Genomic DNA, 50016 nt, shown 5'->3' on the forward strand with positions numbered 1-50016 from the left:
CGTCCAGGTCGTCCTCGGGCGCCGCTTCCAGCAACTCCCGCCACGCCTCGCGGGCGGCGGCGAGGGCTCGGTCCTCGGAGACGGCGGGGGCCTCGGACTTCGGTGCCGCGGAGTTCGGTGCCGCGGAGTTCGGTGCCGAGTGAGCCGACGCCGAGGGGGCCGGGGCGGCGGGTGTCGGTGCGGCGGGCGCGTGCCCGGTCCGTTCCGTCGGGTCGGTCACCGCCTCCCGCAGCACCCGCTCGACCGGGGCCTCGGGGCGCGCGGCGAGCGCGGTCGCCACCGACGTCACCTCCGCGGCGAACCGGGCCGCCGAGGCCCTCTCGAACCGTTCCGTGTCGTACTTGAGTTGGCCCCGGATCTCGTCGTCGTGCTCCACGAGCGTGAGGTTCACATGCCCCACACCCGGCTGGTGCACCTCCTCGACGATCTCCGCGCGCACCCCGGGCGCCACCTCGCCCGCCGTGTCGCCCCGCCACCGCTGGAAGGCGAACGGGCAGGTGAACGGGGAGCCGTCCTCGGGGTCGAGGCCGTCCAGCAGCTCCGCGATCCGGGGGAAGGGCAGGTCCGCGTGGTCGAGGCACTGCGCCAGTTCCGTCCGGACGGCGCGGACGTACCCGGCAGCCGTCGGCCCGGACGGCCCGGCCGCGTCGACCGGGAGCGGAGCACGGACCGGGATCATGTTGATCAGGCAGCCGACGGTACGGTCGAAGCGCGGGTCGTGCCGGATCGCCGCTGGCGTGCCCACGGCCAGCCGCCGGGCCGGGTCGTGGCGTCCGAGCACCAGCAGGTAGGCGGCGAGGAGTACAGCGAACACGCTGGTGCGGTGTTCGGCGGCGAAGGCCCGCACGGCCTGCGTGGCGGACGGGTCGAGACGGACCGGCACACGGTCGGAGACGCGGGTGCGCACGGTGGTCCCGGGCCGGTCGAACGGCAGCGTGGGCGCGCCCGTCACCCCGTCGGTCCGCTTCCGCCAGAAGTCGGTCAGCGTCCGCTCCCGCTCCGGGGAACGCGCCGCACGCGCGCGGGCGTACGCGGCGAACGGCGCCCCGGCGGGCGGCAGCCGCGTGCCGTCCGCCCCCGCCCGGTACAGCGCCCACAGGTCCTGAAGCACGATGACCGCGGAGTCGCCGTCGAACACCACGTGGTGGGCGACCAGCAGCAGATGGTGGTGGTCGGCGGCGTGGCGGAAGAGGACCGCACGGAGCACGGCGCGGTCCGGGTCGAGCGGCCGGGCCGCCTCCTCCCGTACCGGTGCGAGCGGGTCGTCCGGTGCCGCGCCCTCGGCACGCGGATCCCGGCGCTCCAGGCGCGGTGCCGGCGTGGCGGGCGCCAGCACCGGTCCGCCCGGCCGGTCCTCGACGCGGGCTGCCAGTACGGGGTGACGGGACATCAGGTCGCCGAAGGCGCTCACGAGCCGGTCGGGTTCGAGCGGGCCGCGCAGCTCGACCGCGAGCGGGATGTCGTACGACCCCGCGTCCGGGTCGAGGCGGTGCAGGAACAGCAGCCCACGCTGCTCCGGTGTGAGCGTCACCGCCGTGTCGCCCGAGGCGCCGTGCAGCAGGGCTCGCAGCCGCGCGCGCTTGGCCTCGACGGTCGTGGCGGGCAGGTCGGTCGTGGGGAGGTGTGCGGGCGCGCTCATGTCTCCTCGACGGGGGTGGGGGCGGCGGTGGGCAGGGGGCGGGATCCGGCGTGGCGCGCCAGTAGTACGTCCAGCTCGGCCTCGTCCAGGGCGTCGATGTCCAGATCGGCCGCGAGGGCGGGCTCGTCGTGCGGGAGGTGCGCGGCGGGCGCGCCCAGTACCTCGGGCTCGTCGCGAGGGCCGGGCCCGCCGGGCGCGTCCGGCGCCCGAGCGCCCGTGGAACGGCCGAACGCGGCCTCGGCGATCGCGCCCAGCAGGGGCTGCTCGTACAGGGCGGTCAATGTCGGCGCCCGTCCGCCCTCGCCGGCGATGGCGCGGGCGATACGGACCAGGCGCAGGCTGTCCACGCCCAGGGAGAGCAGGTCCGTGGAGGCGTCCAGCCGGCCGGCGGGGAGGCCGGTCACGCGGGCCACGACCTCCGCCGTGCGGTGCAGGGCGCCCTCGTGGCCGGTGCCGGGGGAACGGGTGACGGGCGTGCGGTCCGCGGCCGGGGGCGACTGGCCGGGGCGTTGCTCCTCCGGTTCCGTCACGGGGACCGGCGTGGCGCGGCTGGTGTCCCCGGGGCGCCGGCGGACGGGGACCGGCGTCGGGGGCAGTGCCGCGGCCGGGTCCGTCGTGAGGGGCCAGGGGGAGTCGGCGCCGGTCAGCCAGCCGTCCGGCACGTCCGGTGGGGTGTTCCCGGCGGCGCGTACGACCACTGCGCCGTCCTCGGCGGGCACCCGCGCGGCCAGTTCGCGCAGCGCGGGCACGACGCTGTCGGCGGTGGCCACCACCGCCGCCCGGCATGCCCGGGGGCGGCGGCCCCGGCACAGGGCCGTGACGACGGCCGGCAGGGGTGGCCGCGCCTCCTCCACGAAGGCCGCCAGCCGCAGCGCGTACCGGGTCAACTCGGTGGGCGTGTCGGCGCTCAGCGGCAGGGTCACCGGGCCGTCCGGTGCGGGCGCGGCGGTGCGCGGCGGTGGGGCCTCGACGACGAGGCTGACGTAACCGCCCGTGCCGGCGAAGCTGTTGACGAGGACCCACCGGGGCGGGTGCGCGTCCTCCTCCGCGCGCACCAGGCGTACCCGGCCGCCCCCGCCCGCGAGCGTTCCGTCGCCGCCGGTGTCCGGCACGGGCGTCGGCAGGAGCCTGCCGCGCCGGAACTGGGCGAGCACCCGGGCCAGCTGGCCGAACCCGGAGGCGGCCTCCATGTGCCCGAGGACGCCCTTCACCGAGCCCACCGGGAGCGGTCGGGGCCGGTCGCCGAACACCCTGCCCAGTACGTCGAGTTCGAGGGCGTCGTTCAGGGCTGCGCCGGTCGCCGACGTCTCGACGTACCCGATGGCGTCGGCGCTCAGTCCGGCGTCGGCCAGTGCCGCCCGTACCGTCTCCTCCAGGCGTTCCGGACCGGGCATGCCGTAGTCGCGGGTGCGCCCCGCGTGGCGGCACGCACCGCCCCGCACCACCGCGTGCACCGGGTCGCCGTCGGCCAGGGCGCGGGCCAGGGGTTTGAGGAGGACCGCGCCGATGCCCTCGCCCGGGATCCAGCCGTCCGAGCGGTCGGAGAAGGGGCGGGAGTCGGCGGACTCGGCGAGCAGCCCGGCCTGCGCGAGGAACTCCAGGTGTGAGGGGTCCAGGACGAGGTTCGCCCCGGCCGCCACCGCGGCCGTGCACTGCCCGGTACGCAGCGACCGTACGGCGGCCTCGACCGCGGCGAGGCCCGAGGCGCAGCCGGAGTCCATCACCAGGCTGGGGCCGCTGAAGTCGAAGACGTGCGACACCCGGTGGGCCAGTCCCGTACCGGTGGGCACCGCGGCCGTGCCGTCGTTGCCGCGTCCCCTTGCGTGGTCGTGCCACATCGCTCCGGTGAACACGCCCACCGGGCCGGCTGCGGCGAGCCGGTCCGCGCGCACGGCCGCGTTCTCCAAGCAGGCGCGCACCGTCGCCAGCAGCAGCCGCTCCTGCGGGTCGACGGCCGGTGCGGTGTCGTCCGGGATCCCCGACTCGCCGGGCTCGTCGTCCCCCACGTCGTCCAGGTAGGCGCCGACCGACGCGCCGCCCCGGTCGGTGCGCACAGGCCGGTGCGGGGCGCGTGCGGCGGGCGGCGGGCCGATCGCCGTGCGGCCCTCGGTGAGCAGCCGGGCCAGCCCGGCCACACTGTCGGCCGGGTCCGTGCCGGGCAGCCGGGCGGCGAAGCCGACAACGGCCACCGCGTCCGGCGGGACGTCGTCCGCGTCGGGCAGAGCGCCGCCCCACAGGGACACCAGCAGCTCCTGACCGTCGTCGAGGGCGAAGTGGCTCCGCACCGACGCGAAGTCCATGTCGCCGACCGGGCACAGCCCCAGACGCAGCCCGCCCGCGCGTTCCATGGCCGCCTGGGCCATGTGGCCGGCCTCGATCGCGGTGTACCGGGCGGCCAGGACCTTTCCATACGCGGGTGCGATCGCCGCGGGCGTGGACACCAGGAACAGGCCGAAGGCCGCCCCGTCGAACACCAGCCGGTTGTAGCGCACATGGCACTCCGCGTCGATCACGTCGCCCTCGGCCAGCAGCACGAGGGAGCGGGCGACGGGGTCGAGGTAGTACACGCCCGCGGCGGCGCCCGTCACCCGCCCAGGCTTGACGTACACGTACACCTGGACCGGGTACAGGCCGCCGGCCGACGGGTAGGGGCGCCTGCCGCCGCTGTCCGGACCCAGTTCGGTGAAGGCCAGCGCCAGCCGGGACAGCGAGCCAAGGTCCACCGGCCCCTCGGCGAACTCCCGCACGCTGCGCACCGGCCGGGCGGGCGGCGTCCGGTCCGGCGGCAGATCGAGACCCACGCGGCGACGGTCCGGGCCGAAGCGGCGCAGCGAGCGGCGTTCGGCCTTGAAGGCCGCCTTGGCCGCGGCGTCGAAGGCGATGCGGACGTCGGGGGCGCCGGCGGCGTCCGGGGTGCCGCGCCCGTCGGGTGCCGTCCCTGCCGAGCTCACGGCCGGAGGGGCCACTGCCTCGGCCACGCCGCGGGCGGTCGGCCGACTCACCAGCACATCGACCGGGACGTCCGCGCCGTACCGGCGCTGGATGTCCTGGGCCAGCCGGATCATGGTGAACGACGTGGCGCCGAGCGCGAAGAGGTCCTCGTCCGGGTCCACCGATCGCCGCTCCAGCAGCTGGGCGGCGAGCGTGGCGACGTCCTCGGGGCTCGGCCGTGGTCCGGGCTCGGCATCGGCGCGGCCGACCGCGATGGCCGGCATGGCGGCGTCGGCTGCGGCGGCGATGCCTGCCGGTGTCGGGCGCTGCACCAGGGCTTCCAGGGGCACGTCGATGCCGTACCGGCGCTGGATGTCCTGGGCCGGCCGGATCATGGTGAACGACGTGGCGCCGAGCCGGAAGAGGTCCGCGTCCTCGGCGACGTGCTCCATGCCGAGGAGACGGGCGGCGGCCATGGCCACCCGGTCCGGTGGGAGGGAATCGGGCGTCCCCGTGAGGTCCGCGCCGGCTGCCGGTTCCCCGGGGCCGGGCGCCGTGTCCTCCTCGGGGCCGGCGTCGAGCAGGCGGCGCGCGGCGGCGCGGTCGAGCTTGCCGTTGGTGGTCAGCGGGAGGTCCGCGGCGAAGACGAGACGGGACGGGACCAGTGCCGCGGGCAGCACACGGGAGAGTTCCTCGCGGACCGCGGCCGCCGCCGGCCGCCGGTCCGGTGCGCTCCGGCACAGCGCGGCCAGCTCCTGGTCGCCGCCCGGGCCGGTCCGCGGCAGCACCCGGGCGTCGTCCACGCCCGCGACGGCCCGCAGCGCCGTCTCGACCTCCTGCGCCTCCACCCGCAGCCCCCGGATCTTGAACTGGTCGTCCCGGCGGCCGAGGAAACGCAGCAGACCGTGCTCGTCGACCCGGCCCAGATCGCCCGTGCGGTACAGCCGGCCGCCCGCGTCCTCCGGGAACGGGGACGGCACGAAGCGCTCGGCCTCCGCCTCGGGCCGACGGTGGTAGCCGAGCCCCACCGCGGGGCCGCCGACGCAGATCTCGCCGACGGCGCCGGCCGCGACCGGGCGCAGGCCGGCGTCGAGCAGATGGATGGTCGTGTTGTCGATCGGGCCGCCCAGCGGCACGTCCGAGCCGGACCATCCCGGCGGGCAGGCCCAGTGGGTGACGTCGATGGCGGCCTCCGTCGGCCCGTACAGGTTGTGCAGCTCCGTGCCGGGCAGCACGTCCTGGAAGCGGCGCACGGTGTCCGCCGGCAGGGCCTCCCCGCTGGCCAGCACGAGCCGCAGCGACGTCGCCTTCGCCGCGCCCGGCTCGTCGAGGAAGAGCGACAGCATCGACGGCACGAAATGGCTGACGGTGATGCCGGCTTCAGCGAACCAGCGGGCCATGGCGGCCGGGGAACGATGCGCCCCGTGCCGGGCCAGCACCACGCAGGCGCCCGCGAGCAGCGGCCAGAAGAACTCCCACACGGACACGTCGAAGCCGCACGGCGTCTTCTGCGCGACACGGTCCCCCGGCCCGAGCCGGAACCGCTCCTGCGCCCAGTGCAGCCGGTTGCCGACGCCCCGGTGGGCGTTGGGGCAGCCCTTCGGACGGCCGGTGGTCCCCGAGGTATAGATCATGTACGCCGGATCCTCCGGGCCCGCGCCCGCCACCAGCTCCCCGGCGTCCTCCGCGTCGATCCGCGCGCGGTCCGCCGTCACGTCCACCACCCGGACCGGCAGCCCGTCGAAGACCGTACGGAGTACGGAGTCGGTGATCACCAGCCGGGCCTCGCAGTCCTCCGCCAGCAGGCGGGTACGGGAGCGAGGGTTGGCCGGATCGAGCGGGACGTAGGCGGCGCCCGCCCTCACCACCGCCAACAGCGCCACCACGAGGTCCACGGACCGCTCCAGGTGCACGGCCACGCGGTCGGCCACCCCCACGCCGGCCGCCCGCAGGTAGCGGGCGAGCCGGGCGCTGCGGGCGCCCAGCTCCCGGTACGTCAGCTCCTCCGCCCCGGCCCGCAGCGCGACCCGCCCCGCGTGCTCGGCCAGCGCCTGCTCCAGCCGGTCGGCCAGCGTGCGGCCGGGGGCGAAGTCACGGGCCCGGCCGATGAGGGGCTTCTGCGGCGGCGGCTCGCCGGTGTCCTGCGTCGGCTCCCGCTCGCAGAGGTTGCGCAGGGTGCGTGCGTAGTCCGCGAAGAGGGTGTCCAGGAGGCCGTCGGGCAGGGCACCGGCGCGTACGTCCCACTGGCACACCAGGGTGTCGCCGACGAACATCGGCACCTGGTCGACGGCCACCCCGGAGGTCTGCGACTGGCTGTACCGCAGCTCCACGCCCTGCCGGCCGCGTGCGGGCCGCTCGGACGGGAGCCGGGTGAACACCACCGGGAACGGTGACACTCCGCCCGGCTCGCGCCGGGCGCGTTCGCGGGCCGCGATCAGGCCGTCGGCCCGTTCCGCGCGCGCCAGTTGGCCGCGCAGCCGCTCCGCCACCGCGCGGGCCCGGTCGGCGAGGTCCTCCGGCAGGGTGTCGTCCACGACGAGCCAGCTCAGCCGCGTGAAGTCGGCGAGGAGACCGTCGACGCCGGGCGGCCCGGAGGGCCGGTCCCAGGAGACGACGACCACGGTGAACGCCTCGTCGCGGGGGCAGGCGCGGCGCCAGACGTCGCAGTAGACGGTGAGCAGCAGGACGTCCAGCGGCACGCCCCACCGGTCCGCGAGGCGCCGCAGGGCCCGCCAGTGAGGCAGGTCGAGCCGCCGGTGGGCGCCGTGCGCCCCGGCCGCATCCGGCGGGGCGGCGTCGCGGCGGACCGGCGACGGACCGGGGGGCGCGGTCCGCAGCAGGGCGTCCCATTCGGCGCGGGCGGTGCCGGCCGCCGGCCCACGCGACGCGCCGTCCCGGTCGCGCAGGAACGCGGCGAAGGACGCGCGGGGCCCGGACAGCACCGCCGCGGGCGGCTCCCCGGAGTGCAGCCGGAACAACTGCTCGAACAGCAGGGCGACCGAACGGGCGTCGGCCACCAGCGCGTCCAGCAGAACGTGCAGGACCACCGAGCCGTCCGGCAGGGCGGTGGTCGCAAGACGCCACAGCGGACCGTCGTCCAGCGGCATCGGCGTGGCGGCAAGCCGGGCCCGCTGGTCGGCCAGCGCCCGTTCCGCCTCCGGGGGTGTGGCGCCGGACAGGTCGTGGTGCGGGACGCGCGGCAGCGCGGGATCGGCCGGGGCGGGCTCCACCGCCAGCGTTCCGTCCGCCCGCACCCGGCTCCGCAGCGCCGGGTGGTGCCGCACCAGCAGCCGCCACGCCTCCCCGAGCCGGTCCAGGTCGGGCCGCTCCAGGCGGAACTCCTGGTGCACCCGGGTCTCCCCGGCGGCCCCCCGCACGGTGGTGCGCCCGACGAGGTACGCGGTCTGCAAGGGGGTGAGGGGAAGCCCCTCGGCCGCGTCGCCGCCCTCCGTGTCCGTCCTTCCGCCCGTCCTTCCGCCCGTGCCCAGCAGCACCGTCATGTCGCCGAGCGAGGCGATCTCCTCGGGGGACACGCGGGCCAGCGTCTCCAGGGCGCCCGCCATACGCGCGAAGAGGTCGTCGGCGACGCCCGGACCGAGGCGTTCGTCGTCGCAGTCGAAACTCACGTGCAGTTCGTCCCGCACCTCGTGGAGCAGGCACTCCAGCCACACTCCGGGCGTACGGGTGCGGCCTGTCCCGGTCCCGGCGGCCCCGGCCCAACCGGCCTCCTGCGACCCGGATCCGGACCCGTGGTCGGCAGCGAGGGTGCCCAGCATGCTGGTGAAGACGAAGGGCGGCGGCTCCAGTGCCGCCCCCTGCCGCGCCTGCTCCCGCAACGCGCGCACCCCGCTGACCGCGCCGTGCTCCAGGTCCGCCCACAGCTGGTCGCGCACGGCGCCGGCCAGGCGGGCCGGCGGCCCGGCGGGCTCGGGTGCCAGGAACACCGACGTGGACACGAAGGGGCCCACCATCTGGGCGACGTCGGGGTGGAGCGGCAGCCGGTTGTAGGTGGTGACCACGACCGGTACGGGACCGCCGTCGGCCACCTGGCCGCAGTGGCGCGCCGCACCGGTCCGGTGCAGCAGTCCGCCGTACAGCGTCAGCAGCAGCGCGGACGGGGTGACGTGCAGCGCCGAGGCGTGCGCGGTGACGCCGTGCCAGGCATCGGCCGGCAGGCGCAGGGTGAGCCGCCGTCGCGTCGCGGAACACGGCGGACGAGGGGCCGTACGGCCGTCTTCCGGTGCTCCGGCGTCGTCCGCCGGTGCGCGCTCGGGGCGCCGGGGGCCGAGCGCGGACAGCTTGTGCCGCCAGTAGGCCCGGGCCGCCCGGGTCCGGTCCCCGTCCTCACGGGAGCGCAGTGCCCTGACGTAGTCGCCGAAGCCGAACGTAGGCGGACGGGGCTCCCGTCGGCCGCGGTAGAGCGCGTACCAGCGCCGCAGCAGCAGGGACACGCTCGGGCCGTCGACCGTCATCTCGTCCACCGCGAGGTGCACCCGGCTGCGGCCGCCCGGCAGCAACGCCAGCGTCACCGAGAACAGGGGCCAGCGGTGGACGTCGAAGGGGGCGGTACGGCCCTGCTCACGCAGCTTCTCCAGCTCCGCCGCCCGAGTCGGCTCGTCGGCCTCCCGCAGGTCCGTCACCGCGATGCGATAGCGCGGCACCGACCGCCGGATCCCCTGGCGGCCGTCCGGCAGCACCTCGGCGCGAAGCATTCCGGTCTCGGCGACCAGGTCGTTCCAGGCGTCCTCGGCCGCGGACGGGTCGAGGCCGTCCGCCTCGAACTCCAGGTAGATCGCGGCGGCCGACTCCGGTTCCAGGAAGCGCCCCACGTAGTATGCCTCCTGAACGTCCGTCAGGGGGAAGACGTCCTCCCACGCCCCCGGCGCCTCGGCGGCGGGGGAGGGTACCGGCCCGGCGGTGCGGGGCCCGGTGTCGTGTCGGATGGGCTGCACTACGGCTCCTCAGGACTCGGGACGGTGGAGCGAGGGCGGCAGACCGTTGCCGGCGATCCGCCGGGCGATCGCGGCGAGCGGGGCGTCACCGCCGAGCAGGTCCAGCGGGAGCTCGACTCCGAACTCCTCCTCGGCGGCGAACCGCAGACTCATCAGGTTGACCGAGTCCATCCCCGCCTCCACCAGGGACCGCCCGGCGTCCACGTGGTCCCGCCGCCCCGGAACGCGCGGCACCACCAGGTCCTCCAGCCGCCTGAGCACGTCCTGGTACCGGCCGTCCCCGGGACTGCCGCGCCCCGGGGAACCGTCGCCGTCCCGGTCCGCCGGCACCGGCCGGGACACCTCGCCGGGCGCGGCCGACGCGGACGGTTCGGCCGGTAAGGGCGGCGTCGCCGGCTCGCGCGGCACGGGCGGTGCAGTCGGCTCGGACGGCTCGGGTGGCGCCGTCGGCTCAGGCGTGGAAGCGGTCGGGGCGGGGTGGTCCGGGCCCGTCGTGGTCACCCAGATGCGGCGGCGCAGGAACACCGTCGGCGGGAGGGAGACGATCCGTCCGGGCGCGGTGAGGTCCGCCCAGCGCACGGGGACGCCCTGCGTCCACATCCGGCCGACCCGGCCGACGGCACCCGCCGCCCACAGCGAGGCCACGAACGCACGCAGCGGCGCGTCGTCCCGGAACGACTCCGGGTCCGCGGCCGCCACGCGTACGTCGTTGAGATGCGCCCCCGCCGGCAGTGCCTCACCCCGCGCCCCCGAGGCGGCCACCCCCGCGAGGGTGCGGGCCAGTTCCGGCACGGTGCGCGCGGTGACCGCCAGCCGGCACGGCTGCTCCGCCCGCCCGCACCGCAGCGTGTACGCCAGGTCGTGCAGGTCGACGCCGGGTCCGGGCCCGTCGGTGTCCTCCAGCCAGGCGGCGAGCCGGCTGGCGAGGGCGGTCAGGTGCTCCGGCGTCGGAGCGCGCAGCAGCACCAGTTCCTCGTCACCCAGGCCCTCGGAGGGCACCCGCGGCCGCCGGGCGCCGTCCTGCGGCACGTACTCCTCCAGTACGGCGTGCGCGTTCACGCCGCCCGCGCCGAACGAGCTGACGCCCGCGCGGCGCGGCACGGACACAGTGCCGTCCGGCCACGGACCGCCCTCCGTCGTCAGGGTGAACAGGGCGGGATCCAGGCCGAGCGCCGGGTTGGCGGGGTCGGCGTGCAGTGTCGGCAGCAGCTCGCCGTGCCGCAGGGACAGGACCGTCTTGGTCAGCGCGGCCAGCCCCGCCACCGATTCGCCGTGCCCGATCTGGGACTTGACCGAGCCGAGCGCGATGGGCCGGCAGTCCGCGGGACGGCCGCCGAACACCTCGGTGAGGGCCGCCAGTTCCACCGGGTCGCCGAGTTCCGTACCGGTGCCGTGCGCCTCGACCAGCCCGACGGTGGCGGGGTCGACACCGGCCCGGTCCAGCGCCCGGCGGATCACCCGGGCCTGGGCGCGTGGGCTCGGCGCCGTGTACCCGTGTCCGCGGCCGGCGTGCGCCACCGCCGTGCCCCTGACGACGGCGTACACCTGGTCCCCGTCGGCCAGCGCCCGGTGCAGTGGCTTGACCACGACCGCTCCGACGCCTTCCCCGGGGCCGAAGCCGGTGCCGCCGGCGCCGAAGGAACGGCAGCGTCCGTCGGGGGAGAGGAACCCGAACTCCTTCAGCAGCAGCATGCGCGACGGATGCAGATAGAGGTTGACCCCACCCACCACCGCGGCCGCGCACTCGCCCCGCGCGATCGCCTCCGCGGCCAGGTGCAGCGCCACCAGCGACGACGAACAGGCGGTGTCCACGGGCTGGCTGGGGCCGCGCAGGTCCAGCAGGTACGAGACCCGGTTGGCCAGGCTCCAGTAGTGACCGGCGGGGACGGCGCGGTTGCCGCCGCTCCACGCCTCGACGCCGACCTTCTGGTAGTCGCTGGACGTGACGCCGACGAAGACGCCGACGCTGCGCGGCTCGCCCGTGGCGTCGCGCAGGTCGTCCAGGCGCTCCCCGAGCGCCCCCGCGTCCTCCAGAGCCTCCCATGCCGTCTCCAGGAACAGCCGTTCCTGCGGGTCCACCAGGGCCGACTCGTGGGCGGAGAGCCCGAAGAACTCCGGGTCGAACCGGTCCACATCCGTCAGGAAGTGGCCCCGGATGCCTTCCGTGCCGGTGCCCTGCGCGGCCCAGCGGTCCGAGGGCAACGGTCCGGAACAGTCCCTGCCCTCCCGGAGGTGGCGCAGGAACGCCGCGAGGTCGGCCGAGCCGGGATAGCGCCCGCTCATCCCCACCACCGCCAGCGCCGCGTCGTCCTCGGACCCGCCCGCCGACGGCGTCGGTCGCGGTGCCGGCCGGGCGGGGGGTGTGGGGGGCTGCGGGGGGGCCTGGGCCGGTGGTTCCGGCGGCCCCGGTGGGCGCGCGGGCGTGGTGGCGTCGTCCGTACGGTCCGCCAGGAGGGTGGCCAGGGCCGAAAGGGAGGTGGCGGCGAACACCTCGGCGCCCTCCACACGGCCGACGGTCCGGCTCAGCGCCGCGGCCAGGCTCCGGATCGTCACCGAGTCGAACCCCAGCGTCTCCAGCGGCGCGTCCATCCGTACGGCGCCCTCAGGGGTTCCCGTCACCTCGGCCACGGCGCGGCGCACCAGGTCGGTCACGTGCCGGGCCCGCGGGCCGGAGCCGGTGTCCGGCACCCGCGCTTTCCCGGTCGTCTCCCGTGCCTCCCCGAGCACCGAGAACGCACGCAACGTCGCCTCCCACCGGGACCGCTCCCCGTGGAACACCGCCACCACGCCGGCGTCCTCCGGCAGCCGCAGCAGCGCCTCCAGGGCGGCCAGGCCCGTCCCGGCGGGCAGCGGCTCGGCGCCGGTGCGTTCACGCATCGCGGCGAGCACCGCGTCCGGGACCGTCATGCCCCCGTCGCGCCACAGCGGCCAGGCCACCGACAGCGTCCGACCCGAGCGCTCTCCGCGCGCCACGGCAGCGCACCGTTGTGCGGCGAAGCCGTCCAGGAAGCCGTTGCCCGTCGCGTAGTCCGACTGGCCGAGGTTGCCCACGGCACCCGACAGTGAGGAGTAAAGGACGAACAGGTCGAGCGGCAGCCCCGCCGTCGCCGCGTCCAGGGCCCGTACGCCGAGCGCCTTCGGTCCGATCACCGCGTCGGCGTCCTCGGGGCGCTTGCGCACCAGGTAGGCGTCCCGCAGCGTGCCGGCCGCGTGGAACACGCCGTCCAGCCGGCCCTCCGTCCGCAGGACGTCGTCGACCAGCGCACGTACGGCATCCTCGTCGGTGACGTCCGCCGGCACGTAGCGGACGTCGGCGCCCAGTGCCGCCAGTGCCTCGCGGTCGGCCTTCGCCAGCGCCTCCGGCGAGCGCCGTCCGCACAGCACGACCCGGGACCCGCGTCCGAGCAGATGACGGGTCGTCAGCATTCCGAGGCCGCCGAGCCCCCCGGTGACCAGGTACACCGCTCCCGGCCGTAGCGGCGCGCCGGTGCCGGGTGGTGCGGCGGCGGGCGGCTCGACAGGGGCGAGCAGCCGGCTCAGACGGCGTCCTGTCCGCCGGTCGACGATCCGGCCCGAGCCGGGCTCCGGATCGGCGGCCTCCTGCGCGATCGTGGCCGCCTCGGCGGCACCCACGCCGTCCAGCAGCAGCGCCCGGCCCGTCAGCCGCGGGTTCTCGTGGGCGAGGGTCTGGACGAAGCCGCCCGCTGCCAGGGCCGTCGCCGGGTCCGCCGCGACCGCCACCACGTGGACCGGCCGCCTCCACAGCTCCGTCAGCACCTGCCGGACCGGCCCGAACAGCGGCGCCCACCAAGTCGCCGAGTCGCCCGGCTCCAGAGCCACCACGACGGTCACCCGCTCGCCCGTTCCCGGCTCCGCCGCGGAGGCGGCAGTCTCGGGCGGTGCCCCGTCCGGCGCGACCCGGCGGACGGAACCGGACCACCGTGCCTCCAGCGCGGCGGCCAGCTCCTCCGGGCCGACCACCAGCAGCGGCCCGGCCACGGTGCCAGCGGATGCGGCCGGAGCCGGCACCCACTGCGGCGCATACAGGGTGATGCCGGGCAGCTCTGGGGCGGGGGCAGAGGCGGGGGCAGGGGCCGGGGCGGTGGGGGCCAGGGGCTGGGGTGCCGGTCCGGACACCGGTGCCTCCTCCTCGATCCAGTAGCGGTCGGTGGCCAGGACGGACCCGGGCATCGGCACCACCCGCCCCCGCCCAGGCGGGAACACCTCGGACCAGCGCACCGCATGCCCCTGGACGTAGAGCCGTCCCAGGGCCAGCAGGTCGTCCGCCGATGCCCGGGCCGTGGGGGCGAAGCGGTCGTACAGCCGACCCAGCATGGGTTCCTGGGCCCGTCGTACGCTGTCGCCGCCGTCCGCGCTGTCGGGGCCTTCGGGAGGAGAGACGACCCAGCGCTGCGAGGGCCGTCCCTCCGTGAACGCGGTGAGCGAGGCGCGCAGTTCCTCGGCATCCTCGGCGACGACGGCGAGCCGGTGGTCCTGGTGGTCGCGGCCGACCGCGAGGGTGCGGGCCACGTCGGTCAGCGCGGCGTCGGCGCCGGGCCCTTGGAGCCACGCCGTCAGGGCGCGGGCCTGGGCGGTGAGGAGGGTGTGCCGGTGTGCCGACAGGACGACCAGGGCGGGGCCGGGGACGGGAGCCGGGGCGGGCGTCGCGGGCGGCTCCTCCAGGACCACGTGGGCGTTGGTGCCGCTCAGCCCGAACGAGCTGACCGCGACCCGCCACGGCCGGGAGCCGTCCCGGACCAGGTCGACCGGCCCGTCGGCGACCCGGAAGGGACCCTGGTCGAAGGGGATGCGCGGGTTGGCCTCCCTGAAGTGCGGCGTGGCCGGCACCCGTCCGGTGGCCAGCACCTCCATCCCCTTGAACACGCCGGCCAGTCCCGCCGCCGCCGACGTGTGCCCCACGTTGGCCTTCACCGAGCCGACCGGGACACTGCGGGCCGGGAGCCCGGCAGGCGCGAACACCGCGTTGAGCGCGGCGAGTTCGATGGGATCGCCGAGCGGCGTCCCGGTGCCGTGGCACTCGACGTAGTCGATGGTGGCCGGGTCGACGCCGAACCGGCGGTAGGTGTCCTCGATCAGCGCCGACTGCGCGTGACGCGACGGAGCGGTCAGACCGTTCGTCGCACCGTCGTGGTTGATGCCCGAGGCGCGGATCACGGCCTGGACCGGGTCGCCGTCGGCCAGCGCCCGGCGCAGTGGTTTCAGCAGCACCACCGCGCTGCCCTCGGCGGGCACGAACCCGTCGGCCGCCGCGTCGAACGGACGACATCGGCCCGTGGGGGAGAGCATCCCCGCCTTGCTCATGTACACGTAGGGAATCTCGGTCGTGTAGAGGGTCACGCCGCCGGCGAGCATCAGGTCCGCCTCGCCCAGCCACAGCGCCTGGCATGCCAGGTGCAGCGCCACCAGCGAGCTGGAGCAGGCGGTGTCGACGGAGGCGACCGGCCCGGCCAGGTCCAGCAGGTAGGCCACCCGGGCGGCCAGGATCGACTGCGAGTTGCCCTGCATGACCTGCGGCATCCGGTGGTGCCGGCTGGACCGCTCGACGCGCAGCGCGTAGTCGTTGAGCATCACGCCCGCGTAGACCCCGCACCGGTATCCGGCCAGGGAGGACGGCGCGTACCCGGCGTTCTCCACCGCGCGCCGGCACTCCTGGAGGAACAACCGGGCCTGAGGATCCGTCAGTTCCGCCTCGCGCCGTGTCATCCGGAACAGCTCGGCGTCGAAGGCCGCCGCGTCCGGGATCATGCCGCCCCAACGCGACAGCGACCTGCCGGGCGCCGTGGGGTCGGGGTCGTACCACCGGTCGACCGGCCACCGGTCCCGGGGCACCTCGGCCACCACGTCCGCGCCGTCCCGCACCAGCTTCCGGAACGCGTCGAGGTCGTCCGCGCCCGGAAACCTGGCGGAGCATCCGATGACGGCGACCGGCTCTCGATCGAGGACCCGCCCCGACGGGCCGGGATCGGCAGCGGCGGGCCGAGGGGTGGACTGCCCCGTGGCCTCCGGAGCGGTGGGCCGCGGAGCCGGTAGCGGGGGCGCGCCGTTGCGCACGGCGGTGCCCTGCGCGCCCGGGCCGCGGTCGCGCAGCAGGGCCAGCGCCTCGTCCTTCGACAGGTCACCGGCGGTGAACCGGCTCAGAACGTCGCGGGTGTCCATGCCGTCCAGATCCCTTCCTCGGCTACGGCGTGTACGGCGGCCCGGGTGCGGTGCGGGCCATGGCGGCCGGTCATCGGCGGCCCTGCGCGCCCTCCAGCAGGACGGCCGCCTCCTCCAGCCCGATCGCGCCGCTCTGCAACGCGGAGAGCACGGCGTCCGGATCGTCACGATCCGACGTCAGGGGCGGTGCGGACGGCCGGTCGGACACGTCGTCTTCGGACGGGCCGCCCTCGGTGTGGCTGTCGCAGAGGTGGCGGGCGAGCCGGTTCACCGTCGGGTGCTCGAACAGGGCCCGTACGTCGAGCGTCACGCCCAGCCGGTCGCGCGCGGCCACGACGAGCTCCTCGGACAGCAGGGAGTCCAGGCCCATCTCCTCGAACGGCCGGTCGGCACCGATCGCAGCCGCGTCCTCGTACAGCACGTCGCTCAGGACCTCCAGCAGGGTGGTGCGCACGTGGTCCACGTCCAGCTGGGCGCCGGTGGCAGGGGTGGGCGGCGCCGGTGGCTCCTCGCCGGTCCCGTCGGGCGTACCGGCGGTCGTACCCGCCGTCCGATCGGACGCGCCCTCCGGGTGCGGCGCCGGTGCCAGCCCGAAGTCCCGCAGGTGCCCGCGCACCGCACGGCGCGCATCAGCCGAGCCGGACTCGGCATCGGTCCCGCCGTGCCGGTCGAGCTGGTTGTCGTACCAGCAGCGGATGCGTTCGAACGGGTAGTGCGGCAGGGAGACCCGCTGCCCTCGGTCCCCGGCGCCGCAGGCGGCCCGCAGGTCGGCCCGTCCGCCCTCCGCCCACCGCGCCACCGGCGCCTCGTCGTGCTCGCCGGGCGACGCACCGGCCGCGACGCGGGACAGCCCCTCCAGCAACTCCTCGCGGGTGGACCCCCGCACCGCCGCACGATGTGCCAACTGCACCCGGCCCACGGCCAGGGTGAACGCCACGTCGGCCGGCGACGGGCCGTTCCCCGCCGCCCAGAGATCCCGCAGGTACCGGTGCAGCCGCCCCGCGCTCTCCGCCAGCGCGGCCGGGGTGCGCGCCGACAGGAACAGCGTCAGCGGCCGCCCGTCGTCCGGCGGGGCCGCGGGGCGGGGCGGGGCCTCCTCGACGACGACGTGGGCGTTGGCGCCGCCCGCGCCGAACGAGCTGATCCCAGCCCGGAGCAGGGCAGGCGCGCCGTCCGGGCCGACCGGGTTCCAGGGCCCGGCGTGCCGCTGCACGGTGAACGGCGTTGCCGCGAAGTCGATCTCGGCGTTGGGCGGGTCGGCGTGCAGGGACGGCACCAGGACGCGGTGCCGCAGTTGCAGGAGCACCTTCGCGAACGCCGCCATGCCCGCCGCCGACTCCAGGTGCCCGATGTTCGACTTCACCGAGCCGATCGGGCAGTCGCCGGAGCCGGTACGGCCGTCCCGCGCGAACGCCTCCACCAGTCCGCGCATCTCGATGGGGTCGCCGAGCGAGGTGCCCGTGCCGTGGGCCTCGACGTAGTGGAGGTCGTGCGCGCTCACTCCGGCGTCCGCGAGCGCCTTGCCGATCAGGTTGGCCTGCGCCTTCGGGTTGGGCACCGTGTAGCCGTTGGTCCGGCCGCCGTGGTTGACCGCGCTGCCCCGGATCACCGCCTGGATCCGGTCGCCGTCGCGCAGGGCGTCGCGCAGGGGCTTGAGGACGGCCGCCGCGACGCCCTCACCGGGCACGTAGCCGTCGCCCCCGGCGCCGAAGCTGCGGCACCTGCCGTCGCTGGACAGGAACTGTCCCTGACTGAGCATCAGGTACTTGTCCGGGTGCACCGACACGTTGACCGCACCGGCTACGGCCACCGCGCACGAGCCCGCGCGCAGCGCCTCGCAGGCCAGGTGGATCGAGCTGAGACCGGACGAACAGGCCGTGTCCAAAGCGATGCTGGGGCCCTCGAAGCCGAAGAAGTACGACACCCGGTTGGCGATGCACCAGAAGGCGCTGTTGGCGTGCACGGGGTTGCCCAGCAGCCGTTCCTCCGCCTCGTGGAGCTGGTACTCGCTGTACATCGCGCCCACGTAGACCCCGACGTCCCTCGGCCGGTGCGGATCGCCGTCCGGCGCCAGGTCCGCGGGCGTGTACCCGGAGTCCTCGATGGCCGCCCAGCAGCTCTCCAGGAACAGCCGGGCCTGCGGGTCGATGGTGCCCGCTTCCCGGGCCGAGATGTTGAACAGCGGCGCGTCGAAACGGTCGATGCCTTCGAGGAAGCCGCCCCACTTCGCGTACGAGGTGTTCGGCCGGTCGCGGCCGGGGCGGTAGAAGCCCTCCAGCGGCCACCGGTCGGGCGGGATCTCCGTGACGCTGTCCCGGCCCCGCAGCAGGTTGTGCCAGAACGCGTCCATGTCGTCGGCCTGCGGGAAGCGCCCGGCGAATCCGATGACGGCGACGGCCCGGTCGTCGTCGTCCGGGGAGGGGCCGGCGTCGGCGGCGGCCTCGTCGGCCGCCGTGGGGACGACGGGCGTGGGGGTGTTCCCGGGAGCGGAGTCGGGTGAGGTGGGCGCGGTCGGGGGCGCCGGCTCCCCGACGGGGTTCCGCTCGCGCAGGTGGGCGGCGAGTTCCGCCGGGGTGCGGCACTCGAAGAGCAGAGTGCGGGGCAGTCGCCCGAACCGTTCGCAGAGGCGGTCCACCGTGCGGATCGCCAACAGCGAGTCGATGCCGAGATCGTCGAAGAGCGTGTCGGGCCCCACTAGGCCCGGCTCGTGCCCGGTCACCTCGGCCAGCACGTCCCGCACGACGTCGAGCAGTCCGGCGTCCTGGCCCACCCCCTCGTGTTCGTCGCCCCCGCCGCCCGCGTCGCCCCCGTCGTCCGCGGACGGCTGCTGTCCGGTGGCCGTGGCCCGGTCCGCAGCGGGCGCCGGTTCCACGGCCCAGGTGCCCGGAGCGTCGGCGGCGTCAGCGGCCGCGTCGGTGGCCGACAGCGCCGGCAGCAGCGTGGCCGCCAACCGGGTGCGCTCCCCGTACAGCACCAGCGGGCACACCGGTTCGTCCGGGGTCGTCAGCAGGGTCTCCAGTGTCTCCAGTCCGGCCGCGGTCGGCAGGGGCGCGGCGCCCAGTGGCCCGAGGACGTCGGCCGGGTCGCCGGGCAGGCCCATGCCGCCGTCGGCCCAGTAGGGCCAGGCCACGCACAGGGTGCGGCCCGTGCGCAGCCCGGCGCGGACCGCGGTGGCCCGGTCGGCGGCGAAGCGGTCGGCGACGGCGTTGGCGTAGGCGTAGTCGGCCTGGCCCTCGCTGCCCAGGGCGCCGGACAGCGACGAGAAGACCACGAAGAAGTCCAGGTCCAGCTCCCTGGTCGCCGCGTCGAGCGCGGCCGCGCCCAGCACCTTCGGCGCGACGACGGCCGCCGCCGCGTCCGGCGTCCGGTTCACCAGGAAGCCGTCGCGCTGGACACCCGCGCAGTGGAACACCCCGTGCGGAGCGCGCCCGCGCGCGACCAGATCCGTGGCGACGGCCTCCAGCGCCGCCGCGTCGGTGCCGTCCGCGACCCGGTACTCGACCGAGCCGCCGGTGCGCCGCGCCAGCGCGCGCAGCGCACCCCACTCGGGGTCGTCCGCGCCGCGCTCCCGACGGCCGGTGACGACCACGTCGGCCTGGTGGGCCGTCAGCAGATGCTCGGCCAGCCGGGCCGCGAGCCCGCCGAACCCGTGGATCCAGTACCTGCCCCGCCTACGGAAGGCCGGACGGGCGTCGGGGGCGGGGAACGCCAGACGGTAACCGGGCGTAACACGGCGGCCGTCCGCGTCCACCAGGACGTGCCGGAAGACCGGTCCCGGCCCGAGCTCGCGCGCCAGCAGCGCCGCCGTGCCCTCCTCGCCGAGCGGGGCGGGCAGACCCACCGCGCACAGATCGAACCGCGGGTTCTCCCGGGCGAGCGAGCGGCCGAACGCCGCGAGACCGGCGCCTACCGCCCCTTGGACGGGGTCGGACGCCAGGTAGGGCACCCGGATGACCGCGCCCGTGCGGGCAAGCGGGCGCAGCAGGGCGCGCAGCAACGCCACCGCCGCCTCCGCCCAGGCCACCGTGCCGGGGCCGACGGTCACCGAGCCGGGACCGTCCCCGGCGTGCCCCGTGCCGGCCGACGGCACATGCGCCCCCAGCCACAGCACGACCGGCCGCTCGCCCGTTCCGCCCCCCGCGCCGAGGAGGCGCTCCGCGATCCGGCGCACGGTCTCCTCCGGCCCCCCGTCCGCGAGCCCGGGTTCGTGGGTGAACTGCCCCAACTGCCGTGCCAGCGCCCGGTGTACGTCGGTGTCGCCGCCGATCACCACGGGACGGCCCGCCGCCGCACCGGCCGGAGAAGGAGCGGGGAGGGGCAGGTGCACGGGGGTCAGGACGTGGACCTCGGGATCACGGACGGGGGCCTCGGCCCTGGACGCCGTGTCCGCATCGGCGCCGGCCGTCGCCGTCGGGCGGAGGGCGAGCCCGGTCAGCCGCGTCCGCACCGTGCCGTCCGCGGCCAGCACCGTGACGTCGAACTTGCGCACCCGCGCCCCGCCACCGGCCGGCCGGCGGGGCCGTACGTGGACGAGGCCGCCCGGCGGCAGCGCGCCGTACAGCTCCAGGCGCTCCACCGCGAACGGCAGATACCGCTCGTGGGCCGCGCCACCCCTCGCCAGGAACCCCATCACCGCCTGCAGCGCGCCGTCCAGCAGGGCGACGGCGGGCGGTCCCGCGCTCCCGTCGGCCTCCCGCAGCCGGGCGAGGACGTCGTCCTCCCCGTGGGCGAGTTCGGTGAGCACGCGGTAGGCGGGCCCGTAGCGCACCGAGTGCCGCTCGAAGGACGCGTAGAGGTCCCGCGGCGCGAGGGTGCCCGTACATCGCGCACGGATCTCCTCCGGGGCGGGCGCGGACGGCCGTGCCTCACTCCGGCCCGTCGCTGCGCCCTGCCGGGGCACGCGGGCGGTCACGTGGTGGTGGACCTCGCCGGTGCCGGGCGCGGCCGATGTGACGGTGATGTCCACCGCGCCGTCCCGGCGTGCGACCTCCGCGCGCAGTACGAGCGGCCGGTCCGCCTCGGCGGCCTGCTGGAAGGTGATGTCCTCCAGGCACCCGGGCTCCGCTCCCGTCGCCCGGGCCGCCACGGCCCGCAGCAGTTCCATGAAGGCGGCGGCGGGCATCAGGGGACGGCCGGCCACCACGTGGTCCCGGACCAGGGGCTCGTCGGGCGTCACGTCGCGCTCGAAGGAGACGCCGTCGAGCGTGGAGGTGTTGCGGTCGACCATGTCGCGGAACCCGCCCGGGTCCGCGCCGTCCCGGGCTGTCCCCGCCCCCTGCTCCTGCGGGGCGGACACCGGCCAGCTGCGGGTCCGGTCGAAGGGGTAGACCGGCAGACGGACCCGCGTGACCGGCTCCGTCCCCGTCTCGCCGGGCAGTGCGGGGAAGTCGGCGTCCGGGTCCGTCTCCCACGCCTCGGCGGCCCGCCACGGTGCCGGGTCCAGCCCGTCGGGCGTCGGCCCGCGCGAGTCCTCGGTGGCGCCGTCCGTGCCGGCCACGGGGGAGGGGGCGCCGGGGCCTGCGGCCGCGCGGGCGCGCAGGAGGCGTACCGCCTCCGCCGTGTTCCGGGCCACCACGGCCATCCGCTCGGGCAGGCGGCTGCGCCCCTCACGCAGCGTCCGGGCGACCGCCGGGAGGGGCAGGGAGCGGCCCGGGCCCTCCAGGTGACCGGCGAGGCGCAGCGCCGTCTCCCGCAGCGCCTCCCGGGTGCGGGCGGACAGCGCGAGCGGCACCGGAACCCGCCGCTGATCCGCGCCGGAGGCGACGGGCTGGGGGGCCTGCTCCAGGACGACGTGCGCATTGGTGCCGCCGATGCCGAACGAGCTCACCGCCGCACGCCGTGGCCCGTGCGGCACCGGCCACGCGACGGGCGCGCGCGGGACGAAGAACCGGCTGTCCGCGAGCTCCAGCAGCGGGTTGGGCCGCTCGAATCCGTGCTGCGGCGGCACCAGCCCGTGCTCCAGCACCAGCACCGCCTTCACGAGCCCGGCCAGCCCCGCCGCCGTGTTGAGGTGCCCCACCGCCGCCTTGGCCGACCCCAGCGCGCACGGCTCGTCCCCCTCCCCGTAGACCCGTCGTACGGCGGAGAACTCCACCGGGTCGCCGAGCGGCGTGCCGGTGCCGTGCGCCTCGACGTAGCCCACGCCGGACGGCGCCACACCGCCCACGGCAACGGCCTCCCGGAGCACGTCGGCCTGCCCCTCGGGGGAGGGCGCCTGGTAGTCCTGCCGGCCGGCCCCGTCGTTGTTGACGGCCGATCCGCGGACGACGGCCCGCACGGGGTCGCCGTCGCGCAGCGCGTCGGTCAGGCGGCGCAGCACCACCGCGCCGCCGCCGTTGCCGAACACGGTTCCGTCGGCCCGCTCGTCGAACGGACGGCACACGCCGCTGGGGGAGAGGATCATCTCCGGGTGCGCGGGATAGCCGGCCTGCGGCAGATGCAGCGACACGGCGCCCACGACGGCGGTGTCGCACTCCTCGCCCAGCAGGCTCTCCACCGCCAGGTGCACGGCGACCAGTGAGCTGGAGCAGGCCGTCTGGACGCTCAGGGCGGGACCCGAAAGGCCCAGCCGGTGGGCGATGCGGGTGGCGGTGAAGTCACGGTCCGCGGAGGAGAAGCGGGCCATGCCCGCCGCGTCCAGCCCGGTGATGCCCACCGGGGGCAGGGTGGGGCGGGCGGAGGAGGTGAACACCGCCGTGCGGCCCGGCACGCGGTCGGGGGCGACGGCGGCGTCCTCCAGGGCGGCCCACGCCAGCTCCAGCAGGATGCGCTGCTGCGGGTCGAGCCATTCGGCCTGCCGGGGGTTGAACCCGAACAGGGCCGCATCGAACCGGTCGACGTCGGGCAGCGGGCATCCCGCGGCGACGAAGCCGGGGACGTCCACGTCCGCCGCGCGGTGGCCGAGTGCCAGGAGCTCGTCCCGGCCGAAGCTGCGGATCGCGGTGTCGCCGCGGAGCAGCAGGTCCCAGTACGCGTCCGGTGCGGACACCGGGCCGAACCGGCAGGACACGCCGACCACCGCGACCGCCGTCGGGTCGTCCACGGCCGTCGTCGGCTGCTGGGCGGGAGGAGCGAGGTTCATGGTCATCCTGCTTCCGTGGCTGTGCGGCGCGCGCTACGGCGGCGCTCCCGCCGCAGGTGCTGCGCGGAGAAGGGCACGTTCCGGTCGTCGGCGGGGGCCGCTCCGTTCCCGGTCGGCGCAGGAGCGACGAGGGTGGGAGCGGGAGCGCCGCCGGCCAAGCGGTCGGCGAGCAGCCGCACCTGCCCGGCCAGCGTGGGGTGTGCGAACAGGTCGCCGAGCTCCAGCCGCGCGCCGGGAAACCGTTCGGACAGTCGGGCGAACAGGCTGCCGATCAGCACCGAGTTGCCGCCGAGCGCGAAGAACGCCCGGTCCGACGGCACCCGCTCCACCCCGAGCAGCCGCCCCCATTCCTCGGTCAGCCGACGGGATATGTCGTCCTCCCGGGGCCGTCGTGCCCTACCGTCCCCGGGCTCATCGGGCGGTGGCCCCGAGTCGCCGTTCGCGGCCAGCCGGGTCAGGGCCGCGCGGTCGGTCTTCCCGTTGGGGGTGAGCGGGAGGGAGTCCCGCACGAGGATCCCCTGGGGGAGCATCCACTCCGGCAGCCGTCGCGCCGCGAACGCGCTCAGCTCCTCCGTGGGCGGGGCCGTACCGCCGGGCGCGGGCGTGACCGTCGCCATGAGCCGGGTGGCAGGCCCCTCGCCGACCGTGACGGCGACGGCCTGAGCGACCCGAGGGTGGTCGGCGAGCACCGCCTCGACCTCCCCCAGTTCCAGCCGGTGACCGCGCAGCTTCACCTGGCCGTCGGCCCGGCCCACGAAGTGCAGTCCCCCGCCCGGGGTACGCCGTACCAGGTCGCCCGTACGGAACCAGCGCCCCGCACGGCCGGGCAGCAGCGGATGCCCGGTGAAGCGCTCGGCCGTCGTCTCCGGCCGCCGCCAGTAGCCCGCGGCGACGCCCGGACCGCCGATGAACAGTTCGCCGGTCTCTCCGTCCGCCGCGGCCGACGGCGTGCCGTCCGCGTCCCGGGCGACCAGCACCAGGTCGGTGGCGCCGATCGGCTCGCCCAGCACCACCGGAGCGCCGGGCGCCAACCGGGCGGCCGTCGACCAGATCGTGGCCTCGGTGGGGCCGTACACGTTCCACAGGGCGCCGACCCTGGGGGCGAGGTCCCGGGCGAGTGACGGCGGCAGCGGTTCCCCGCCGCACAGGGCGGTCAGGCCCGGGCGCCCGCGCCAGCCGCTGTCCAGCAGCAGCCGCCAGCCGCTGGGCGTGGCCTGGAGGACGGTGATGTCCTCCTCGTCCAGCAGCCGTCCGAGCCGCGAGGCGTCCCGTACGGTCTCGCGGTCGGCCACCACCACGGTGCCGCCGGTCACGAGCGGCAGGAACAGTTCGAGGACCGAGATGTCGAAGCTCGCCGTCGTCACGGCCAGCAGCCGGTCGCGGCCGGTCCAGCCGATCAGGTCCCGGAAGGCGTCCAGGGTGTGCAGGACGCTGCGGTGCCCCACGGCCACCCCCTTGGGCCGCCCGGTGCTGCCCGAGGTGAACATCAGGTAGGCCAGCGGCCCTTGACCGCCTTCCGCGTCCGCCGCGTCGGGCAGGGAAGGGTCTTCGTCCTGCGGTGCCTCGGGAAGATCGTCCAGCAGTACGGTCCGCAGCGGTGCACCGCCGTCCAGCGCACCGCCACCCTCCACCTGCCCGGCCGAGGACCGCTCGGTCACGGCCACGGCGCAGCCGGCGTCGCTCAGGATCAGCCGCAGCCGCTCGGGCGGATGGGAGGCATCGAGCGGCACGTACGCGCATCCGGCCCTGAGCACGCCGAGCAGCGCCACCGGCAGTCGCGCGCCCCGGCCGACGAGGACGGCGACCGGGTCCCCCGGCCGGGCCCCGGCGGCGCGCACCGCCCGTGCCACCGCGGCCGAACGTCGGTCGACCTCGGCGTAGTCGAGCGATTCCGAGGCATCGCGCACGGCCTCGATCTCCGGCCGCCTGGCGGCCTGGCGGCGGAACCGGCCGTGCAGCGTCAGCGCGTCGGGGCCCAGCAGGTCGCCGGTGGGCGCGTCCGGGTCCGCGACCAGCGCGCCCGCCAGTGTGAACCACGTGTCGACGAAGGAGTCGAGCTCCCGGCCCGTCAGCGCGGCCAGGCGATGGTTGGCCAGGATTTCGACGCCGTCGGGCGTCTCGGTGAGTTCGAGCCCCAGGTCCCAGTGGCCGCCCTGCCCCCGGATGAACACCCGCTCGCCGGGAGGTTCCGGCGCGCCCGCCGGGCGGGGCCAGTTCTGGTAGGCGAAGGTCAGCGTCGGCACGGCCTCCTCGCCGCCCCGGCGACGGCACAGTTCCGCCACCGACGGGTAGGGCACGGCTGCGAGGGCCAGCGCCGAGCGGACCTCCTCCTGCAGGTCGGCCAGCCAGCGCCGCTGCGGCAGGTCGGGCGCGGGACGCACCAGCACCGGCACGGAGTTCACGAAGTGTCCGGCCGTCCTGTCGTACTCGCGTTCCGGACGGCCGTAGGTGGGCACCGCGACCAGCAGCGATCCGCGGCCCGTGACGGCGCAGACCGCGAGGGCGTACGCCGCGAGGTGGACGGTGAACGCGCTCACCCCGAGCCGGTCGGCCACCGAGCGCAGCCGGTCGCGCAGGCGCTCCGGCATCCGGTACTCCGCGTGTCCGGCCGCCCAGGCACCGGCACCCGGCGAGCCGCCGGGGAATCTCGGCGCGGGCGGCGCGTCGCGGAGCCGGTCGGCCCAGGCCCGCAGCCCCTCCTCACGGGTGGCGGCGACCTCGCCCTCCTCCTGCGCCAGGAACCGGCCGAAGAGCTCTCCCGACGCGCCCCGGTGCTCCGGATCCCGGCACAGCGTGCCAAGGTCCTCGCCGAGCAGCTCCACCGACCGGCCGTCCGCCATCAAATGGTGGACGGTCACCTGGAGGACCTCCCGATCCGTGCCGTCGTCCCACAGCACCGTCCGCAGCGCCGGCCCGGAGCCCAGCGGCAGTCGCCGGGCGGCCTCCTCCCGCAGGGCGTCGTGGAGCCGGGCGGGGGCCGTCTCGCGGACGGTGAGGAGTTCCTTCGTGCCCTCCTGGCCGGGCGCCAGGAAGCAGAGCGATCCCGCGTGCGTGCCGATGTGCCTGCCCAGGACGGGGTGGAGCGAGAGCAGCCGGGTCACGGCCGCGGCCACGGTCCGTCGGTCCTGTCCCGGGGCCAGACGCCAGGCCACGGAGAGGTTGTAGGGGGCCTCGGGCGTGGCGACCTGCTCGGCCGTCCACAGCGGCACATGACGTTCCGCCAGCGGCCACGGTGCCGTGTCGGAGCGGAGCGCGGGCTCGGGTGGTGCGGTCTGCGGCGCGGAGGTCTGGGGCGGGGCGGCCTGCGGTGGCTCGGCCGAGGGGGTGGCGGTCCCGCCCCGGGGTGTGGCGGCCGCCGCCAGGGCCGTGCCGTGCGTGGTCGCCAGCGCACGGGCGAGGTCGGCGATGGTGTCGTGGTCGTACAGGGTGCTGCGCGGCAGCCTGCCGAGCGAGGTCTCCAGCCGCCGGGCCAGCCGCATCAGCGAGATGGAGTCCACCCCTCGGGACTCCAGGGGCGCGTCCGGCGCCAGCGAGTCCTCGGGCAGCCCCGTGACGGCCGCCACCTCGGCGGTCAGCCACCGTACGGCCGCGGCGTGCGCGTCGGCCGGTTCCGGTGTCGGGTGTGCGGGGGCGGGCGCTGGTTCGGCGGGCCCGGATCCGCGCTGTGCACCTTCGGTGGTCGGCGGTGCGGCCTGCGCTGTCCAGGGCTCTCCGACAGCCGGGTGGGCGCCGGTGGCCTCGGTCCAGCGGTCGAGGTCCCCGTGGGCCACGACCGCGTGGGCGGGTCCGTCGGCGGGCGGTGCGGAGGCCAGGAGGCGCCACAGCTCGTCGGCCGCCTCGGCCACCGGCAGCGGGGTGAGGCCGTAGGTCTCGCGCAGGAAGCCGAGGGCCGACTCCGAGGGGCGCATGCCACCGCCGTCCAGGACCGGCCAGCCGACCGCGAGCGTGCGCCCGGGCCGCAACCCAGCGGCGCACAGGCGGGCACGGTCCTCGGCGAAGCCGTCCAGGAAGCCGTTGGCGAACGCGTAGTCGGACTGGCCCTGGTTGCCCACGTGCACCGCGACGGACGAGGCGAGGGCGAAGAAGTCCAGCGGGTGCCGGGCCAGCACCGTGTCGAGCAGCGTGGCACCCAGCGCCTTGACCCGGACCACGGCGTCGAGGGCGTCGGGCGTCTTCGTCCGCAGGAAGCCGTCCCGCAGCACGCCCGCGGTGAACACCACCCCGTTGACCCGCAGCCCCCGGCGGTCCAGCTCACCGGCCAGCCGGGCCACCGCCTCGGGATCGGTCACGTCGCACGGCAGGTACGTCACCTGCCCCGCCCCCGCGGCGCGGCCGTGCTCCGCACCCCGCCCCGTGACGACGACCCGGGCGCCGGGGACCCGGCGCAGCACGGAGTCGGCGACGGCGCGTCCCAGCCCGCCGGTGCCGCTGGCGATCAGGTAGCAGCCGTCGGGGCGGAGCGGGAGGGGCCCGGCGGCGCGCGGCAGCTCCGTGAGTTCGGCGCGGTGGCGTGTGCCGTCGGCGGCCGGCCGCGTCCAGGACGGGGTCGCGGACCGCCCGAGTTCGCCCTGCACCGCGGTGGCCGCCTCGTCCGGGGCCGTAGCGCACCATGCCCGGTCCACCGTGACCAGGCCGATGCCGAAGCGGCCCGTCTCACCGGCCACCGTGCGCACCAGTCCGTGCAGCGCGTGCTGGGCCGCCTCGGTGCCGGACGGCGGACAGCAGGCCACGACCCGCACCTGCCCGGAGGCGAGGCGGCGGCCGGACACCAGGGCGCGCAGCGCGGCGAACACCGGCTGGACCGTCCGGGAGGCGAACCGCTCGTAGGCGTCCCGTGCCTGCTGAAGGCCGTCCTCGAACTCGGGGAACCCGTCCGCGCCGCCCAGCTCGTCGAGGACGACCAGAACACCCGCGTCCCGAGCCAGGCCCTCCAACGCCCGGTCCACACGCCCCCGCGCCGCCTCTGGATCCCCGGGCGGGAACGCCTCCCACGGCAGCGATGCGTCGGCCCTGGCGCGCAGCGCCCGGGACAGCGGGCCGTCGCCGCCGATCACCAGCAGGTCCGAGGGGACGGGCGCCGCCGTCTCCCCTTCGGCGGGCTGCCACTCCAGCGCGTAGGCCGCCGTGTGCCGCCCGGCTCCGGCGGCCGTCGGCGTCACGGCGGCCGGCGCGTCCGTCAGCGGCTCGGAACGCAGCAGGAAACCGTCCACGTCGGCCACCGCGACGCCCGTGTCGTCGACGAGACGGAGGTCGAAGACATGGACGCCACGCACGTCGTCCAGCCGCACCGGCCGCACGTGCGCGTACACCGGGCCGACTGCGGGTTGGTGCACCACGATCCGGTCCACCGAGAACGGCCGGAACCGCGCGGTGGGCTGGTGCCCGCCGCGCGCCATCGCCCCGTAACCGGCCGCCTGGAACGCCCCATCGAGCACCGCGGGATGCAGCGCGGGCCGCCCGGCGGGTGCCGCGGGGCCGTCGCAGGAGAGCGCGGCCACGACCTCCCCGCCCGAACGGACCGCGCCGCGCACCGTGCGGTAGCCCGGCCCGTAGGCGAAGCCGTGCGCCGCGAGCACCGCGTACAGGTCGTCCGCGGAGCCCTCCGCCCGGTCCGAGGACAGCGTGGCGGCCAGCCGGTCCGGCACGTACCGCGTCAGCCCGGCCAACGGGGGCTCCGGCGCGGTGGCCGCGACACTGCCGCGCACCAGCTCGGTGTCCCCGCCCCGGACGGTGAACGGCCGGCGCCCGCCGCCGGTGCCCGAACCGTTCCGCGTGCCGTCCGGACCGGCTCCGAGCGCCACCTCGGCGTCGGTGATCCGCCCGTGCCACGGCGTCAGGAACGTGACATCCTCCAACGCCGTTCCGTACGGGTTGATGCCCAGGGCGAGCAGCGCCTCCAGTACGGCCTCCACCGCCAGTGCGCCGGGAACCAGCGGGCTGCCGTCCACCACGTGGTCCGTCACCCAGGGATGCCCGGCGGGCAGAGCGACCGGCACCGCGCCCGCGACCGGGCCGCCCGGTGCCACCAGTGGAAGGGCGCGGCCCCGGCGCAGCGGCAGCACAGCCGCCTCGACCGCGCCCGTCACCGGCGCGGGCACCCGGTGGCGTTCGCCGCCGAACGGCGTGCACGGCAGGGCCACCCTCCGGTACGAGCCGGGTACGGCGGGCCACGCGGCCGCACCCGACCGCACCCACTGCCGCGCGAGCCGCCATGCGTCGGCCCACACCTCGTCAGCCGGGCCCCGCTCACCCGCTTCTCCCGGTTCGGTCACCTGGTCCGCCGAAGCGGCATGGTCCGCGTGCGCGGTGATCTGGGCGGGGTGTCCTGAGCCGTTCGCCAGTGCCTCCAGTGCCGCCACGAGCGTGCCGCGGTCGGCGCACACGACCGCCGCCCGGCACGGCCCGTCGGCACAGCGGTGGGCCAGCGTCGCGGCCACGTCCCGCAGCGAGGCGGGGCCGGTCAGCGTCTCGGCCGGCGCGGAGAGCACGGCCGCCAGCCTGCGCGCGAACTCCGCGAGACGCGCGCCGTCCGGCGCGGCCAGGGGCACCGCGTACGGCTCCGCGTCCGCGCCCGGATCCGCCGTGCCGGGCTGGTACGTCCCGCGTTCCCCGGACCCGTACGCCCCCCGCCCGGCCACGTCGGGCCGGTACTCCTCCAGGACCACGTGCGCGTTGGCGCCGCCGGCCCCGAAGGAGCTGACCGCGGCGCGCCGCGTGGTGGGCGCGTCCGGCGCGTCGGGGCCCGCCCGCCAGGCCTCGGTCGTGTGCTGGATCCGGAAGGGGCTGCCGGCCAGCTCCAGCCGTGGGTTCTCGGGACGGGCGTGCGGGCTCGGCACCAGACGGCGGTGACGCAGCTGCAGGATCGCCTTGGTCAGCCCGGCCACGCCCGCGACGGCCTCGCCGTGCCCGATGTTCGCCTTGACCGAGCCGATCCGCACCGAGCGAGGGCGCACCCGCTCGTCCGTCGTGAACGCCCGCGTGAGGGCGCGCAGTTCGATGGGGTCGCCCAACTCGGTCCCGGTGCCGTGCGCCTCGACGTATCCGACGGTGTGCGCAGCGGTCCCGGCCCGCTCCAGCGCCCGCAGCACCAGATCGGCCTGGGCGGTGGGGCTGGGCACCGTGTAACCGCTGCCCCGGCCGCCGTGGTTGACCGCACTGCCGGTGATCACCGCGTACACGGTGTCGCCGTCCGCCTCGGCCTGCTCCAGCGGCTTGAGCAGGACCGCGCCGACGCCCTCCCCGGGCACGAAACCGTCCCCGCCCGCGCCGAACGCCCGCGTCCGCGGGCCCGGCGAGGTCATGCCGACCGAGCCCAGGGCGGCGAACCGGTCCGGGTGCAGGAACAGGTGCACGCCCCCCGCGAGCGCCATGTCGGCGTCACCTGTGGCGAGCGCCTGACAGGCCAGGTGGACCGCGGTCAGGGAGGCGGAGCACATGGTGTCGACCGCCATGCTCGGCCCGGTCAGGCCGAAGGCGTACGACACCCGGTTGGCGACGGAGGAGAAGGCGGTGATGCCGTATTCGGCGTTGTCCGCGCCGACCAGCCGCGCGTCGCGCTGCGCGAGCAGGTTGCTGGGGGAGGTGACGCCCACGTAGACACCCACCCGCTGCGGGGCACCGGGCCCGGACAGCGACGACGGCGCGTACCCGGCCGACTCGAAGGCCTCCCAGGCCGTCTCCAGGAACTGGCGCTCCTGCGGGTCCAGCACGGCCGCGTCCCGAGGTGGGATGCGGAACCGTTCGGCGTCGAACCGGTCCCAGTCCTCCAGGAAGCAGCCCCAACGGGTCGTGCCGGGGTCGAGGACGTGCGCGACCCGCCAGTCCCAGCGGTCCGCGGGTACCTCGCGCACCGGGCTCCGCCCCTCCGACAGCAGCCGCCACAGGCTGTCCGGGTCGGGTGCACCCGGGTACCGCCCCGCCAGGCCGATCACGGCCACCGGCGGCTGCGTGCCACCGGCGCGGCCGGTCGTGGCGAAGGCGAGCCGGTCCGGCGTACGGCGGTGACGCGCCGGTTCGAGGGGCTCGTCAGCGTCGTCCCTCGCGGTGGGCGCGGCGACCGCGGTGTCCGCCGTCTCGGGAGTGCCGTTGCGCTCCGCGAGGTGCCGGGCGAGTTCCTCGATCGTGCCGTACTCGTGCAGGGTCGTGCCCGGCAACGGGCCGAAGACCTCGCCCAGTCGGGAGGTCAGCTCCACGTGCAGCAGCGAGTCCACGCCCAGCTCCCGCCACGGCAGCGCCGACGGCAGGGGGCGGCGGGCACCCAGTACGCCGCGCACCACCCCCCGTATGCGCTCCTTCAGCTCCCGCGGTACGGGCTCCCGCGGTACGGGCTCCTGCCGTACGTGGTCATCCCTTGCGTGGTCCTCTCGTACGTGGTCCTCCCGTACGTTCTCCACCGCGTGTTCCTCCGCGTGTTCCGCAGGGTGTCCCGTCACGTGTGTAAACGCCTCCAGCGCCCGAGGGCGACCGCCCGTCACCACGACATGCGGGTGCGGTCCGGCCACGCACTGTTCGAGGACCCGGGTGGCCTCGGCCGTGTCGAGCGGCTCCAGGCCGGGGAAGGCGGTGAGGATGCGTTCGCTGTGGTGCCGGGCCAGCCCGGTGCCGCGCCACAGCCCCCAACTCACCGTGCGGGTGGGGCTGTCCGGCCCGTCCAGGGCGGCCGCCACCCGGTCGAGGCAGGCGTTGGCCGCGGCGTACCCGAGGCCGCCCTGGCTGCCGAAGGTGCCCAGGAACGACGAGAGGAACACCAGGGGAGTCCCGGGGAAGCGGGACCGGGCCCGGTGCAGGGCCGCGATCGCGTCCACCTTGACGTCCAGGAGGCGGCCGAGCGTGTCCTCGGTGAGGTCGTGCAGCAGGGCGTTCTCCGCCGCACCGGCTGCGTGGAGAACGCCGTCGACGCGCCCGAAGCGTTCCGCGCACCGCGCGAAGGCGGCGTCGACGTCGGCCTCGTCGCGCAGGTCACCCACCAGGTAGTCCGCGTCGCCGCCCGCGTCCCGCACCGCACGCAGCACGGCGTCCACCCGCTCGCCAGGCGCCGAACGGCCCACGAGCAGCAGCCGGGCGCGGCGACGTGCGGCCAGGTCGGCGGCCACGGCCCCGCCGACCCCGCCGGCGCCGCCGAACACCAGCAGCGCGGGCGACACGGCCGGCCACAGCGTACCGCCGTCGGACAGCCCCGGATCCGCCGACGTCAGGGGGGCGAGACGCTCCACCAGCCGCGAGCCGTGGCCATGGGAGACCAGCGGAACCCAGGTGCCACCCGGCTCGGCCGCCACGCTCGCCGCGGACACCTCGTCGTCCGCCGGCGACAGGCCGGGGAGATCCACGGCTGCGGCGGTCAGCAACGCGGACTCGTGCGGCAGGGATCGCAGCGCGCCGAGCAACACCCCCTGGAGCGCCGCACCGTGGGAGGGCCGGCCGCCGGGAGCCGCCAGCCCCGTCGTGACGAGGGTGACCGTCGACGGCTGCCCGCGCGTGTCCAGCGCCCGCGCGAGCCGCACCAGCGTCCGCAACCAGCGGCGCACCTCCCGGTGACCGGCCGGGTCCGCCGCCCAGCCCGCGCCGCCCACGAGCAGCACGACCCGGAGGGAGCCCGCGGGCAGACCGTCCGGCAGTCCACCGCCGTAGGCCACCGCCGCCGGCTGCGGACCGGGCCCACCGCCGGAGGGCCATTGCCGCGCCCAGGACCGGGCGAGCGCATCGGTCGACGCATCGTGCACCAGGACGACGCTCCCCGGGGACGCCTCGACGCCGTGACCGCCGTCCGGCACAGGGGCGGGCACCCATCGTGGGACCAGGGGCCGGGGCGCGGTCGGGGACAGGGGGGCTGTGGGCGCCGGTGCGGGGGCCGGGGACACGACGCCTGCCGGGGGCGCCGGTGCGGTAGCCGGGGGTACGAGGCGGTCGGTGGGCGCCGGGGCGGCGGCCGGGGTGTCGTCCTCCCAGGGCGGCGGCAGCGGGCGGCGGTCGAAGGGGTGACCCGGCAGTGACACCCGCCTGGGCCGGTCAGGGCCGCTCCAGCACGCCGCCCAGTCCACCGGCTCGCCCGCCAGCCATCGCCGTACGAGGGAATCGGGCTCCGGCCTCCCGCCGTCCGGGGTGCCGGACGGGCCGGCGACCGCGGGGTGCGGCCTCCCCTCGGCCAGCGCGAGCAGGGCGTCCCGTGCCTCCCGCGCGTCGCGGACGGTCAGCGCGCACCGTACGGGCAGGGCCTCACGCCCCGTCTGCAACGTCCAGGCCCAGGCGGCCAGGGACACCCCGCCGCTGTGCTCGCTGTCGCGCTCCAGACGGTCGGTCAGCCGGCGGGCCAGGACCGGCAGGGCCCCGGGCGTGGCCACGGACAGGGGCAGGACGTAAGGGCCCGGGCCGTCCGCGGCGGCGGGCACGTCGACCTGCTCCAGGACGACATGCGCGTTGGAGCCCCCGATGCCGAAGGAGCTGACGGCCGCCCGCCGAGGCGCGTCACCCGCCGGCCAGGGCAGGGTGCGGTCGGCGACCCGGAGCACGCTGCCGGACAGGTCGACAGCGGGGTTGAGCCGCGTGAAGTGCGGCATGCCCGGCACCGCCGCGTGCCGCATCGCCAGCAGCGTCTTCACCACCCCGGCGAGACCGGCCGCGCCCTCCAGATGGCCGATGTTGGCCTTCACGGAGCCCACCGCGACCCGGCCGCCGGGCCCCGCCGCTCCGGACCCGGCCTCCCCGGGCGGCGTGCCGTCGGCTTCCAGCGCCGCGCGGAGCGCCTCCAGTTCGATGGGGTCGCCCAGCGGGGTGCCGGTGCCGTGGGCCTCGACGTAACCGAGGTCCAATCCGCGCAGGCGGGCCCGGGCGAGGGCGTCGCGGATCAGCTCGGTCTGCGCCCGCGGATTGGGCGCGGTGGGACCGGCTGCCCGCCCGCCGTGGTTGGCGGCGGCGCCGAGCACCACCGCCAGCAGCGGATCACCATCGGCCTCGGCCCGCCGCAGGGACCGCAGCACCAGCCAGCCCGCGCCCTCGCCCCGCACGTACCCGTCGGCCGCCGCGTCGAAGGCCCGGCTCAGTCCCTCCGGCGACAGCATGCCCGCCCGCTGGAACGCGGCCTGGTTGAACCCGTTGCCGAGCAGGTTGACCCCGCCGACCAGGGCGGTCTCGCACTCGCCGCGCTCGATCGCCGACACGGCCAGCGCCAGCGCGGTCAGGGAGGCGGAGCAGGCGGTGTCGACGGTGATGCTCGGGCCGGTCATGTCGTAGTGGTAGGAGATCCGGTTGGCGAGGAAGGCCGGGAAGGTGCCGAGGGTCGCGTAGCCGTCCGCGTGTCCCTCCCGGACCGTGCGCTCCCGGAAGTCGTAGCTGGAGGTGCCGACGAAGACTCCCGTACGAGTCCCGGCCAGCCACTCCGGAACCAGCCCGGCGTCTTCCAAAGCGTGCCGGCTCAGTTCGAGCAGCAGCCGCTGCTGCGGATCCATCGACCGCGCCTGGCGGGGCGGAATGCCGAAGAACTCAGCGTCGAAGTCGCCCGGCGCGTCGAGCAGTCCCGCGCGGGGGAGGCGCGGCGGCGCGGCACGGTCGCCCCCCTCCGGGACGTCCGGGACGAAGCCCGCGAGCCGGCCCGCCGGGACCTCCCGCACCGTGCACTCGCGGCGTACCAGCAACTCCCAGAAGGCATCCGGCCCTTCGGCACCGGGGAACGCACACGCCATCCCGACGATCACGGCCCGGTCACCCGGCGGGGCGACATCGTTCGGGGCGGCGCTGTCCCGGACGGCCCTGGAGGGAGTGGCGCCGTCCGAGACGTCTTCGACGGCGGGCGTGTCTGCCGGTGCGGGGCGGGCCGCGTCCACCGCCGCCGCGAGGGCGCGGGGTGTCGGATGGTGCCACACGGCCGTTGCCGGAAGCCGTACCCCCAGCCGGTCGTGGACGGCGGCAGCCAGACGTACGGCGGCGGACGAGGTCAGATCCAGTTCGCCGAACGGTCGGTCCACGTCCACCGGGCGGCCGGTGACGTCCCGTACGAGCTCCGCCAGCCGGTGCACCGTCGCCGGGTCCGTCGTAGGAGGGGCCGGCTCCGCCTCGGTGGGGGAGCCGGCGCGGGGGCCGGTGCCGGCATCGGCCGTACGCAGTACGTGTCGGCGGACGTCCGCCAGGTAGCGGGTGGCCTCGCGGCCGTTGAGGACGCCGTGGTCGTAGGCGAGCGTCAGCAGCCGGGTCCCGTCCGGTCCCGGCGACGCGGCACCGAGGAACAGGGTGGCCACGGCGGGCGGCACCACGACGGGCGTGGCGTGCAGCGCTCCCTCGTCGTCCAGTGAGGAGACCAGCACGGTCGTATTGCCGTCGACCGTGGTGTGGCCGGACAGGGCGGACTCCAGGGCGGTCGCCCAGCGGGCCGAGAAGTCCGCGAAGCTGCCCTCGTCGGCGCCCGGCAGACCCGCGACGACCAGGTCCGCCTCGGCCGTCGCGACGGCGACGCCTGCGTTGACCCGGCGGAAGATCCGCAGACCACCGGCTCCGATCCGGCGCGCCCGGAGGCGTGGATGGTCGCGGGCGGCGAGCGCGGCCAGCCGCACCAGGGCCTGGAAGTCGCTGACGAAACCCGTACCGGACTCCGCGCGCAGCCGCGCGGCGGCCCGCCGTAGCGTCGCGGCGTCGAGGGAGACGCTGACGGACGAGGCCGTCACCTCGGCGCGCGACCGGTCGAGCGCCCGGTTCAGCCGTTGCTGAGCCTCCGTCAGGGGGACGTCGTCGAAGTCCGCCGGGGCTTCGGCCGCCCCGTCCTCCAGGTGCGGAGGGGCCGACTCCCGCGCCGCGGCGGGCTCCTGCCCCGCCTCGGCTCCGTCCAGGTGACGGTCGATGTCGGCCGGGGTGAGCATCGAGCCCCGGCGCGGTATCGACGCGAGGTCCTCCATCGACAGCCCGCGCAGCCGGGCGTGCTTACGGGCCAGGGGGGACATGCGGACGGGCGGCCCGGCGGCCGGGAGCGGGGAGACGCCGGGCTCCTCGTCACCCGAAGCCCGGCAGGCGGGCGCCGCCCCGTCGCAGGACGCTCCGTCATCTGACTCCCCGCCCCCGGGCGTCCCCTCGCCACCCTCTGCCGCGACACGTATGCGCGCCACCGGCTCGCCCTCCGCGACGGTGGCGCCCTCGGCGACCAGCCAGCACTCCAGCTCGCCGCTCACGGGGGCGTCGACGTCCACGGTGACCTTGTCGGTCTCGCACTCGTACAGGGGCTCCCCGGCCGCGAAGCGCTCGCCCGGTCCGCGATACCTCTGCAGCAGACGTGCCCCGGTCACGTCCTCCGCCAGTTTCGGCAGGCACAGCGTCGTGATCCGGTTGGCACGCGGAACGTCGCCGCTCGTGCTGGCCTCCATCCGACCTCCTGCTCCCGTCGTCCGACCGACCGGTCGTGGATGTCCCGCCCGCCACTATGGGCAGGCCGTCTGACGGCGGCCTGATGCCCGCCTGACGGACCGTGGGCGGCCCCTCTCGCTGCGTCACGGGAGGCGAGGAGACTCACGGGACGGACGACGAGCCGCGAGGCGGTTCCCCGGCCGACCGACAGCCGAACCGGAAGCCATCCCGCACGGACATGGAGAGACATGGTCGCCAGCGAGACGCGTCACCCCTACCCCTTCGACCGCACGGCCCCGACCGAGATCCCGCCCCTGTACGAGGAACTGCGTGAGACGGAACGGGTCGCAAAGATCACCATGGCGACGGGGGACCCGGGATACCTGGTCACCCGGTACGAGGACGTCCGCTTCGTCCTCTCGGACCCCCGCTTCAGCGTCCGGCAGAACCTGCCGGGAGCCCCGCGCCTGACCGAGATGACCTTCGAGAGCGTGATGACGACGGACCCGCCCGTGCACACCCGGCTGCGGCGGCTGGTCTCACGGGACTTCACCTCGCGCCGCGTCGAGCGGATGCGTCCCCGGCTGGAGGAGATCGTCGACGAACTGCTGCAGGCCATGGAGGACGAGGGGCCGCCGGCCGACATCGTGGAGTCCCTGGCGGTGCCGTTCCCGATCACCGTCATCTGCGAGCTGCTCGGCGTGCCGATGGACGACGTGACCCGCTTCCGTGGCTGGGCCGACACCATGGTGTCGCTCACCGGCTACTCGATGGAGGACTGGTCGGCCGCCCGCGATGCCCTCCAGGACTATCTCGACGGCCTCATCGTCGCCAAACGGAAGGAACCCGGCGCCGACCTGCTCAGCGCCCTGGTCGCCACCGCCGACCGGGAGGACGACCTGACCGACAGGGACGTACGCTCGCTCTCCCTCATCCTGCTGCTCGCCGGGTACGAACCGGCGTCCAACCAGCTCGGTTCCAGCGTGCTGACGCTGCTGCGCTTCCCCGGCCGGCTGGCGCAGCTGCGGGAGCGGCCCGAGCTGCTGCCCTCCGGGGTGGAGGAGCTCATGCGCTACGCCCCGGCCGGGGACGGCGCCCTGTTCCGCGTCACCCTGGAGGAGGTGACGATCGGCGACACCCGCATTCCGGCGCACAGTGCCGTCCTGGCGTCGACACAGGCCGCGAACTGGGATCCACGGCGCTTCGAGGATCCCAAGGGCCTGCTGCTGGACCGCCCGGACAACCAGCACACCGCGCTGGGCCACGGCATCCACTTCTGTCTCGGGGCCGCCCTCGCCCGGCTGGAACTCCAGGTCGCCATCGGTGCGTTGCTGCGCCGCTTCCCCCGGCTCGAGCTGGCCGCCGACGTCGGAGAACTGCGCTGGTCGAGCCCCGGCTCCATGCTCAGCGGGTTCTCGGAGATCCCCGTGACTTGGTAGCCCGCGTCACGCGGGGCACGACGGCGACGCCCGCCCGGCCCTCCCGCCCACACGCGGGGGAGGGGCCGGGGCGGCGCACCGCTACAAGAGGAGCCCGGTCACCCCGAGGGTGTCGACGCCTCGGTGAGCAGCCTGCCGTCACGTACCTCGACGCGCTCGCCGGCGAAGCGGGACCGCAGCCGCCGGTCGTGCGAGACGATCACGACGGCGCCGGGGTAGAGCGCCAGGGCCTGCTCCAGTTCCTCGACCAGGGTGAGCGCCAGGTGGTTGGTGGGCTCGTCGAGCAGCAGCAGGTCCGCCGGTTCCACCACCAGCCGGGCCAGGGCCAGCCGCCGCTGCTGTCCCACCGACAGCCGGCCCACCGGGACGTGGAAGGTCTCCGGCTGGAACAGCCCGAGCGACGCCAGCCGCTCCCGGTGCTCGTCCTCGGTGCCCACCCGGCCCTCGGTGAACGCGGCCAGCAGCGGCTGCTCGGGCCTGCGCACGGTGACCTCCTGCGGCAGGTAGCCGATGCGTCCGCGGCGTACGACCGTGCCGGAGTCCGGTGGCCGCACACCCGCGATGACGTTCAGCAGAGTGGTCTTGCCGGCGCCGTTGGGCCCCTGCACCAGCAGCCGGCGGCCGCTGCCGACCGTCAGCTGCTCGACCCGCAGCCGACCCTCCACCACCACGTCCGTCAGTTCGGCCGGCGGACCGTCGACCTCCGTGCCGGTGTGGGACAGGCCCGCGGCGAACCGCAGCGGGTCCGGCGGCCGGGGCACCGGGTTGGCCTCCAGCCGTCGCAGCCGCTCCAGGGCGTTGCGGACCCGGCTGCCGACCTGCCGTTCCGCGCGCAGGCCGTGGTTGAAGTACTGGAGCTTGTTGGAGTGGAAGCGGTTGGCGTATCCCACCCGGTGGGCGGTGGTGACGCTGCGGACCCGCTGGAACTCCATGTCGTCCAGCCAGGTCCGGTACTCCTCCTCCCAGCGCCTGCGTGCCGCCGCCTTCTCGGCGAGGAAGCCGGCGTAGCCGTTGCCGTAGCGGTTGACCGTCCGCCGGTCGCCGTCCACTTCCAGGATGATGTCGGTGACGTTGTTCAGGAAGACCCGGTCGTGGGAGACGGCGACGACGGTGCCGGGGAACGTCCGCAGCTTGTTCTCCAGCCAGTTCATGGCCGGTTCGTCGAGGTGGTTGCTGGGTTCGTCGAGCAGCAGCAGTCCCGGTTCGGTGGCAAGCAGGCAGGCGAGGACCAGCCGGCTCTGCTCCCCGCCCGACAGGGCGCCGATGGGCCGGTCGAACGGGATGTGACCGAGGCCGAGTTCGTCCAGCATGGCCCGGACACGGGCGTCGGCCTGGTATCCGCCGCGGGACTCGAAACGGGTCACGAGCTCGCCGTAGGCGTCCAGTTCCGCGGGGGTCGCGGTGGCCATCCGGGACTCGGCGTCGCGGATGGCCCGCTCCAGTTCCCGCAGGTCCGACAGGGTCCGGTCCACGGCGTCCTGCACGGTGTAGTGCGGGGGCAGGCCGACGGTCTGGCCGAGCAGACCCACGCCCGCCTCGGCGTCGACGACGACCTCCCCCTCGTCGGGCTGCTCCACGCCCGCCATCAGCCGCAGCAGGGTGCTCTTGCCCGCGCCGTTCTCGCCCACGACGCCGACGATGTCGCCGGGGCGGACGCTGAACGAGACGTTCTCCAGGACGGGGTGGTCGGCGTAACCCTTGGACACGCCGGAAAGAGTGAGCTGAGAAGGCATACGGAGATCTCCAGACGGGACGCGTCGAAGGCGTCCCGGAACCCGCGGTCGCACGGTCCGACGGCGACGGCATGCGGGAAGGGGCGATTGGCTGTGTGTGCTGGGGAACTCGCCTGCCCGGTCAGAAGATCATGCACACGAGTGTAGCGGCCGGGCTGACGCGGCGGCAAAGGGGCAGGCGGGTGTGGGGAGCGGGCGGCGAGTGCCGCCGCGAGAGACCCAAGCCGCGCCTGACGACGGCGGGTTGTCGCGCCGGGGCCCGCCGGGTTCTCCCGTACGTGGACGGGGGCTCGCGCGTCCGTATGTCGCGGTTGGACCGCGCGCCCAGTACCCCGGCCCGCCCGTTCCGCGAACCCCGCTCAGTCCTCCCAGTGGAGCTGTTCGACCGCGTCCAGGATCCGGTCGACGTCCGGCAGGTGATGGTGCTCCAACAGCGGCGGTGGGTACGGGACGTCCAGTCCCGTGACCCGCAGCACCGGCGCCTCCAGGTGGTAGAAGCATCGCTCGGTGAGCCGGGCGGCGAGCTCCGCGCCGACGCCGGCGAAACCGCTCGACTCGTGCACCACCACCGCCCGCCCGGTCGCGCGCACCGCGTCGCACAGGGCGTCGTCGTCCAGCGGCACCAGCGTCCGCAGGTCCAGCACGGCGAGGTCGAGGCCCCGGTCCGCCGCCGCCCGCGCCGCCTCCAGGCACACCGGAACGCACGGCCCGTAAGTGATCAGCACGGCGGAACGGCCGGGGCGTCGCAGCACCGCGCGGCCCGGCGGGGGGACCGTGGCAGGCTCGTCCGGGGACCACGGTTCCCGGGCCCAGTACAGCCGTTTGGGCTCCAGCAGCACCACGGGGTCGTCACCGGCGATGGCGGCGCGCAGCAGACCGTAGGCGTCGGCCACCGTGGCGGGAGTGGCCACGTGCAGTCCGGGTGTGTGGGCATAGTAGGCCTCCGAGGAGTCGCTGTGGTGCTCGACGCCGCCCACCCCTCCGCCGTACGGGATCCGCACCACCAGGGGCAGCGGGAGCCGTCCGGAGGTGCGGTTGCGCATCTTGGCGACGTGGCCGACCAGTTGCTCGAACGCGGGGTGCGCGAAGGCGTCGAACTGCATCTCCACGACGGGGCGCAGGCCGTACATCGCCATGCCCACGGCCGTGCCGAGGATGCCCGCCTCGGCCAGCGGGGTGTCCGCGCAGCGGTCCGGCCCGAACTCGGCGGCCAGGCCGTCCGTGACGCGGAAGACCCCGCCGAGGGAGCCGACGTCCTCGCCGAGGACGTACACGGTGTCGTCCTCGCGCATCGCGTCCCTCAGCGCCTGGTTGAGCGCCTGCACCATCGTCGCCCCGGCCGCCGCCCCGCCGTCCACCGGCGCGGCCGTCGTCCCGGTCGTGCCGGTGCCGGCCGTGGCTGTCGTCTCGTCGAGTGCCGTCACGTGGCCTCCTCCGATCCCGTGGCGGCGGTCGAACGCCGCCATGCCGCCTGTGTGGCGGCCTGTTCGCGCAGGTGTGGGGTGGGTCGCGCGTAGACGTGCGTGAAGAGGTGGCGCGGGGATGGCGGGGGCGGGTCGGCGAAGGCGGCGCGCTGCTCCGCGGCCACGCGGTCGGCTGCGGCCGTGGCCTCGTGCACCGTGGTGTCGTCGAGGAGCCCCTCGGCCTTGAGGTGGTCCTCCATCAGGGTCACCGGATCGTGCTCCTTCCAGACGGCCACCTCCTCGTCCGTGCGGTAGCGGCGTGGGTCGTCGGCGTTGGTGTGCGGGTCGATCCGGTAGGTGATGGCCTCCACGAGCACCGGTCCCCGGCCCGACCGCGCCCGGGCGACGGCCTCCGCGACCACCTGGTGCGTCGCCAGGACGTCGTTGCCCTCGACCAGCCGCCCCTGCAGCCCATAGCCCACCGCCTTGTGCGCCAGGGTGGGTGCAGCGTTCTGCCGGGCCAGCGGTACGGAGATGGCGAAGCCGTTGTTCTGCACGAGGAACACCACCGGCGCCCGCAGCACCCCGGCGAAGGTGAGGGCCTCGTGGAAGTCGCCCTCGCTGGTCGCGCCGTCGCCGGCGAGGGCGAGCGCGACGACGTCGTCGCCGCGCAGCCGGGCCGCGTGCGCGAGCCCGACGGCGTGCGGCAGGTGGGTGGCCAGCGGGGTGCACAGCGGCGCCGTCCGCCGGGCGCGCGGGTCGTAGCCGCTGTGCGCGGCGCCGTGCAGCAGCGCCAGCGTCTCGCCCGCCCCGTGCCCGCGCAGGAACACCGCGAGCGTGTCCCGGTAGGTGGGGAACAGCCAGTCCGTTTCCCGCAGGGCGGCCACGGCGGCGACCTGGCAGGCCTCCTGACCGGTGGAGGAGGGATAGACGGCGAGGCGCCCCTGCCGGGCGAGCGCCGTGCCCTGTTCGTTGAACCGCCGTCCGACGACGAGTTGTTCGTACAGGGCGCGGGCCCACTCGGGATCGGCCGTGCCGGCCGCCGACGTGCCGAGGACCCGCACCGGCGCAGGGTCGGGCAGCAGCGGGGCCGGATCGTGCAGCGGGCCGTCGGCACCGGGCCGCCAGACGGCGGTGGAAGCCGTGGCCGCGGCGGTGCCCGCCCCCATCACAGCGCCCCGGACAGCGGACTCAGCGGCCGGTAGTCCCGGGCCGCGAGGAACTCCGGCCGGGGCGAGGCGACATCGGAGAGCGGGTTGGTGACGCTGTTGTAGGTGAACAGCGCGACCCTGCGGTCGAAGGGCGACATGTTGGTGCCCGAGCCGTGCACGATGCGCGGGTCGAAGAAGAGCAGGGCCCCGGCCGGCCCCGTGGCGGACGTGATATGGCTTTCCGCCACCAGCGATGTCAATTGTTCGGCGCGCAGCCGGAAATCCAGGTCGGCCGACAGGTTGGACAGCCAGTCCTGTTTTCCGGAGGCGCCCGAGCGGTGTTCTCGGTCGGTGTTCCCGGAGGCCGTTCCCGGATTGTCCGCGGCCGTTTCTCCGCCGTTTCCCGGCAGGTTCTGCGGAACCCGTTTCCGGTGCGATCCGGGTATGAGGAGAAGCGGCCCGTTGAATTCGGTGATCTCGTCCAGAAAAATCGCCGCGTTGACCGCCAGCGGCCGCCGCATCCCGTCCTTGTGCTGCCAGAAGACGTAGTCCTGGTGCCAGGGCCACACATCGCCGTGCAGAGCCCGCTTGGCGTTGACCTTCACCTGGTGGACGTACACGTCCCCGCCGACGAGCTGCCGTGCCGCATCGAGGATCCGCGGCAGCCGCACGAGCCGGCCGAACAACTCGCTCACCTGGTGACAGCCGTGGAGGCCGCGCACGGTCGTGCCGTCCTTCTCCAGCACGCGCCCGGGGTGTTCCACCCCCTCGAGGCGGGCGACCTCCTCGCGTACGCGTTCCAGGTCCCTGGAGCCGATCCCGCTGTCGGTGAGCAGGAATCCGGTGGAGCGGTAGTCGGTGATCTGCGCTGGACTGAGCATCGTCGTCACCCATCGTGTCCGGTTCCCGGCGCGGCCCGCACGGAGTTCTGGAATTCCTGATGGGATGCCGGGAGGTGGTCCGTCGAAGCCGCTTTCTAACACGCTCACGGGAGCATGCCGGCAGGTGGGCCGATGCGTCGGGAGCCTAGCAGAAGCCGGTCGGCACGAAAGGAGGGAAATCGGGGAAGAAGAGGAATTCGCAGGCACCCTCCTCATGCGGTGGCCATCTTGTCAGGCGTCCGTCAGTGCACAGTCAGGGCCATTTGTGACGATGCTGCTGATCCATTCCCCAGGGCCCGGCGCGCGCCGGACGGAACCCGAGCGAGGAGACGCTGTGACGCGGACGGGACTGACGGACGTGCTGCCGTTGACGCCCCTTCAGGACGGGCTGCTCTTCCACGCCGTGTACGACGAGCGCGCCGCCGACGTCTACGTCGTCCAGTTCGTCCTCGACCTGCGCGGCCGGCCGGATCCCGCGCGGCTGCACACCGCTGTCGACGCCCTGCTGCGCCGCCACCCCAACCTGCGGGCGGGCTTCTGGCAGGACGGCATGAAGCGGGCGGTGCAGGTGATACCCCGGCATGCCGAGGTGCCGTGGAGCGAACACGACCTGACGGGCACCGCGCCACCCGACCGGAAGCAGGCGCTGGAGCGGCTGCTGGCCGCGGACCGGACCCGCCGCTTCGACCCCGCTCGGCCGCCCCTGCTGCGCTGCGCCCTGGTGACCCTCGGCCCCGAGGAGCACCGGCTGGTCCTCAGCCACCACCACCTGCTGTTCGACGGCTGGTCCATGCCCCTGCTGCTGGCCGACCTGTTCGCCCTGTACGCCGCGGACGGCGACGCGGCGTCCCTCCCCGCTTCGCCCTCCTTCCGCGACCACCTCGCCTGGCTCGCCGCCCGCGACACCGACGCCGACGCCCGGGCGTGGAGCCGGGAGCTGGCAGGACTGGAACGGCCGACCACCGTCGCCGCGCCCGGAACCGAGGACACCGGCGAGCCCGCCCGGCAGGAGTACGTGGAACTCGACGAGCGCACCACGGCCGCGCTCACCGCCCGGGGCCGCGCCCACGGACTCACCCTCAACACGCTCGTCCAGGGCGCCTGGGGACTGCTGCTGGGCGCCCTGACGAACTCCGCCGACGTCACGTTCGGCGCGGTCGTCTCCGGACGGCCGCCCGAGGTACCCGGCTCCGACTCCATGGTCGGCCTGTTCATCAACACCGTGCCGGTGCGGCTGCGCACCCACCCGGACCGGTCCCTCGCTGCGACCCTGCGCGAACTCCAGGACAGGCAGGGCAGCCTGACGGAACATCAGTACGCGGGTCTGACCGCCGTGCAACGCGCGGCCGGACTCGGAGAACTCTTCGACACCCTCGTCGTCTTCGAGAACTACCCCCTCGACCCCGGCGCCCTCGACCTGCACGCCGACGGCGTGACCCTGGCCGGCCTGGAGGTGCGCGACGCCACCCACTACCCCCTGAGCCTGGTGGTGATCCCCGGCGAACGGCTGCGGCTGCGCGTCGAGCACCGGCCGGGCCGGTGCCGCCCGGAGGTGGTACGCGGCATCGCGGACCGGCTGCTGCGGGTGCTGCACGCCCTGGCGGACGACCTGGACCGGCCCGCCGCCGCCCTCGACCTGCTCACGGCCGACGAGCGCGCGGCCGTGACACAGATCCCCGACAGCGCGCCACCGTACCCGCGCCTGGCGCTGCCCGTCCTGCTGGAGCGCCAGGCCGCCCGCACCCCGGACGCCACCGCCGTCGTCTGCGCGGACACCCGCCTGACCTACCGCGAGGTGGCCGCCCGCGCCAACCGGCTGGCCCGGCTGCTCGTCGCGCGCGGCGTCGGCCCCGAGACCCTGGTGGCGCTCGCCCTGCCCCGCTCCGCCGACCAGGTCGTCGCCTTCCTCGCGGTCCTGAAGGCCGGCGCCGCCTACGTCCCCGTCGACACCACCTACCCGCCCGAACGCATCGCCTTCCTGCTGAAGGACGCCGCCCCGGTCGCCGTCGTCACCACCGCCGCCGAGGAGAAACGACTGCCGGAGGGCACCGAGGCCGTCGTCCTCGACGACCCGGCGTGCGCCGAGGAACTGGCCGCCCACTGCGACACCGACCTCACCGACGCCGACCGCAACGCCCCTCTGACCCCCGACCACCTCGTGTACGTCCTCTACACCTCCGGCTCCACCGGCCGCCCCAAAGGCGTCGAGATGCACGCCGAGCCGCTGCTCAACCTGATGGCCTGGTACGCGGACGCGGTGCCCGCCCCCGCCGGGCAGGCCGTCTCGCAGTTCTCCACGATCGCCTTCGACCCGGCTCCGCTGGAGATGCTCTCGGCCCTCACCCAGGGCCAGGTCCTCACCGTCGCCACCGACGCCGCCCGGCACGACCCGCACGAACTCCTGGACTGGCTGGAACGCGACGAAGCCCGGCACCTGTACACGACCAACACCGTCCTGGAGGCACTCGCCGAGGCGGCCGCCGCCCAGGACCGCGACCTGCCCGCCCTGCGTCACATCGTCCAGGCCGGTGAGGCCCTGACACCGACGGACGCCGTCAAACGCCTCTTCCGCCGGTGCCCCGGCCGACGTCTGCACAACCTCTACGGACCCACCGAGACCCACGTGGTGACCGCCGCCACCCTCGACCCCGACCCCGCCCTCTGGCCCCGCTCCGCGCCCATCGGCACCGCGCTGCCCCACACCCGTGTGTACGTGCTGGACGCCTGGCTGCGCCCGGTTCCGCCGGGCGTGACCGGCGAGCTCTACGTCGGCGGCGTCATGCCGGCCCGGGGCTACCTGCGCCGGCCCGGCCTGACCGCGGGCCGCTTCGTCGCCGACCCCTTCGGCCCGCCCGGCGGCCGCCTGTACCGCACCGGCGACCTGGTACGGCTGCGCCCCGACGGTGCCCTGGACTTCCTCGGACGCGCCGACGACCAGATCAAGATCGGCGGGCAGCGGGTGGAACCCGGCGAGACCCGGGCGGTGCTGGAGGAACACCCCGACGTCGCGCAGGCGTACGTGACGGCCCGTGAGGACACCCCCGGCGCACCCCGCCTCGTGGCGTACGCCGTGCCCGTCGCGGGCCGCCGCCCCGACCCGGCCGCACTCCGCGACCACCTGGCGGGGCGGCTGCCGGCCCCGCTGGTGCCCGCCGCGTGCGTGGTGCTCGACACGCTGCCGCGCAACGCCAACGGCAAGGTCGACCGGGAGGCCCTGCCCGCGCCCGTCGTCACCGGAGGCGGCAACGGCCGCGCGGCCCGCAACGAGCGGGAGCAACTGCTCGTCCGGCTCTTCGAGGAGGTCGTCGGCGCCACCGGCGTCGGGGTCGACGACAGCTTCTTCGCCCTGGGCGGCGACAGCATCATGTCGATGCAACTGGCGGGCCGGGCCCGCAAGGCGGGGCTCCTGCTCTCCCCGCGGGACGTGTTCGAACAGCGCACGGTGGCCCGGCTGGCCGCCGTCGCCGGGGACGTCCCGGACGGGGACGGCCCACCCACCGGCCTGGACGGCACCGGGCCCTTCCCGGCCACCCCGATCATGCACTGGCTGCGCGAACTGGGCGGCCCCGTGGACGGCTTCAGCCAGTCGGTGGTGCTGCGCACCCCCGCGGACCTGGACGAGCCGCGGCTCACCGCCCTCCTGCAGAGCCTCCTCGACCACCACGACATGCTCCGGCTGCGCCTGACCACCGGGCCGGACGGGAGCTGGCGGCCCGAGATCCCGCCGCCCGGCTCGGTCCGCGCCGCCGACCGGATCCGCCGCGTCGACACCGGCGGACTGGACCCCGCGGCGCTCGCCGAGGTCGTGGCCCGCGAGAGCCTGGCCGCCGACCGGCTGCTGCGGCCCGCCCTCGGTGACGTGCTGCGCGCCGTGTGGTGCGACGCGGGCACCGGCCGGCCGGGCCGGCTGGTGCTGACCGCGCACCACCTCGCCGTGGACGGCGTCTCCTGGCGCGTCCTGACGGCCGACCTGGCGACCGCGTGGCAGGCGCTGTCCGCCGGGCGCACCGTCCGGCTCGACCCGGTGCCCGTGTCCTTCCGGCACTGGGCGCACCGCCTCGCGGAACTGGCCCGCACCCCGGCCGTGCACGAGGAACTCCCGCTGTGGCGCTCCGTCGTCCGCCCGGCCGAGCCGCTGCCCACCGCCGTCCCGCCGGACCCGGCGCGCGACACGGCCGCCACCGGCCGCCTGGTCACCCTGGAGCTGCCGGCCGAGACGACCCGCCCGCTGCTCACGGCGGTCCCCGCCGCCTTCCACGCGGACATCGACGACATCCTGCTCACTGCGCTGGCCGCGGCCGTCACCGCCTGGCGCCGCGCACGCGGGTCGCGGTCCACCGCCCTCGTCGTCGACGTCGAGAGCCACGGCCGCGACGAGAACGTCACCGGCGGGGACCTCTCCCGTACCGTCGGGTGGTTCACCAGCCTGCACCCGGTCCGGCTCGACATCGGCCGGGTCCGCCCCGCCGGCCTTCGAGCCCAGGGAGCGGCCCTCGGCCGGGCCGTCAAACGGGTCAAGGAGCAGCTGCGCGCGCTGCCGCGGCACGGCATCGGCCACGGTCTGCTGCGTCACCTCGACGACACCACCGCGCCGCAGCTGGCGGAAGGCGCCCGGCCCCAGATCTGCTTCAACTACCTCGGCCGGTTCGCCCCGCCCGACAGCGCCGACTGGGCGCCCGCGCCCGAGTCGCCGCCGCTGGGCGGCTCGGTCGACGGAGCCCTGCCGTTCGGCAGGCCGCTCCAGCTGAACGCGTACACCCAGGACGGTCCCGACGGACCCCGCCTGGTCGCCCTGTGGTCCTGGCCCGGCGCGCTGTGGACCGAACGGGACATCACGGAGCTGGCCGAGGAGTGGTTCGCCGTGCTGCGCGCCCTGGTCACGCACACCGCCACCGGGGGCGCGGGCGGGCGCTCACCCTCCGACCTGCCGATGGTGAACCTCAGCCAGGCGGACATCGACGACTTCGAAAGCGAACTGGGCCAGGAAGGCGAGGCAACCCTGTGACCGTGTCCCGTATCGAGGATGTGCTCCCGCTGTCGCCGCTGCAGGAGGGCCTGCTCTTCCTCTCCCGGTACGACGACCCGGTCGGCGACGACGTCTACGTGGTGCAGTTCCGGTTCGACATCGCCGGCCCCCTGGACGCCGACCGCATGCGCGCCGCGGCCGAGGCCCTGCTGGCCCGCCACCCCAACCTGCGGGCCGGCTTCCGGCACCAGCGCCGCGAGGGGCGGCCCGTCCAGGTCGTACCCCGTGCCGTACAGCTGCCGTGGCGGAACGTGGACCTGTCCGCGCTGCCCGAGGCGGAACGCGCCGCCGAGACCGAGCGGCTGCTCGCCGCGGACCGCGCCGACCGCTTCGACCCGGCCGCCCCGCCGCTGATGCGGTTCACCCTGCTCCGGCTCGGCCCCGCCGCCCACCGCCTGGTCTTCACCCACCACCACCTGCTCCTGGACGGCTGGTCCATGGGCCTGCTGATCAAGGAACTGTTCGCGCTGTACGGCAGCGGCGCAAACGCCTCCGCCCTGCCCGGCACCACGCCCTACCGCGACTACCTGGCCTGGCTGGCCCGGCAGGACGGCGACACCGCCCGCACGGCCTGGCGCGCCGCCCTGGACGGCCTCGACGAGGGCACCCTGGTCGCCGGGCCGATCCGGGGCCGGGCGACCGGCACCCCTGACGAACTCGTCACCGACCTGCCCGAGGACCTGGTCGCCGCGCTCCTCGCCCGCTCCCGCGCCGACGGCCTGACCCTCAACACCCTCGTGCAGGGCGCCTGGGGCCTGCTCGTGGGCCATCTGACCGGCCGGGACGACGTCACCTTCGGGGCGATCGTCTCCGGGCGGCCCGCCGACCTGCCGGGTGCCGAGCGCATGGTCGGCATGTTCGCCAACGCCCTGCCGGTGCGGCTGCGCACCGCGCCCGGCGAGCCGCTGTCCGCGGCGCTGCACCGGCTGCAGGACCAGCACGCCGAGCTGATGCCGCATCAGCACCTGGGGCTGGCCGCCGTCCAGAGCCTGGCGGAACCGGCCGAACTGTTCGACACGATGGTCATCTTCGAGAACTACCCGCTCGACCCCGACACCCTCCAGGTCACCGCGGGAGACATCCGGCTCACCGAGGTCGGCGAACACGCCGCCACCCACTACCCGCTGTGCCTGATGGTGGTGCCCGGCAGCCCGTTCCGGCTGCGCCTGAGCTACCGCACCGACCTGTACGACCGCGACACCGTCGCCGCGCTCGCCGCGCGCCTGACCGGCCTGCTCGAACTCCTCGCCCAGGGACTCGACCGCACCCCTGCCAGCGTCGATCCGCTGCCCGCCGCCGAACGGTGGGACCTGCTGGTGGCCCGCAACGACACCGCCCGGCCACTGCCCGAGACCTGCCTGCCCGAGCTGTTCGCCGCCCAGGCCCGCCGCTCCCCGGACGCCCCCGCCGTGGTGGCCGCCGGCGAGACCCTGACGTACGCCGAACTCGACCGGCGCTCCGCCCGGCTGGCCCGGCGGCTCAGCGCGCTCGGCGCCGGGCCCGAGACGCACGTCGCGCTGCTGCTGCCGCGCACCCACGACCTGCCGGCCGCGCTCCTGGCCGTCCTGCGCAGCGGGGCGGGCTACGTGCCCCTGGACCCGGACCACCCCGCCGAGCGGATCGGCCAGGTCCTCGACGACGTCCGGCCGGTGTGCCTGCTCACCACGGCGGACCTGGCCACCGAACTGCCCCGGGACATCCCCGTACTGCGCCTGGACGAGCCCGCGTCCGACGCCCCCGAGGCGGACCCGGTCGCGCCCGCCCCCGACCACACGGCCTACGTTCTGCACACCTCCGGCTCCACCGGACGCCCCAAGGGCGTCGTCGTCCCCCACCGGGCCCTCACCAACTTCCTCACCGACCTGACGGAACGGGTGCCGCTCGGGCCGGGCGACCGCATGCTCGCCGTCACCACCGTGTCGTTCGACATCGCCGCCCTGGAGCTGTACCTGCCGCTGATCACCGGCGCCACGGTCGTCCTCGCGGACCGGGACACCGTCCTGGACCCACAGGCTCTCGCCGAGGCCGTCACCGCCTGCGGCGCCACCGTCATGCAGGCCACCCCGACCCTGTGGCGCACCCTCGTCCCCGACCACGCCGAGGCCCTGGCCGGCCTGCGCGTCCTGACCGGCGGCGAACCCCTGCCCGAGGACCTCGCGGCGCACCTGACCGCAGCCGCGGCCGAGGTGACCAACCTGTACGGGCCCACCGAGACCACCATCTGGTCCACCGCCACACCCGTACACCCCGGCACCCCCGTCACCATCGGGCAGCCCATGGCCA

12 protein-coding genes (1 of these 12 only partly in view) are annotated in these 50016 nt (G+C 75.7%); 3 read left to right on the top strand and 9 right to left on the bottom strand.

What is annotated here, in order from left to right; genetic code table 11:
- From KWI83_RS22815 to KWI83_RS22835, 5 genes are all read right to left on the bottom strand, one after another.
- Positions 1-1639, bottom strand: partial view of a condensation domain-containing protein gene (locus KWI83_RS22815; protein WP_218516234.1) — the beginning only. It extends 4184 nt beyond the left edge of the window; 1639 of the gene's 5823 nt are visible here — the first part of the coding sequence; it begins with the start codon at positions 1637-1639; the stop codon falls past the left edge of the window.
- Positions 1636-9522, bottom strand: a complete 7887-nt coding sequence (locus KWI83_RS22820; RefSeq protein ID WP_218516235.1) for a non-ribosomal peptide synthetase — start codon at positions 9520-9522, stop codon at positions 1636-1638. The genes KWI83_RS22815 and KWI83_RS22820 overlap by 4 nt, the downstream gene beginning before the upstream one ends.
- Positions 9523-9531: 9 nt before the next feature.
- Entirely contained in the window at positions 9532-15699 is a 6168-nt protein-coding gene (locus KWI83_RS22825) for an SDR family NAD(P)-dependent oxidoreductase (RefSeq protein WP_218516236.1), read from the bottom strand.
- Positions 15700-15769: 70 nt separating this feature from the next.
- Complete coding sequence (locus tag KWI83_RS22830) at positions 15770-22780, bottom strand: beta-ketoacyl synthase N-terminal-like domain-containing protein (RefSeq protein WP_218516237.1); 7011 nt, start codon at positions 22778-22780, stop codon at positions 15770-15772.
- A gap of 2 nt (positions 22781-22782) precedes the next feature.
- On the bottom strand, positions 22783-36120 hold the full coding sequence (locus tag KWI83_RS22835; protein WP_218516238.1) for a non-ribosomal peptide synthetase: 13338 nt from the start codon (positions 36118-36120) through the stop codon (positions 22783-22785).
- Between the two features lie 228 nt (positions 36121-36348).
- On the opposite strand from KWI83_RS22835, the gene KWI83_RS22840 reads away from it, so the two are divergent.
- Entirely contained in the window at positions 36349-37539 is a 1191-nt protein-coding gene (locus KWI83_RS22840) for a cytochrome P450 (RefSeq protein WP_218516239.1), read from the top strand.
- A gap of 98 nt (positions 37540-37637) precedes the next feature.
- Here the strand turns inward: KWI83_RS22840 and KWI83_RS22845 are convergent, their stop codons facing one another.
- The 4 genes from KWI83_RS22845 to KWI83_RS22860 form a co-directional block, all read right to left on the bottom strand.
- Positions 37638-39272, bottom strand: coding sequence for an ABC-F family ATP-binding cassette domain-containing protein (locus KWI83_RS22845; RefSeq protein WP_218516240.1), 1635 nt, complete (start codon positions 39270-39272; stop codon positions 37638-37640).
- 359 nt (positions 39273-39631) lie between these two features.
- A complete protein-coding gene (locus KWI83_RS22850) occupies positions 39632-40600 on the bottom strand; it encodes an alpha-ketoacid dehydrogenase subunit beta (protein WP_256362681.1) in 969 nt (322 codons plus the stop codon).
- Between the two features lie 92 nt (positions 40601-40692).
- The gene (locus KWI83_RS22855; RefSeq protein ID WP_218516242.1) at positions 40693-41844 is read right to left on the bottom strand and encodes a thiamine pyrophosphate-dependent enzyme; all 1152 of its coding nucleotides are present in this window, start codon (positions 41842-41844) and stop codon (positions 40693-40695) included.
- Positions 41844-42707 (bottom strand): phytanoyl-CoA dioxygenase family protein, encoded by an 864-nt coding sequence (locus KWI83_RS22860; protein ID WP_218516243.1) that lies wholly within the window; start codon positions 42705-42707, stop codon positions 41844-41846. The genes KWI83_RS22855 and KWI83_RS22860 overlap by 1 nt, the downstream gene beginning before the upstream one ends.
- A gap of 334 nt (positions 42708-43041) precedes the next feature.
- Between KWI83_RS22860 and KWI83_RS22865 the strand changes: the two genes are divergently transcribed.
- Positions 43042-47712: a non-ribosomal peptide synthetase gene (locus KWI83_RS22865; protein WP_218516244.1), complete on the top strand. Its 4671-nt coding sequence runs from the start codon at positions 43042-43044 to the stop codon at positions 47710-47712.
- A 2-nt stretch (positions 47713-47714) separates the two neighbouring features.
- Positions 47715-50016: condensation domain-containing protein (locus KWI83_RS22870; protein WP_218516245.1), on the top strand; the 2302-nt coding region annotated here is incomplete at its 3' end.

Source organism: Streptomyces sp. TRM70350 (genome assembly GCF_019219825.1).
Taxonomy (GTDB): domain Bacteria; phylum Actinomycetota; class Actinomycetes; order Streptomycetales; family Streptomycetaceae; genus Streptomyces.

Coding starts and splice junctions, on each gene's coding strand:
- KWI83_RS22850 (WP_256362681.1), bottom strand. CDS start 40,600: ATGGTGCAGGCGCTCAACCAGGCGCTGAGGGACGCGATGCGCGAGGAC.
- KWI83_RS22860 (WP_218516243.1), bottom strand. CDS start 42,707: ATGCTCAGTCCAGCGCAGATCACCGACTACCGCTCCACCGGATTCCTG.
- KWI83_RS22840 (WP_218516239.1), top strand. CDS start 36,349: ATGGTCGCCAGCGAGACGCGTCACCCCTACCCCTTCGACCGCACGGCC.
- KWI83_RS22855 (WP_218516242.1), bottom strand. CDS start 41,844: ATGGGGGCGGGCACCGCCGCGGCCACGGCTTCCACCGCCGTCTGGCGG.
- KWI83_RS22845 (WP_218516240.1), bottom strand. CDS start 39,272: ATGCCTTCTCAGCTCACTCTTTCCGGCGTGTCCAAGGGTTACGCCGAC.
- KWI83_RS22825 (WP_218516236.1), bottom strand. CDS start 15,699: ATGGACACCCGCGACGTTCTGAGCCGGTTCACCGCCGGTGACCTGTCG.
- KWI83_RS22830 (WP_218516237.1), bottom strand. CDS start 22,780: ATGAACCTCGCTCCTCCCGCCCAGCAGCCGACGACGGCCGTGGACGAC.
- KWI83_RS22835 (WP_218516238.1), bottom strand. CDS start 36,120: ATGGAGGCCAGCACGAGCGGCGACGTTCCGCGTGCCAACCGGATCACG.